Origin of the sequence: Paenibacillus lautus (assembly GCF_050482385.1) — a bacterium.
GTDB classification, from domain to species: domain Bacteria; phylum Bacillota; class Bacilli; order Paenibacillales; family Paenibacillaceae; genus Paenibacillus_AQ; species Paenibacillus_AQ lautus_B.
On record NZ_JBCNHV010000017.1, the window covers coordinates 57,672 to 115,342 of the forward strand.

Here is a 57,671-nt window from a genome sequence, read left to right on the forward strand (position 1 = left end):
GCCAGCGGCGGCGGGGAGATGGGTTGGAGTTCCGTGCTGGGGGCAAGCTTAATTGGCGCGATCCTCGTGATTATTTTGGGCTATACGGGAATTTTCAATAAAATCGTTACATCCTTCATCCCGCCCATTGTTGGGGGCACGATTATCTTTATTGTTGGTCTGTCTTTATTACCTGTTGCTATCCGAGATAATATCTATGGCGCCACGGACGCTACCATCAATCAGAACGTGCTGCTGGCCCTGATCTCGGCTGGTGCTCTCATCCTGTTCGTGATCCTGGGTTCTTTGTTCCGCACGAGAGGCGCGATATTCCGAGTTACGTCCGTCATGATCGCATTAATTATCGGATGTATCTCCGCCAACTTTATGGGTGTGCTGGATTTCAGCGCTGTCGCAAACGCCAAGTGGTTCAGCATGCCGCAGATTCCGTTTAAGGATTTTGGCTTTTCGTTCGACTTCTCGGCGATCATCACCATGATCATCATTTACCTCGTACTGCTGGCTGAAACGACGGGTACATGGTTTGCCATCAGCAACGTCATTGATAAACCGTTAACGGATAAGAACATTAACCGGGGTGTTATCGGAGAAGGCATTAGCTGCCTGATTGCTTCCGGACTTGGCTCCACGCCGGTTACCGGCTATTCCACGAATGCAGGGATCATCTCCATCACGGGTGTGGCCAGTCGCAGGGTCTTTCTTGCGGTAGGCGGATGGTTTGTCCTCTTCGGCTGCTCCGGCAAATTGGCCGCGCTGATCTCCTCGATCCCAACGGCTGTCATCGGCGGCGTATTCGCCATCGTCTGCGGCATCATCTCGATTAACGGGATCCAGGTCATGAAGAACGTAAAAATCGGGGAAAAAGAAATGTACACGATCGCCATCCCGATGATATTGACATTAGCCTTAGTGCTCATTCCGAAAGATTTCTTGTATACACTGCCTACGTTCGTGCAATATTTGTTGGGCTCACCGATTCTGGCTGCTTCGCTTGCGGCGATCTTATTGAATAAATTGCTGCCTAGTACGAAGTAAGTTGTAGGGCGAGGTAATGAGTTATATGTAAGCTTTACGGGGCTGCCCCTAAAGAGACTACGTTTGTCGTAGGCTTTGGGGGTGGTTTTTTGTGTGGGTGTTAGTGAACATCGAATAAGCTATCGTTTAAATTTCAAATTTGCATAAATGCAGGCCCCATATAGCCAACGAACCCGGTATAGGTTATTGAGCCAAATTCTCTAAAATCGCCCTTTGACCCAGGTGGAAAAAGATCCCCAGCGCCTCCAAAAACCCATAGAAACGCGAATGTATTTTACCTAACTTGAGAGAGACGTCATAATAGGCGCTCTTCTTCCATTATGGTATAATTAACCATAACAACAGAATGGCTAGTATGGGCGGTCGGCTAGTCTCCCGGAAGGGAGGTGATGCCTGTGGAGGTTAAGGATGTTTTGACATTAATGATCCAATTCGGTTCGCTGCTTGTCGCGCTGATCGGGTTGGTCGTAACGATTGTCTTAGCATTGAACCAAAACAAAAAGAAATAGGCCGCCCTAGGCAAGGGTGACGACCTATTTCTGAACCTTGTACAGCCTACCGCCCTTAAAAGCGGCTGTTGTCAGGAGTGAGGATGTTAGCAGCATCCTCACTCCACTTTATTATATACATATTGTACCATAAAATTACCCGGCATTGTAAATGCAGAAAAGTCCAAGATATCCAAAAGTACGGGAGAGCGCTTATGATAGGCGTTCTTCAAGAAGAACCATTAGCCGACTCAAAATCTTTTGTAGAAGTTAGCGTTCGAGGCCGTAAACGTCCCTATTCCATCCCGTAGGTTTTTATCCAATACCTTCAGGCCACGTGAGACGCATGCGAGAATCTTACTTCTACCAATATGTAAATGGTTTACGTCATCTTTCCATTTCCTACTTGCTCCCTCACCTCATCACTATCACTGTACTGACAGATTTGTTCGAAATGCAGGCAAGTTGTTTGTCTTACCCGTCTCGCTCAGCAAATTCCTCATGTTCGCTCTCTGAAAGGACGCCAGGTATAAAGCCAACAGTTCATCCGTCTCCTCTTCGGATACATCGAGTTCAAACACGATCAGCACATCGTCCTTCACGTAGATTTTCCAGGCATTCAGCTCTGATCCCTCATCTATCTCATGGACCGTTTCATCCATACGCATGCATCTGCGATAGTCGGACAAGCTCCACAAACTCTCATCGAAAATAGCCCAATACGGCAGCCGATCCTCGACGCCTAACTGAACAAGTGCCTTGCCAGCGAGAAAACGTTGAAGCGACCGATTTTCCAGCTGCCAGTCGGGGGAGTTCCACGCACAGAGATAGACTGGTGGATCCTCCTGATCCAGATCCTGAATGCGGATCCCGCAGTATATTACGGATTCCTCCACTTGATAGAAGATCAGAATCGCCTTATCTGTCGTAAAAAACGTGTCATTGGGAATGAACACATCCTGCAGAGGTAACGGCTCATATTGGTTATTGCACCCTTGGTTGATATATGGGGATCGTCCCAAAACCTTATAATAATCCCGCAATACGGCCGGCAACTTATAGCCAAGGCTCTGTTCCTTGAGCTGAATGTCTGCTTCCGGAATGCCGTGGGTCTCTTTATGATGCTCCCCCAGTATATGAAGAAGTCCTTCGATAATCGCTTCCATTAATTGAGTGAACCCCCTCTATGTATATACTGTTCAAGCTTCTGCAAATGCCTTCTAGAGAACCTTGATGCGACAACTCGCAACTAATCCAATCTAGTTTGTTCTATTCTTTTTAATATGTTCTCGTTAACGTTCAAAGTTCAGCATAATTTTAGACACTCATGTCCGGACACATTTCGTGTCTATAAAGATTCTCCCTCAAGTGCTAAAGCACCACTCTAGCGGCGAACCAGTTAAAACGCTCATAAACTTGGCTTGCTATAAATTGAGTGGGTCCCAACTACACCAAATACAACGGTAATAATATCAACCATGCATATAACATCCTTTACACCGGCTTTTTCATGAGGATATGTACGAATCTAAAAAGAAACAACCTAAGCACATCATTCATAAAGACTATCTAACAATCCCATGGTTATATTGTATAGTATCCCTGTTCCGGTCCCAACACAGTGCTTCAATGATCCCTCCATGTTTGGCAGTCGAACGTTAACGATCGCACCCGTCAGATGATACATTTCATAAAATGCTCCACGAGGTCCCACTATCGGATCTCGCTGCATAATCCATCACAAAAAAACGCACCTCCCATAGAGATGCGTTTTTCACTGGCATTCAATGTAACACCTTAATTCTTACCGCCATAGCCCTTATAAGTAGCGTAAACTGCATCTGCATATTGATCTGCCAGAATAGGACGGCCGTAAGAATCCGTAGCTCCCGGATACCAGTTATCTCCACCGTTGTAGTGTAATAATCCGTTGTAGATATTTCCAAACTTCGCAATCTTCTCATTTAAAATTAACGCGCCCAGATATACCTGATCTTGTTCACTGCTATGATTATACGCACGGCCAAATTTTGAGCTGAATTGAGATAAATACGCATTGCGTGTGTTTGGTTCTACCTGCATCAATCCGTCGCCGGCCGATGGACTACCTGGTAAACCTGCTCCAAAGCTGCTTTCCTTTTTGATAACAGCACTTAGCAATAAAGCAAAATCTCCGCCTTTCCCATAGGCATTGTCCGCATTCATGACATATGTCCATATATGGCTTGGAACCTCGGCAGGCTTTGTTACTGTAGGAGATGGTGAACCCGTATAAATCTTGACCGATGACATTTTGTCATTGATCGTGTCGCCAACCCAGGAAGAATCTGAAGTAAAGGTCCACTTTGTTCCTCCAAAATTATCATTCTCATATACTTCAACCGTCCAACCGCTTGGAACCTTAAGAGACGACATCCAGTCATTCGGAATTCCATTTGCGTTCAACTGAGACAGTGTATAATTGCCTATCCCGAGTGTCACTGCTTTTCCTCCATAGTTTATATCTGCATAGAATGTTACTCCGTTTGTTGTTGGTGGCGTAGTTCCGCCGCTACCGCCTTTCTGCCATAAAGCAGGAACATTGGACGGTTCCCAACCTACGAGAGAAGTGTGTGCTTGAAGACAGGAATAAGTGCTTCCACTATAGGTTACTGTGTCATTTACTGCATATGCGGTATTTGGAGCCCATGCTCCTCTAGCGGCTGCGTTTGCTGACGGTATGGCTGCACAGAACGTGGATAGAAATACTGCTAAAACTACCAAAAGTGATAAGGGCTTAAAAGGAAACCATTTATTAGTCATTTTCAAACCTCCTTGTTTTTTTATTTATCTGTAGCGCTCCCATGAGACATGCCACAGTTTTAAAAGTACTATAATCTTACTTTATTTCCATTTTCCAAATTAATTCCACAATTTTTTTAATCAGATTATGACAATTCAAACAATACAACGACATAAAAATAATTCCGCTAGGACATAAGTTCTACCTTATTGGAATTATAAAAAAACCGAGGAAAAACAGGAGTGGATACCTGAATTTCGCCCGGCTTGTAACACAACTTTAGGCTTTAACACGACTTTATAGGCTTTAAGATGACTTTAATTGCGTTGTATACCTAACGCACTAACAGTGCGCAACACTCCACATGCACCGTATGCGGAAACCTCGTCCTAGACCTACTTCAAGGTAGCAAAATCTACAAACTCCCCAGCCGCATTGAACAGCCTCACCAATGAGACGCCGTTTGTGATGGCACCCCTATGTTTGCCTGAACCTTCGTCCATCAGGACGTTACAATGTATCCCTCCTCTTGTCTGTCCCCCATCAATTGAGGCCTTACATCCACAAAGCCCTCACCAGGCTTACGCAGAGCTTCCAAAACAACCTGCGCATTATACCCGTCATGAAAATCATAAATGAGACCGGACTCTCCATTTAAAATCTGAATGATTTGCTTCACGATCGGCAGCGGGCTGATGACGTCGTTTACAGGTACTGGCTGCAGTTCGGTATCCTTGCCGCTTCGATACAGGTTGCACCAGTTCTCCAATGCCAAGGTCCCTTCTTCACCGTAGACCACCAGGGAGACACGCTCCTCCCCTTTCCGTTGGTCGGTTCCCGACAGGCGAATCTCGATATCATGATGTAATCTGAGTACAGCCTGGACACGACTTTCGGACTGATTCGAATCCGGCGGAAACTCGATCTCGCTCTTCACATGCGTAATCGGGCCGAACACCTGCTGGATCATCTGGATCCAGTGAATGCCGACCTCCAGCAGATATCCACCCTGCTGCCTTGACGTGATCCATGGATTCTTCTGCCAGGCCCTCGGCCACTGCGGAAACTCCAGGTACAGATCCATGCTTTGGATCGGGCCGATCGACTGCTCCTCAAGCAATCCCTGCAGTTTCAGAACGGCCGGGTCGAGCGGAAGCGAGAAATGAACCGCATGGAGCACATCGGCCTTCTCGGCCAGCTCCACCAGACTCCGGGCTTCCGTCAGGCTGTTGGCCAGCGGCTTCTCGCAGAAGACGTGGATGCCTTTCTCAAATGCGATCCGGGCCACATCATAATGCAGGGACGGCGGAACCGCGATATACACGAGGTCAAGGGGCACCTCGTCCAGCAGCTGGCGATAGTCGGTGTACAGCCGTGGACGAATTTCTGCTTCTGCGACTTCCCGGTTCAGACTGGATTCATCACTGTCGCAAATAGCGACTAATTCGATCTTCTCCAGATATTGAGGCAGTAAGCGGTGAATCATATGCCGGCCCATATGCCCTAAGCCGATGACGGCCATTTTTTGTTTGTTCATCCTGTTCTCCTATTCATTCACGATTGAATTTTTCCATTGAATGCCACGTCCCCTATTATAGATCAAGGTGCTGCCGCCCGTACACTTAGATATACCCGGAAACGGTACTGTTCCGTTATTCCTTTTGATCAGAACACAAGGCCCCTTTTTATGTATGCTGCCAGCTGTTCAAACCATTTTTTTGAAACTTTTCTTCAACTTCTTCTTCGCTCGCTGAACACGTTTTTTACAAGCCTCTATAGAAGTTCCGATTTCTTTAGCTGCCTCCAGCATCGAGTACATCACTATTCCCAGGGATCATGTTTTCATTCTAACTCCAAGATATTACGGAGGTACACCTGACTGCAAACTTTGTTTTTAATAACATTCTTTAACGCTTGTCCCCGGGTCGCTACATTAGAACATATATGTAATGAAAGCCAAGAGATCCAAGGTTGAAAGTATTTCGTAACCCATCACGGAATCGTGTGCCTGCCCAGCTGTTAATTCGAAGTGTAGCAGATTTCCCAGTGCATCGACCACGGCATGAATCTTGGTCAAACTCCCCTTTAAGAAACGGTTTATTTAAACCTGTTTACTTCAAAAGGGAGCATGTCGAAATCGGCAGCTTGTTCCATCATTTATAATAGCGAGGTTGCGAACTTCATCTCGGGAAAGCGGCTATCCGGTCCTTTCATTAAGTTTCCACCTTGATTTTTCAGATACATGTCGAAGAAATCCAGCATATAGGCATTAATAACGGAGCTCGCTCTTTCAGGTGTAATTTTTCCTGTAATGCCCAGTATTTTGAAAATAGGAGAAATGAACTGGACATCGGTAAAATTCAAATGCTCCGTATTTTCAATGTAGAGGACTTGTCCCCCTTCGCCGACCGTTTCGCGCATCCGTTTTAGCTCCAGCTTTTTATCTTCCGTTACTTGATCCATCCACTCTCTTGTTGAGCCCATACGGTCAAGCTCTGCATCCGTGTAAACTCGGTTATCCCTCACCATTTTTAATTGTTCAAATTCGCTTTCCGAGTGGATGAATAAAAACGGCTTTTGCAGACCCTCTCTGTCACGCAGTCGGTAAAGCCCTCCGTCCAAGTCTATTCCAGCCGTGATTCGCGGATCGTAAGAAGCGTCATAGGCCGTCGCTCCACCGATGGAATGACCAAACACCCCGACATGCTTAAGATCAATCTTTCCTTTAAAACGACTTGGAATCTGCCCCGATTGAATAAGCTCGAACTGGTCCAGCGCAAAAGCCACATCATCTGTTAAAACTTTTCCCAATTTGTCGCGATTTCCGCTTTCGGTCCGATAGTCGTGGTCAGGCGAAAATAAGTCGTTTGTTGTGCTGGTCGTGATTCGACCGTCCGGAAACTCAGTTGCAAATGTATTGAATGTGTGGTCGATCACGGCAACGATATATCCGTGACTCGCGAGATTTTCGGCCTGCGATGTATGGAGGAACCTGGAAGATCCGAAGCCGGGATTCCCAAGGATCAGCGGGTATGAAGTCTGTGCTGAAGAGACTTCGGCCCCCGAATAAGCATGACTGGATACGTACTTCAAGTGTTGAAAAGTAAACCCGGGAAGGCCATAGTTGGCAGCCATATAACGTAAAATCCCGGAATCGGGAATAAAGGGAGCATACTTGCTGGAGCCAGCTTGGGCCGGATACCATACCTGAACCATCAATTCCCTCTTGCCTGTCGCGGTTGTGCCAAATGTCTCCTCCCGGCTTGAATCGATGAAATGAAAGACTTGTGTACTTACCTTCAGCTCGCCAGTTGGCGCCGGAAAGTTGAATACGGGAAACACATAGAGGAAGCATCCCGTTGCGATTAACCCAAACCCGATAAAAAGGCGGCCCAGCACCCTACGGATTCGCGAAGCAGTCTGAACGACAGCCGGTGTTTTGAAAGCGTCTATCAGTGAAAGAATAAGCATCAGGGGCGTAAATCCGTATAAAAATAATAACTGAACCCTGTATCCTTCGACAAGCAAATGGATCACTAAAAAAATGGAGCCTGCTCCGCTTGTCAGGAGCAAAGCTGATCTTCGGATACGCTGATTGACTATGAACTGGAATGCCAACAAACACGCACTCGAAAAGAATAGCAGCATTTCAAAAAACCTCACGCCAACTCCCCCTTAAAAATAATCCTATCTAGGGAGTATTTTAGAGGAGCAGCCAGGTTGGTACCATTGATTTAGATGACAATTAACTTACACGCTTGTAAGGTTGCACGATGATGCGCGTATGGCCCCGATCATCCAAGGATAAAAAGTTATTTAAGCGCCACGCCTCTTGAAAAAAGGCATGGCGCTTTCTCAGGTAGTCAATAAATGCTGACGCTCTACCAATCCCCTGATTTTATGCCTTGCTTCCGATATTTTTGGAAGTCTAGGGTACTCGGTCCTCCTTATGAAAAAAAATTCACTCCACACCCTTCAACGACTCAATCATATGAATCCGGGTCACTTTTTTCCGAAGCATGAGGTTCGAGAGGATGGTCAGGATAAACGCCAGCGCAACCGATGCCAGCATAATTACAAGGTTTAATTGATCCGGGATTTGCTGATGCGTACTCGAAAGCGCCTGTATGATGATGGAATAGACATAACCGCTGATCGGCAGGGCGACAATGATCGCAAAAGCGGTTAATAGCATGTTTTCAGAGAAGATCAACCGGTTGATTTTACGTTTGGGATAGCCTAATACCTTCAGGGTGGCAAGCTCACGATTCCTTTCATAAATGTTGATGGAAGAGATCGTGTAGATGGCGCCAAAGGACAGAATGACGGCACAGATGATAAACATGATGAAGATAAAGCTGTTTTGCTTCAGCATATACTGTGCAGATTTCTTGAGATCATTCTTGTCTGCGATGGCATCCACCTGTGGGTCTTGTTCGAAGAAGCTGCGAACGCCCGCCAGATCTGCAGCGCTATGGACGCTCACTAACAGCGAGGAAGGATTGTAGTCGATACCCAAACTCTTCATATAGCCCGGTGTGCTGTAGAACGACGGATTCGAGTACTGTGTGGAGATATCCAGAACCTTCATATCGACGATGGTTTGGTTAAGCTCCGGTGCCGTGAATTGAATCTGGATCGTATCCCCTTCAGTAATATGATACTGATCCGCATAAGATTTCGGTACCAGCACACCATGATCTTCTAACGATATCCGATTGCCTTTTTCATCATAAAAGCGAATCAGCTCATTATCCTGCTCCGTAACCACAAGCGTAGCGTTTTCTTTGTTTTCCCCTTGGATGAATTCCACGGGATAGGTGGACAACCCATAACGATCTGCAATACCGGAGGGCAGTGCTGACATATCCGGGAAAGATCCCATCGTATAATCGACTCGTAAATCATACGTATTTACCTCTTCGATTTGGCCAGCTACCTTGAGCAGGGCCGTCTGCGTGCCAAAAGCCGTGATCAATAAAACCGTACTGACCACAACGCCAACGGAGCTCGCGAATGCTTTTTGTTTTCTAATAATGAAAAAGCCACCCCAAAAGTAATGCCTTTTGGGGCAGCAACTCATTTCAAAACACATGCTTAAGACCAAGTTGTAGCATTAACCGAAACCATACTGTACACTGAACGGTTCGCTCCACCTGCATCCCAGGTCGAATCTGAACCATTTGGTTGAAAACGATAGCGCATCTGTGAAGAGCCTCCGCCATCCAGCATGATACCAAGAGTGCAGCTAAGACTTTTCAAATATCTACGGACTTCCCAAGCGTTGGAGCTAGAAAAAACAACGAGTAATATCTTTCCATTCTTGTAACCAATAGCTGTACGCTGCCGATTAACACTTGGTTCTAACCGATAGGCATTTTCAGAGTTGTCTTTAGCTTCCGTACAAGAACTGACGGAACCGTAACCGTTAATGTCATTATAGTAAGACGTGTAATCGGTATCACCAGAACCATATGTTTTTCCAAGGTGTAGGCTATACCCCCCGATCGCCCATCTAACATTAGACCTAGTTGTGCCTGAGCTATCGAGGAAATTTTTCACCACATCAACTTTAACCGAACTAGAAGAACCAGATTGAATGTGATACATCACGCCTCGCTTTGTAGTCTTATTACAGGCGTTCGCTGTTTCTTCACTTGTCGTTCTTACCCCATAAGCCTGACCAGTACCAATTCTTTGTACTGCTACTCCAAGAAGATTTTGGCCACTGAAAAAGGTACCATTAACACCGTAAAGTCCCGACGCCATCACTGTACTGGGAATTGCGTTTACTGATACAGCATCCAAATCAGCTTCTATATACCGTACTTGCCCACCATTCCATGTCGAAGTCACTACTCTAGCTGTTGTCATTTCATTCACCCTTTCATTTTATAATCGTAATTAGAGTAATGAAATTGTTGTGGGATATTAAAGGTCATTGGATGGTGTATCCCTCACCACCTACGTCCTTCTCAACGGAATAACATTCTCTGAATATAATATATAATATAACGTTACGTTACGCAATATATTTTTGCGAAAATTATGATTATTCTTTCTCAAAACAAGTTTTCTCCCCCTAAAGAATGTGTATATGCTACCATCTCCCAAAAAGCATACATGATGAAATGTTCTATATATATTACTAAGCAGAATGTCTTGAATATAAAAAAGCCAGTTATCGATGTATCGACGCTGGCTCTAGCACGAATGGAGTTACAAAATGTCTTATTTATTGTTTAACCCTTTCTTTCTCCTATCTTCCACTCACCTTCTTCTTTAAACATTAGATATATTACTCTACCGAAATAATGCAAGTTGGTTTCAGGGTGATAAATTTCCTCATCGACTCCTACTTCCATATCTGAGTGATATTCAGATGGTCCATTGTAAAAGCTAGGATCTGATAAATACGTTATCTTGAATAGCTTGAGATATTCCTCAGTGTTGACTTGTTGGTCGTTTTTTTTCGTTAATACACTTCGATAACTCTCAGCATCTCCGGACAATGTACTTCTCATCATTCTATTTAATGCTTGAACAATCTCTAACTCATCCCCTTGGTATTGGCCTTCATCAATATAATGAGGGTTATTAAGATAAGTTGAGGGTTCTTGCTGCTGATTCTCTGGAGTTGCTTGCTCTTTATTTTCCCTCAAATTCTGCTTGTTCTCTGGTGTTGTTTGTTCCGTTTTCTCAGTTAATTGCTGAGAACCCTCTTCACTGCTTTGTGAACTTCCACAGGCTGTAACGCTTATCACTAATCCAGTCATCACAATAAAACAAAGAAAACCTTTCATTCTTTACCCTCCTTTGTAGTGATCACAAGAATTGCTTTATGAATGTTAAACGTACTCCATTAGAAAAAGTTACCTTTTCCTGTGATGTTCCAAATTCTGAGAAAATAGGACCAAAGGGAACAAATGTGAATCAAAGCCCTTTTGCTGTTCTTTCAACTTTTTTAATTAGATATTCATTCACTCTCGATGGTTTCGGGGTTACATCAATATCCCATGTGTTTTCAACAGATGACGAAAGCCCGACGTAAGATACAAATTTAACGCTTAACTTGTACTCTCCTCTATCGTCTACAGTCCCTGTCTTTTTAGCATCGATAATGTCATGGTCTAATAACGAAGGAGAATTACCACCAAGAGGAACGTAGACACGTGGGGCAATGAATGCTTTTATCAAAGCCTTCAACAATAAGGCTCTTAAGCAATTCTTTATCCTGAGCATCGTACCCTAAGATGAACAAGTCAACAACTCTCTTGACCGCAGCCCACTTCGCCGTACGTATCATTAAGGAATTGATTCCAGCTTACTAAAGTAATCAAAAACGCTTCAAAAAGCGCCCCTATGTATCTTCATTTATACTGGTGGGAAATATAACCTCAAAAAATGATCCGTAACGATACGTTATATGATATAATCATTTCACAGACAAAAAAGTAATATAATTGCAAAACTGTAACCGAATAATCTGAAACAATTTAACCAATTGGAGTCGTAAAAAATATACAATAGAGGAAACTATATCCTGATAATAAGAACATATGTTTGTAATTATTAACAAACCTAGTATAGATTAAACAAAAGGGGGCGTGACAATATGGTAATTTACCAGGGAAAATTCTCTACTAATCAATCCGATTTGTTGAATCCACTACGACTATCAAAGGAGATTCACTTACATATCATAGATATAATAGAATCAAGCCCTACCTCTAATTTTTTCTGTAAGATCAGTGAGAACTATCCCAATATGCTCATTTGTTTAGTAGAAGGAAATCAATTAGAATCGTATACAATGTGCCACATTTTTTCATTTGATCATATTGGAAATGAGTACTCTTATCAAACCGTTACAAAAGAACAGATAGCTTTCATAGAAAGCTATCTGAATGAGCTTAATCTTGCTTAGTGGACCCTTTTTGTTCTTGCATCACACGTTCATGTTCTTCTTCAATCGTTTTCGAGAGCAGGTCTGTAGCTGTCATGTTAAGCTTCTTGGCAGCTTCAGCCAATTGTTTTTTTATATAAGCCGGAACATCATAATGAAACTTCACCTTATTACCGTAAGCCAATGCCTTCTCCTCCTATTGACCGATGACTTCTTGATACTTTTTCTCGATGATACGAATTAACAATTGAGTCGCGGACATGTCCTGTAAAGCAGCCGCTTCAATCAGCTTTTCTTTGATCTCCGGTTGGAATTCATACGGCAACTTAAGTTTAGGCTCAACCATACGACCATCTAATGTTCGTTCCGCTTCAATTGCAAGATCCACTAACAACTGCAACGGCGAATCAGCCGAGACCTCTCTCCCATACTTAGGAAGTACGCGAATTAAGTATTGTTTGAGGGCTAATTGATTTTCTTCGAGAATTTCAATACTTAAGCCATCATTGTTAACCTTAATTTCGCAATCCACATTATAGCCAAAAAGGTTAATCATGTATTTCATACGAACCCTCCTTATCGCTTTTTTTATTATATAGCGAAACGTTACGTACTACAATATCTCTTCATCTTTCTTGGAGTCGATTTTCAATAATTCCGTAAATATCCCATTACCCTTCGCCTTATAATTTGCTAACAGGCCTAGCGTAGCCATAACGACCAATTGCGATTGGGATAGACCTGTGAAAAACGACTAGGACAACTGGATAAAACAATGAAATTATTAGTGAGGTCCTACAATCAGAATTCACCAAAACCCCCGCAGCCTACGGAACAAAGATCATGATCAGTAGTTAATGATTGGCTGAAACTAAAAAACTGCCAGCCGTTCTATCCCCCGACCATAATCCTACAGCATTGGATCGGCTACACTTAGTTGGACAATAAAAATAAGGGCTTGTAGAATAAGCAGATAAGATTAAAGGAGCGGATCTACAATCCCACGAGAACGACGGACATTTACATCAGAATTCAAAAAACAAATGGTGGAGCTATATGAGAACGGTAAACCTAGAGCCAATCTTACAAGAGACACCCGACAAGCGATGTATTCCATCATCAGCCTCAAGAAGGATTTCGCCGAGCTACGCTGAATGCGGACGAGATTTCCCAAAAAAAACAGACCGCCATCCGTCTGAGGGATAGCAGTCTGTTCCTACGTACGATACCTGATTTTGTCTAAAATGGAACTGATTTAACTTAGAAGCGTCTCTGAAGCTAGCGTAAACCCTTCAATCGCGACATCTTCGTCGACTTCAATCATGATGCAGCGTTTACCTTGGAAATTCACCTGTTTGACATACCTTAAATCTTGCGGGCTCACCGAAATCGTAGCTACCTTGGTCTCGATCTTAATGGATTTGGAAGTATACTTCGGCATAACGCTGGTTGCTTTCATTTCATAGTTCTTGTTGTCCACGATGGTTTCGAATGCCCGCTCCACCTTCTCGGTCGTCACGTCCTCTACGCCGCTTGCGTTCAGTACGCGCTCCAGATCTTTATAATCCAGCTTCGGAGGTTCTTCCTCCTTCGTCTCTTCGTTAATTTCGATCACCCGGTTGATTTCCTCATATACCTGTGCAATGGTGGCTGAATCGAGCTGTTCGCCGGCCACTTCCTTGACGATATCTTCGAAGATCGCACGCTCTTCCAATGCCGTCACGGATCTTTCTCCGTTCAAGACCTGTTCGACAAAATGCGGATCCGGAAAATTCGATTTTCCCGTACAATACAAAATCCGATTCACATCGGAATAATTGTCCGTCACGCTAGGGTACAGGAATCCTTGCTCCGGCGCACTTAACTTGATAATCGGATCTACTATGATATTGTACTTGAACTCCCGCTCCACATAATCGAACAAGAGCGTCTTCCGTTGTTTCTCCGTAGAATTCACGCTGCATAAAATGAAGGGATGGGCGAACACCTCGTTCTTCTCGCTCTCTTCCGCTTCATCGTTTCTCGCCTTGGTCGGCATATAATACTGTCCCCGCACGAACGTGACCACCATATCCCGCTCATACTGGGTATCCTTCAGCATTCTATCCACCAACATCAGCATCAAGTCCTGCCATTCTTCCGGATCACCCGACACGAGAGCTTGGTGAAGCATGACCTGCGCCGGTTCCTCCGCTGCGTCCTGAAACCTCAATTCGAACAATTTTTGATCCAGTTCGCCGGTCAGCAGTTTTTTGAAATTACCCATGTATAACTCTTGCTTCTCCCGATCCACCAGTTCGAACGGCAGGCGCTCCCAGTGATAGATTTCATTCGTTTCCTTCGTAATATAGACATTGAGAATATCGTAAATATTCATTAAATCGTGATCCAGCTTAAATTGCTTGCGTATATTGGCGACTTCTTTTTTGTTCATATCGGATTCGGCAGCTCCTTAGATATATTCTAGCTTATTTAGTATAAAGTATTGGAACGCAAATTTGTAAGCGATCTTGCGGCTTGCCTTGGTGTGCCTAGGGTCAATTCCCCTGTGCACCTGATCCTCTATTGTGGCATATTTAAATACCCGAGTCGAGTACATACCCTTGTGGGAACCCATACCAAAAAGAGATATCCTTACTCGAAGGATACCTCTTCTGGAAACTCAATCCTATTCATTCAAACAATCTTTGATGCTTATGAAAAAATCGGTAAAAGAATTGTACATTGTCCAGTTCAAACCATTCTGCCGTTTGCAAAATCTTGGCATCGAGATTGTAGATCTTCGCATGAAGCGTACCCAGAACAAAAGGAGAGTGCGTAGCAATAATAAATTGACTGTCGAAGTAACGCGCCAGATCGTTCATCTGCTCGGCCAGCTTGATTTGATTAGCCGGAGAAAGCGACGTTTCCGGTTCATCCAATAAATACAGTTTCCCGGGAAGCAAATATTCCTCAAAAAACTGCATGGACGTCTCCCCGTTCGAATATTTCTCTTGAGAGAATTGAATGATATCCATCTTCTTTTTGAACTCATACGACTGCTCCAGCTCTTCTACCTCAGCCTTGCTCTTTCCCTGTACGAGTTGCTCATGCAACAGCCCTTCTCGAAGCACGCTTTCCTGCTGTATTTTCTTGATTTCATACAATAAATCCTCTGACTTGATGTACCGGCTCCCGTCGGGAAGCTTATATATGGGATGCTCCTGATCATCATGCCCGAGTTGGTAGCTGCTTTCCTCGATAAACCGCTGTGCGTACATGTTGTGACCATAACTTGTCATTCGCTCAGAGCCCGCAATTCCCAATTTGTTGGCGATTAGATTTAGCAAGGTGGATTTGCCGGAGCCATTACTGCCATATAATACCGTGATTCGATCAAACAGCAGAACTTCCCCTGCAATGTGCCTGAACACATGATCGGGATATATATTCGGGTTGCTGGAAATGGTAGAAGAGAGTTTGAAGTTACTTAAATATAGCATCGCCCTCGCTCACCTCATTCAAGCACGGTCCAAATATCCAATGCCGCCAGACGAATCGCCTCATGCTCATGATTCCGGTACGTTCTTAAACGGTCGGTACAAGCCTGGTTCCACAAAAGGTACGTTCCCGCAACCTTCAGCAAAGAAAGCCCGATATACTGGGCCGCAAACGGCTGCCGATCTCTCAAATGGTCCACCAAGTCCAGAATTGCCTCCGGCCTCCAATACGCCTGGCTGGCATTGGCCACCAGAGCGATCTGCCTGTAGGCGTAATCCAATAGATGCGGATGCGTGTCCACTATTTGAATCACAGGGTCCAAATGCAGGGCAGCCTGATCCGCCTGGTTCCATTCAACCATCGCTAAATATAACTTGATCACGGCTGGTTTCAGTGTTTCTTGGGATTTAAGAGCATCGATCATGCCCGTATATAAAGGAACGAGAACCCGCCTTGCATTGGGAGGCAACGAGGTCAGCTTGTCAATCAATGCCACCAGACGCTGCCGCTCAGGAAGGTCTCTCTCCGGGGCAGCATTCCATTCGGCCTTCGTCTCCGTGTTAGCCAACTGCGTGCAAACGCCAATGACACGATCGTTCACCTTCCCGTCACGGCATGCCACAATAAGGGTATCCATCGCGGCCTTCCATCTGGCGTTATCCTCCAAATCAAGAATCGTTCTGCTCGCGGAATCCGCTACCTTCTCCTCACTTCCATTCACCCAATGGCTCATGGCTTGGAAGGCCTCTCTTGCCACAACAGCATCGGCATGTCCTGCGATCTCGATAATCAATTGCAAATACCTTGGCCGAGCCTCCACCGGAAGTCCACCAGCGTACTGGTTAAGCAGGCTTCTTGCGATATCACGCTGCGGTGAAACAGCCATGGCACTCATCAGGGTCCAGCTGCGTTCATCATCGAGCCATTGTCTGGCAGCGTGACCTATGGCGATCATCACGTCTTTGTGTACATTCGGTTTCTCGTATTCACGGATGAGAAGCGCCATGCTTTCACTGCTTTTATAAGCTCCAAGCAGTCGGATAGCCTCTTTTCTGACCGTGATTTTTAATTTTTCCCGATTCAGCAGGTCCGACAGCATAGATGTCAACATCACCGGGCTCACCCTACGCAAACATCTGGGGATCGAGTACATGGCAACCCGAGCACGGTCTCCATCCAGGTTGCCCAGCAATACAGGAAGTGCCTTCTCCGGCTCTTCCCATAACGAATATGCGTAGAGCGCTGCCTCGACGACATGCACTTCCTCATCCTGCAGCAGGACCTCCAGTTGATCGGAGCGATAATCCGGCATGACGGCCAAGCTCCGCATCGCCGCCGCACGTTCATGGAAACTTCGTTTGGCATCCAATGCCACCCGTTCCAAGAGGGAAGCTAATGCCTTTTGCTGACGCGGCAGCCACCGGTGAAACCCATTATGGGCGGGCACAACATAAATCGTTTTTCCCGATAAATGCTTGCCTTTGATGATTTGCCCCGAGATGAACGGGGTAAGCCACTCCTGACGCTTCAGATGCAGATGCATAAATACGTCGTGGAATGAGATGAAGGATGGGTCTCTGTCCAGCAGTTCTCTAACCCTCGCATCCCGAGTTCCATACGGTGCCAGCCAATAATGGACTGCCTGCGGCGAAACCATTTTGGCCTTCAGTAGTTCCTCCAGAAGAAGCTGAAGCTTCGGTAATCGATCCACGGCTTTTCCGAACAAATCAGCCATACGCAGGACCACATTGACGTTTTCGCGTTTGTTCGCTTCTACGCCAAAAGCATAAATTTCATCGAACAACGCTTCCAGTGCAGAACTGGGTATGCTGTCCCAATCCATCGAGTACAACGCAAACTGACCGTCCCGCATCGTCAATCTTCCAAACGTTCTCAAAGCGAACTTGAACAGCTCGCTCTTCGGCTCCAATGCATGTTCACGCAGGATGGCAAAAGCCAGTTTCTCCGTGGCGGACCTTGTCCCGTACGAAGTGTCCCTGGCTTCCACCACGCTATCCACCAGCACAGTCAGATCGTTCACATGTTCTTCCTTAAACATGGGAGCAGGACAGTTTGAGAGCTCGACCATCACTTGCCAGCGCACCGGATCCTGGTCGTTCTTGATTCGAGTCAGGAAGCGCAGCGTCTCATCCATTCCGCTTCGGGATAGAGCCGTACTCCGAACGAGGTGGGCATAGGCCGCAGCACGCTCATCGCTATTGGACACCTGGACGGCTTGCTCCAACTTCTCCCGCGCATGAACGATCAACAGGCGCGCCGTCGTTTCGAGCATGTCATCCTGATGATCACGAATGTCGCGAAGTTCCAGCATACGGGCAGCTTCCTTGTCGCGCAGTCGGTGCGGCAGTACATCCAGTAGCGGCATAGGGAAAATGCGTTTCTTCCGCTCGTCTTCCTTATAAGCGGCATCAAACATCGCTTCGCGACAAGACGGCGCAAGGGTATCCAGCACCTTGGCTACATGTACAGGCTGATCTGCGAGCAAGGTCGTCAGCGTGGACCACTGCGCTGTGGTGAACCATTTTCTCTTTTTCAATACTCCTGCCGGAACGCCATGATTCAGAAGATATTCCCGTGTCTCCTCACGTGTCAGCAGCTCGAATACGTCCTCAGGGCTGGCCTGAATCAGAATGCCCAATTGCTGCTTGAGTACAGGATGAATCATATCCGTCGGCCCAAGCGTAAGCGCACATTCCAACACGATCGACGGTCTTGTAACACTCAATACTTCAATCGCTGAAGAGAGCGTCCACCAAATACTGGGTTTTTCCCGATGCGTTGCGTTCTGCAAAGCATTCTTGAAATATGCTGCAACCAGATCGGGATAATACTTCGATAGGAGCCGCCAATTACGTAACGCATAACCCAGTTCCGGAAGCCTGCTGCGAACCGTCTCTTCGCTGCACACCGCCAATAATAAAGACGCTTCTTGTGCGCCCCACCGGTCAAGCACGAGCGGCAGCAGACGTTCCGCCCAATCCTGACGATATGTATTCAAGATGCTCCGCAGCAATTGGCGTCGGCAATGATACGACATCAGAGCGATTTCAGATTCAACGGAAAAGTCCGGATCTGTCACCACTTCTGGCAGTAGTCCAGCCGCCCGTCCCCTAACTCCTGCCTTGGAATGCTTCAGGGCATACAAAACCGCACGAGTATCATGCACTACACCCGCACCAGTCAATGCCAAATGCGCCTCGTAGGCGGTGCCGCTTTCGAGCAAGGATACGAGCAGCGCGGAATAATCCGCATTTCCTTTATGCTGGCGCCCCAGAAGCGCCATCCGCTTCATCCTGTCCGAATAACCCAGCGAATCCAGCTCCGTGAGCAATTGCTCTTTTTTCATCAGTTCATTGTTATATGTCAACATTTCCTCTCCCCTCGTGTACTTATAACCGAATCAAAATTTCTCCATGACCGATTCACGCAAGCTCTCCTGGAAGTATATAACTTCTTGTTTGTTCGTGCTATGGCCACAGCCGGGGGATATTACGGTGGATATGTACGAAACATTATTGGAGATCGTCTAACACAATTCATTAAGTTTAGAGTAGTTGGATGGTCATGAAAGTGAGATGAATCAACTCCATACTGTATGGAAGTGAGCCTCATCTGCATCCCCGCTGCTCTACCCCGCTTTATTTAAGATGATTGGCAGCGTGATTTGTAGCGAAAAGATATCTTTTTCCTGAGATACCGTCAACGTTCCGTTGTGCTGCTGTATCATTTTCTGACAACTAACGAGCCCGATTTCGTTGCTATCTTTCTTTTTGCCGACACGTTTAATCTTATTCTCTACAACAAGAAAGACCCATTGCTGCTTCAAGTAGACCCTGATCTGAACGGGCTCTGATGGATCGGCGTATTTTCGAATATTTGAAAATATGTTATCGAATACACGGCGAATGGCGACCAGATTGATTTCCAGCAGAAATTTCTCGTGATTAGAATTGGCCTGAATCTGAATATCGATATCATCCAAGACGACCAGTTGTTCATCAATGAGTTGATCGATAAGCGCTCTGCCCTCATAGATTTCAAATTCCACTTCCTCTTCTTCCGCAGCAGAGGATACCGTAAAATATTCGAATAGTTTGTCCGACAGTGCCTTGATCTGATAAGCTTTCTCCCTGCTGTTATGAATATACTGCAATAAATCCTCCTGCGTCTTATATTTGTTGAGTTCTATAATGTCCATATATCCCAACAGAATCGTAAGCGGGGTACGGAGGTCATGGGAAATTGCCGTGATCAATTCACGATTGGCTATCCTCACCCTCTCCTCGCTGCCGAGTCGCTCAATAAATGATTTTCTCATCTCATCAATACTTTGGGCCAAAGACGAAAGTTCATCCTTTCCCGATATCGTAATCGAATAATCCAAATTTCCACCTTCGAGTATCTTAATCTCTTGTTCAAGCCTGCCAATATATGATGTTTTCCTGTTAATCATGAGTAGAAAGGAAACAATGAACACAACAGCCGCGACGAAAACACCAATAATCAGAATGAGGGTATAATATTGATACTCATAAAAGCCGACCAGATATATCTGGGCATCCTGATCCGCGAAACTAATCGTCTTGATGGGCATTTTCGATGGTACCAATTGGGTTAAAAGCTCTTCATTGATGGCAGAATCAATCCCGGTATTGGAGGAATAGATCAATTTATCTTTTGCAAAAATATATAGATTTAAGTATCGTTCCTCACTCACCCATGCGGACAATCGCTCATGATCAGAGGTTGACACGTTCTGGCTATTCACAAATGTTTCGAATCGATCAAGCGCATCTTGCTGCCTGTTCTCTACAAAAGTGGATTTGCTTAAGTAATTATCCAGTACAGTCTCACCAACAACTTGTAAAATAACGAGTGTACTTATGGAAATGACTAAAGAAATCATAACCGCCAGCACCAATTTGATCTTCAGCTTTTTCCCCATTAGCAATCTATTCAATTTTGTACCCCTTCCCCCAAACGGTCTTCACATATTTAGGGTTCTGTGGGTCGTCCTCCAGCTTGCTTCTCAAATTGCGAATGTGAACCATAACCGTGTTATTGCACGTATAAAAGTAGGGCTGCCCCCAGACACTCTCATATATGTTTTCCGCCGAAAATACCTTTCGCCGTTTCTTCGCTAGCAACAACAAGATCTGGTATTCAATTTCGGTTAAAGCCACTTCCTTCTCCCCAACAAAAACAGTCTTGGAATCCTGATGGACCGTAAGATCCTCCATGATGATTTGATCCGCTTCTTCCGTCTTCTCCTTGCCACGATACACATAATACCTTCGAAGCAATGCCTTTACCCTTGCAACGAGTTCTGTATAGGAAAAGGGTTTGGACAAAAAATCATCACTCCCGGAAGAGAATGCCAATTGTTTGTCCGAATCCTGCGTTTTAGCTGTGAGAAACAGGATCGGAGCACTTGTTTTTTCACGAATCTCCAGACACGCCTTCAGCCCCGATTTGTTCGGCATCATCATATCCAAGATAATGAGATCCGTCTCTTCATTCACTTTATCAATTGCATCCTGACCATCTACCGCTTCAATGACTTCATAATTCTCGCTCTCTAACAAAATCTTTACAATTTCACGAATCTCACTGTTATCGTCAGCAATTAAAATTTGCTTGCTCATCCGATCCCTCCGTCCAATTTCAGTATAATATGCGTTAGTAGCCACTACCAGCAGATACAATCGACTTAAGAATTCTTCAGAAGTTATGTAGGTGACTCTTCATGTTTTCGTTTTATACTGTGATCAGTAAAGGTCATAACGCAAAGGAGTCATCAGCTATGCCACAACTTTCGAGAAAAACAGTCATGAAAATACTGTTGGGTCTGTTAACGATTTTGTCCATTGGTTTACTGGTCTATCATTCTCCTGCCATTATTAAAATCATGTCGTCCATGGACAATTTCAGAGCGTATATTCATTCAACGGGACATTGGGGTCCGGTCATGTTTATTTTATTCCAGATACTTCAGATCGTGGTTGCGCCTATTCCGGGAGAAGTGGTACAGGTTGCAGGCGGATATATCTATGGGGTTACGCTTGGGTCATTCTATACTACAGTAGGCTTGGTATTGGGCTCAGCGATTGCTTTTTATTTCACTCGTTTTATCGGTCGCAATTTTATTGCGCGATTGCTGCAAAAGAAAGACTATAAGTGGATGTCGTTTATTCATGATGAGAAGAAGTTCTCTGCCTTTTTGTTTATCTTTTTCGTGATTCCCGGTTTGCCGAAAGACATGCTCGTATTTGTTGCCGCTCTTACATCCATGAGTTCTTTAAGATTCTTCACGATACTTCTGGTTGGTCGTCTGCCATGGATTATTGCCTCTGCCGCGGTAGGGTCCACAATTCATATGCAACAATACAGCATCGCCATTATCATATCCGTCATTGCCGTTATTGGTTTCGTACTCGGATATATCTATAAAGATAAATTGATGAACTTGTTCTCCAAAGTGGAGAAATCGAAAGGGACAAGTCCTTCTGCCAAACCCAAGGCAATCCCCAGCTTAGCAAAGAGTAGAGATTTGGTGACAAAAAAAGGATAATACAAGATATACAAGAAACCATCATCCTGTCAGAATTTTGATCACATTGAACAACTAGGGACCATCCAAAAAAACACGGCGACCTCTCCCCTGATTGATTCCGGGAAAAGGTCGCCGTTTATATTAATATCTCGTTTTATTGTCTAGCTACCCCAATATTGCTTCGCGAGCTTCTGGCCTTGATCAATCTTCGCCCATTGCTCGGCTTCGCTTAGCTCGTTACCGCCATCGCAGGACGCAAAACCGCATTGATGCGAGAGCAGCAGACGATCCTTATCAAGGATTTTGGATGCTTCGTCAAGCAGACGAATTACGCGTGCTTCATCATCAAGCGTATTGGTTTTGGAAGACAGCAAGCCTAGAACAATCTCCGTTTCCGGTCTGTCCTTGAAAACCTCCAGTGCTTCAATCGAACCCGCACGATCATCATCCCACTCCAGGAAGAAGCGATCATATTTCAACTGCTTCAGGAACAGGTTGGCGATTTTCGCATAAGATCCACCGCCCATGTTGCGGGAATCATAGTTACCCCGGCAGTTGTGTGTCCACATTTTCAAGCCATGGCTATGACCGAAGTCAATCACGGTATTGTTTATATCAATAAATTCGGTGGCGAGACCCTGTACTTCCGCTTGATTAATATGCTCCCCTGTAAACGGAGAATTCGGGTTGTCGTCTGCAAACAGCTCCCACAAGCAATCATCGAATTGCAGAATCTTGCCGCCTACCGCAGCGAATTCCTCCACGAATTCCTTATACGCGCTTACAAGTCCCGCTTTGAGCTCCTGTTTGTTCTGATAAACGGCATCCGTGCCGCCAATGTTATCCGACCAGGAAAGTTCACCGAAGATATGGGATGGAGATGGGACGCAAAGTTTCGTTTGCTGATCGCCTGCCGTATCTTGCAGCTGTTTAAACAGCCCGATAAAATGATGATTCTTTCCGCTCAGTTTGCCAGTAATGCGCAATCCAATATCTTTGCGTGTTTCATATTTCGAGGTTCCGTCCACATCCCGGAAAAAGTAGCCATGGTCCGCGATATAACGCTGGGCTCCGCCAAAGCCCCATACAAAATCCAGATGCCACATCGACTTGGAGAATTCACCGTCCGTAATAACCGACAGGTTATGCTCGATTTCCTTTTTGACGACCTGTTTGATCGCCTCGGTCTCGCACTCGGCATACCCTTCAAAGTTTTCATAGAACGGATACTGGATATCATCACGATGTTCAATTTGCGTTTTATATTTCAGCAGCTCTTCGGGCCGCAACAAACTTCCTACGATCTGAAACTTATCAGTCATGTACATAACCCCCTCGTTGTATACGATGATCATATCACGACGAGCAGAGTTAGAAGACATACCAAAAGAACATAACTAGTTATAGCTAAAAGCTATAGCAAAACACCGAATTGTTCAGCGAACTGGAGGCCAGTACGAGCATATTTCTGCTCGTAAGTCGGAGGGATTACTTGACGCTTTACTTTCCAAGCTTATTCTTACAGGCTCTTTTCTTTGCCGAGAAGTTGAGCAAAAACCTCTTCCAATGTTAGGGTCGGTTGCTCGATTTGATCATCGCAACGCCAACACACAAAACCGTCTGGGCGAACGAGAACAACGCTTTTCTCCGTGGCTTGATAAGCATTCTGCCAGCCAAGATCTTTATCAATGAAATCTCCATTCTGCCCTACGCTATAGGTATTGATTTTGACACCAAACTGCCCAGATACGTGTTTCGCCGCATCCTTCCATCCCTCGGCTTTTTCCCCTGCAAACAAAACAAATCCTAATCCTAACAAGTCAAGCGTGGACCGTTTCCTACCTTGATATTCGCCCCAAATATGAGGAGTCCGTGTACCGAGGCGCCCCTTTAGTCCAAAATGATCGAGCGATGAAGGAGCAGCATCCTGTTCAAGGATGGCTTTGGATTCGTAATGATAGCCAACCGATACAATCAGATCATCTAACGGCGATGTTCTCTTCTCCGTCTGTTTCTTCATGGCCGAAAACACACCTGTGTCGGCGACTCGCCCGGCCTCTGAAACCGTCATTTGGGCGACGGGACGACGTTCAGCCTCATACGTTTTCAACAGTTCAGGGTTAGCTACTTTATTAACGACTGCTGCCAATTTCCATGCCAAATTATGAGCGTCTTGTACACCCGTATTGGCTCCGTAACCTCCAGTCGGCGGCATGAGGTGAACAGCATCTCCAATTAAAAAGACGCGATCCTGTTGAAATTGCTCCGCGATCCTTTCCGCTGCTTCCCAGGGCAGCACACTTAATATTTTGACTTGGAGATCCGGCAAATCAATCGCCTTTTGTATGACTTCCCGGCATCTTTCTTCTGAAAAATGAGCAGCAGTCTCACCGCCTTCAAAATCATAAGAAACGTGATAGCACCAACGGTCACGATTATTAATTGCAAGCAACACGCCCTCCGCCCCAGTACGTGTGATGTTACATGCACTGAATTCCCGTCCTTTTACAAAATGTTCGAGATCGGCTTCAAAATAAATATTAATGATATGACCGTGCGAATTCATTTCAGTCATCTTAATGTTCAGCATTTGACGAACCGGGCTTTTTGCACCGTCAGCAGCAATCATATAGTCTGCCACTATGGTTTCTTCCACACCCGTTGTACGATTGAGAACGGTCGCCCTGACATGGTCTTCATTTTGTTCAAAAGCAGTCAATTCTGTATGAAAACGCAGATCCCCTTCACGCTCGCGCGCTGCTTCAAGCAGAATGGGCTCGACCACATTCTGTGTGGCACGAACGCTGGAAGCAGGGCTTATCTCTTTAAGTGTAGCAAAATACGATTTCACCGACTCTGGCAGTATTTTGGGGATATTCATTTTTTCCGGATCAAGCTCTGCCTCTCTTAATGTATGCGCGGTGTACCACCCTTTGCCTTTGGCCAATTGCGCACCGGTCTCTTCGATTGCTTCATCCAAACCCAGTTCTCGATATAACTCCATTGTCCGAAAGTTTAAGCCCCGCGCCCTTGGATGAATGTTCGTTTTCCGATGACGTTCAATGAGTACATAGGGTACGCTATGCCGCGACAAGAATAACGCTGCAGAAAGGCCGGCCAATCCTCCTCCGACAATCAATACAGGAACATTCGTGATTTTTTTGGTCATCATATCCCATCAATCCTTTCAGTCTTATTCGCTCCAAATGTTTTGACTAAACCATGTGCTCCTACCACCAGCAAATCTTTGCCCACTCCCCTTAACAGTGTTACATTGCACGTTTACTATAACGGTGTTAAGGAGTAGTGTCAATAGATTACGCAAAAATTATGTAACACTGTTAAACACACTTGTTATGTTTTATAATAAATAAAAGAGAGGTGCGAATATGGAAGATCATTTTAAACCAAGCGAAAGGCAACAGGAAATCGTCGAAGCGGCGCTTGAATTAATGGCTGAAAAAGGATATGACGAGTTATCTATACGTGATATTGGCAAAAAGCTGGGTGTAAAAGCCCCGGCCATTTACTGGCATTTCAAAAACAAAGCCATGATTGTGGACTACATGGCCGAGCATATCTTACACAAAAAGATGGGCAATTTCGTTCCAAGGGAAAGTGAGCAGTCCTGGCAAGATTGGCTGATTGAGCATATCTCATTGTTTCGTAAGGCTATGCTGTCTTATCCTGATGGCGGCCGAGTGATAGCCCGCGCGCATCCTTTTCCCAATGGAACTTTAGCGAAGTTTTTGGAAGATTCTTTTGCCTCCCTTCGCAGTGCAGGAATGGATATACGGACAGCCAGAAGTGTTATGCTTACCGTTATTCGTTATACCTTTGGCTGTGTGATTGAGGAACAGGCAGACGAGCAAAACTGGGAAACGCTGCCCGAGCGTACAATAAACAGCGGTGAAATAACAAACATTATGGAAGCTATTCATGTCGGCGGTACAGATGAAGAAAATTTCATGACAGGGCTTAGATTAATTGTTACAGGTGGAACTGAAGCGATGGCATCAAATAAATCATTTTGAAACTTTGCTGTGATAAGCTCCAGCATTCCTTTTTGCCGCCCGGTGGAGTTCATCAGAACCTAGCGAGTCGTCGACATTGCTTGCCCGTTGACGGCAGCAAGCTCCTGCAATGGTTGTTCCATCTACCAGTGACACCTGCGAAACAGGCCGCCGATTAGATCGGCAGCCATGTATCGTTATTTATCGTATTACGTGCCGACAGAAGATGATTCCTGTATTGTACAGGAGTCATCTTTTTTTCGTCTCCTATATCTATAATGGTTGTAGTAGCGGATGTAGACTCATGATGCCCTCCCTTGATGCTAAGTACCAGTACACAAAAAGGCCCCCGCAGCCAACACTTTTTTCTAAGTGTCCAGTCTATGGGGACCCGTTTAATCCTGTTGTCTTCTTTTCTTTTAGACTTACATTCGGTGGATCTTATATCAAATTTAACCCTCCTCCATATGCTGTGCAAATTCGTCCAGAAGCGCACGTACTTCATCTGTAGACGCCGCGCTCATCAATTGATTTCTGAGTTCGCTTGCCCCTCTAAACCCTTTGACATAAATCTTGAAAAAGCGATGGAGAGCTTTGAATGAACGTGACACCTGTGCTGAATATTGATCATGGAGATCCAGATGCAGCCGCAGTAGATCAAGCAATTCCCCACTGCTGTGTTCCTTCGGCTCCTTCTCAAAAGCAAACGGATTATGAAAAATCCCACGCCCAATCATAATGCCATCCACACCGTATTGCTCAGCGAGCTGGAGGCCGGTCTGACGGTCAGGAATATCCCCGTTAATGGTTAGAAGTGTATCGGGTGCCACCTCATCACGAAGTTTCTTAATCTCCGGAATCAGTTCCCAATGAGCGTCTACCTTGCTCATTTCCTCTCTTGTCCGCAGATGAATGGACAGATTCGCAATGTCTTGTTTCAAAATATGGGTTAACCAGCCGCGCCATTCGTCTACGCTGCTAAAACCGAGCCTTGTTTTTACACTGACAGGCAATCCCCCAGCTTTGGCGGCCTGGATAAGTTCCGCTGCAATGTCGGGACGGCAGATCAGGCCGCTTCCCTTCCCATTCTCGGCTACATTCGCTACAGGACAACCCATATTAATATCGATGCCTTTAAAACCTTCTTTCGCCATGCCGATACTCATTTGACGAAAAAATTCCGGCTTATCTCCCCAGATATGGGCTACCATGGGCTGTTCATCCTCTGTAAAAGTCAAACGTCCGCGCACACTATGGTTCCCCTCCGGGTGACAATAGCTCTCGGTATTCGCAAACTCCGTAAAAAACACATCCGGTCTGGCTGCTTCGCTCACGACATGGCGAAACACAACATCCGTCACATCTTCCATGGGCGCCAGTACAAAAAAAGGTCGTGGCAAATCACGCCAAAAATTATCTGTCATATCCAATACCCCTCTATAAATATCAGGACAAATCTTTATCCCGAAATAGTAAATATTTAATCTAACCTGTTCAAACTCTTGCTTTTCATTCACTTATAGCATGTTTTAGCAACGTAAATCAAACGGCAGTATATGTTAGTCGTAGCAGAGAAAGCACTCCTAAACCGATGGACCCGTCAATGCAAGGTTTCCATCTATTGTTGCAGATGGGAGCCTTTTTTCGTGCATGGATATGGAGTGTTACACCGGAAGTGTCAATGTATCAGGGGGAAATCGGTTTAATGGTGGATACAATTGAACGTTCTGCATAGGCTAAGCGTATTATAGTTATTCTAGCAAAGCGGATAGAAAGAAGATAGAATGCTGCGCTAAGTTGTATATTACGCCTATGGAGAGGTGAGGGAAGATGCTCACAATAAGACATTTTACGAAGAGCTATAAGGGTGGCAAGAAGGCCGTAGACGATTTGAATCTAGTGGTTGAGAAAGGTGACATTTACGGTTTTATCGGACATAACGGTGCAGGAAAAACGACGACGATCCGCTCAGTCGTTGGTGTCCTGGACTTTGAGGAAGGGGATATTGAAATTGACGGTATCTCGATCAAGAAGGACCCCGTTGCCTGCAAAAAGGTTACTGCTTATATTCCGGACAACCCGGATCTGTACGATCACCTTACTGGAATACAGTACTTGAATTTTATTGGCGATCTCTATAGCGTATCGAAGACAGATCGTGAGCTGCTTATTCAGAAATATGGCGATGCTTTTCAGATTACAGCCAGTTTGGGGAATTTGATCTCCTCGTACTCTCATGGCATGAAGCAGAAGCTTGCGATCATCTCCGCACTGATTCATCAACCGAAGCTATTGGTCTTAGATGAACCCTTTGTCGGACTTGATCCACAGGCTGCTCATACGTTAAAGACGATCATGACAGACCTGTGCAGGAATGGCAGTGCCATCTTCTTCTCCACCCATGTACTTGATGTGGCTGAGAAGCTGTGCAATAAGATTGCTATTATAAAAGCGGGTCAATTGATCACCCATGGCAAGACAGAGGATGTGAAGGGTGATCACAGCCTTGAAGATGTGTTCCTGGAGTTGATCGATAAATGATGAATGTATGGAGATTAATGAAGGTACAGCTACTATCCACATTTGGATTAAATAAAGCATTGCACGCACGCGATGTTAAAGAAAAGCGTAAATTTCTTCTTCTCAGCATCGGTATTGTGATAGGGATGGTTTTGATTGCAGCAGTTTCCTTTGGATACAGTTACGGGATGGCACTGACCTTTGAACAAATAGAGCGTATGGATCTGCTGCTAGCCATTATGATGGCAGCAGCATCAATGGTCGGGTTCTTTACAACGATCTATAAGGCTAGCGGAGTCTTATTTGGCTATAAAGACTATGATCTGGTCATGTCGTTGCCAATTAGAACAAGCCATGTGGTAGCGAGCCGTGTTCTCCATCTCTATGTGCTGAATTTATTTTTCACTCTGATACTCATTTTGCCTGCTGGTGTGGTGTATGCGATCAAAGTGAATCCTGAAGTTGTGTATTATCTGTTTTTTCTAGTTACAGTCTTGTTCATTCCGTTATTGCCCATTATTGCGGCTACCCTAATAGGTGCGCTGATTAGTTGGATATCCTCCCGGTTTAGAGCGAGTCGAATGATCGGTCTCATCCTAACTATGGTTGTAATCATTGGTATCATGATCGGTTCGTTCCGTATCAATGGAAACGAGCAGGTGCTTGCCGATATGAGTACACAATTGGCGGATATCATATTTAAAATGTATCCTCTTGCAGCCATGTATGTAGATGCCGTTTGCTCTTATCAGATCGGTCCATTGCTATTATTCATTGTCATTTCGGTGCTGTCGTTCATCTTGTTCTCTATAGTACTTGGCACAAAATATAAAGCGATACACACAGGCTTAACGACATCTCATACAAGCAGTAAATATGTGATGAGGTCACTGAAAACATCTTCTCCTTTTCGTGCCTTGTATTTCAAGGAGCTGCGTCGATACATTAGTTCTTCCTTATATGTGCTGAATACGAGTATCATTATGATTTTTCTGCTCGTGATATCGATAGCCTTATTGTTTATTAGCTCGGAGAGCCTTGGGCAGCTAGTAGAAATCCCGCAATTATCCGACTATTTGGGTAGGATGGCCCCAATGGTCGTTTCTTTGGCTGTCGTATTAAGCTGCACAGCGTCAAGTTCCATTTCCCTGGAAGGTAACCATCTATGGATACTCAAAAGCTCGCCCGTATCAAAAAAGACTGTCCTGTTTAGCAAAGTAGCGGTTAATCTTACCGTCACCATTCCGATTTCGGTGATTAGCTGTTTGCTGCTCATGATATCTTTGCGTACGGGATGGATTGAAAGCTTGCTATTGCTTGTGATCCCAATGATCTATGCGTGCTATTCAGCGATGCTCGGGGTTATCGTTAATTTGAAGTTTCCTAAACTGGAGTGGACCAGTGAAGTCACTGTGATTAAGCAGTGTGCATCGGTATACGTATCTATGTTATTGGGCTTTGTCAGCATAGTGATACCCATTGCTATATTGCTCCTTCTATCCCATGTGAACGTCAATCTTATCCTGTCGGGCATCGGAGTCGTAATGTTGGTGGTATGCAGCGTGATGTATAAATACATTGCGACCGAAGGGGAGCGGTTGTTTCAAGCGCTTTAAACTTCATTCTTTCTCAAGTTAGATTTCAACTTATAGGAATATGGCTAGAGCAAAAGGAGCTGACGGCTTAAAACCGAGGCAGCTCCTTTATGTTCTTGTATTGAACGACTCTTTTTCATTTGATACATAGCGTTATCAATACTCATGCGTTCGGTTTACTTGTACTTTCGCACGAGCAGAGCCACCGGTGTCCAAATGTTGCAGTGAAAGCACTCCTAAAACGACGTGGCCCGTCAATGCAAGTTCATGCTCATCATGCACGGCGCCGCAGTTCATAAAAATATTGCACAATCGGATGCTTTAACTTCATCACATCTGCCATGTTTAAAATCCGCTTTTTGCCAACTCGTCTGTCTACCAAAGCTAGAATATTCAATAAGATATCATCGCTCTCTAGGCTTTCTTCTATAGAAGTAGATAAGAACTTATTCGCTGTAGCGACAAAATTGGATTTACTTAATGCAGCCTGTGCTGACAAAAGCTCCTTTGCGAGTACGGATACTTTTCTATTTCTTGCAATTACGTTTAGACGATCCTCGGGAACGGTCCCTTTGGTTTCCTTTCTGACGGCTTCCAATTCATCATCGCTGATCGGAATTTGGATGTTGGGATCATTCTTAATTTCCAGCTCCGTCTGATACCACCTTATTGAGCTGGTTTTATCACTCATATGGAGTACGTTCTTTTTATCTACCGAAATATAACAAAGCCCTGCTTTATCAGGTAAATAACGATAACCGGTGGCGCGATATTCAACTTTTCCAGCTAATGCAGGACTGAGAAAACTCTCCAGCTGTTGCTTCAATTTGCTCCAGGACATGGTTCCTCCTATGTTTTCAAACCCTGAGGGGCGCGGTATCAATCTGCACATCTTATTCAGTATGAATAAACCCCTGCCAAAAAACAACCCATAACATGTCCCACATCGCACCGTATTTTTCCAAATAATGCAACAACAAAGACCATAAATCGTATACAATGATAGTATATTAGAACCAGATAGTACCGTATGAAAAGGAGTACTAAGGATGGATTTACCTTATAAATCAAAATATTCCAATTTCGACCGTGTCATTTTAACACTCGCCTTCACATTATATCCCGTCGGTCTCTTGATGATTATATTCCGTGTACTGGCGACTCATGTTCATCACTCTCGCAAGGGAAGAAATCATCGACTGATTGGATGGCTTTGGGTTTATACTTATATTTTAATCATGGGACTATTTATTTTAGCTTTTGACCTCAACAACCCTGAGGATGTTCAACTTTTCTGGGATTCTGCCTGGCTATATGGAGTAATACTTCTAATTCCGTCTATCGCCTTTTTCATATTGGGCAGCCGGGCAGATAGCAAATTCAGCCTATTATTGCACCAGTATTACCACCTTGTCATAAACAGAAGAATCAAAGAGATTGATCATATCGCCGTAGAGATGAAACAATCTCCCAGTCACGTCATTCGAGGCTTGGATTTTATGATTACAGAGCACATGCTGCCTTTCGGCCGAATCAAAAATGGCATCCTCGAACTTGAGCCCGAAGAGTATCATGAAGCATATGATGATGATTACGATGAAGAATATGTAGACGAATATGGTGATGAGGAATATGAAGACGACGAATACGAATACGATGATGAGGAATATGAAGACGAATACGATGAAAGCGAGGATCGGGGGCGCGGACCTAGATCCATGGAATGCCCGAGCTGCGGAGCCAGGATCATCGTATATCCTAACGATGAGAAGGAATGTGACTATTGCGGTAACGTGATAAGCGCGTAAAATCAAGATACCCAGGCAGTATTTTCTGAGCTCCCTTTTAAGAAATGGAGACGAAGTACTAAATACGAAAAACAGACTGCCGCGGCAGTCTGTTTTGGGTTACTAATTTCACTTATGAAAATCATTCCACGTGATATGCAGCCAAATTTCGGATCAAAGGTTTCTCCACACTGGAAAGGATTCTGACACGCAATTGATCGGTTTCGACGGTGTCGAACTGGTCGATTTTTTTATGCCCAATCGCACTTCCACGTACAAGCTCTTTCCAGTCGCCTTGGCTGTATGCTTCAAGCGCGTATTCACGCACACGCTCCCCATGGGTTATGTCCTCCATGATGATTACGTGATTTACTGGCTGGCTATGCTCCAGCTTCAGAAGCAGCTCGCTTCCTTCTCCACTCGTTTGGCCAACCGGCTGCCCGAATCTGCGGCGGATTTCATCTCCGAATTCGATGACACGCTTCACATCCACTTCAGGCAGCAGCCCGCGGTTGTCCGGGGATATATTTAAGAGCAGCGTAGCGCCATGGCCGACCGAGCGGTAATAAATATCCAGTACTTCCTCCAGGCTTCTTAAGCTTGCTTCATCATCAGGATGCCAAAACCAGTGAAGCTTGCGGATCGGAACATCGCATTCAGCCGGTACCCAGCCCGGGGTTCCTTCCATCCAGGTCATCATATCGCTGGTGAACATACTCTCCTTCGCCGTGGTGGCCGTATTCCAGCACGGATAAGGGGCGACGCCGTCTTCATTCCCTACCCAGCGGATGGTCGGGCGTCCCATATTAAAGACCATTGCATCCGGCTGGTATTGATCCACCAGACCGATGATTCTGTTCCAATCGTATTCCCTGCCTTGGGAACCGGCTCCGTCGAACCATACTTCGACCAGCGGTCCATATCCGGTCAGAAGCTCCGTTAATTGCTCCGCATAAAAATCATCATAAGCCTCTTTATCGGGATAGCAAGGTTCATGTCGGTCCCAGGGGGACAGATACAGCCCGAACTGGAGCCCTTCCTCTTTGCAAGCATCGGCAACTTCACGGACGACATCCCCTTTACCGTCCCTCCACGGACTGGACTTCACGGAGTAATCGGTCGTTTTCGTCGGCCACAGACAGAATCCGTCATGATGCTTTGCGGTCAATACCAGATACTTGAAGCCGGCGCGCTTTGCGGTCCTGGCCCACTGCCGGGCATCAAGCTGCTCTGGATTGAAGATTTCCGCTGAATCCGTCCCGTCTCCCCATTCCTGATCGCAAAACGAATTCATACCGAAATGGCAAAACATGCCCATCTCCATATCCTGCCATGCCAGCTGCTGTGGAGATGGCTTTGCAAGTTCATTCATTGAATCATACACCTGCTTTCTATGAAGGTTAAATCATCATCCCTGCACAAGGAATGTCCGTGTGCAGGGAACAAATTTTGCATTATTTTCTCGCATCTAATGCCTTTTGATAAATTTCCAGGTACTGGCTAAGCTGCATTCCTTCCAGCCCTTGCACATAAGAGTCCCATTCTTTATTAATATCTTTAGAGCCTGTAATAAACTGCGCCATATTGGATTTTACGTAGTCGACAAGCGTTGTCTTGATCTGTGCAACGAGCTCGGCATCTTCAAGCGCTATGAACAGTCCTGTTGGATATTGCTCCTTGGATTGGTACGGTTCATATTCCTTGGAAACTTGATTCAGACGGGTACCGTATCCATCGGGAGCGAGCGGATCCTGAGGAGCTGCCCAGGACGCGCGATAAGCGTAGGTTCTCAGTGATGGACCGATCTGCTCCCAACCGTCATTATGCGTCGGCTTTTTGTCGGGGATAGGAATAGCTGTATATTTAGCCTGCTTTCCATCCATACCCTTTTCTCCGGATTCAGCTTTCCGCCACCCTTTGCCTTCAGGGCCATATTCCTGCAACAGGATCGCTTCTTCCGTATACAGATAATCCGCTAACCGGATGGCGGCAATCTGCTGCTCGCTCGTCGCTTTATTCGTAATCGCAAATTGTGAGACAGCGATTCCCGCAAAATTCAGCGTCTGCTGCACACCATTCGGGCCTTTTAGCGGAGGCAGGGCAACATAGTTTTTATGACGCGGCGCCTTATCATCCATGCTGTAAGCATAACTGATTAATGCCGTTGAAAGCGTACCCATAATATTGTCCGGTTCGCGGTTGGCCATTTGTTGAATCGCATCCGCATTCTGGGTAAAGGCTGCGGGATCAATTAATCCCTCTTTGTACAATTGATTCAGATAAAGGAGGCCTTGCTTCCACTCTTCTTTGTTTGCCGTAAAATCAACTTTGCCATCAATGACGCGGAGGAACGTACCCGAACCCTTGTCGACGTAATCATCAAGGATAAACGAGTTCATCAGGAAGGCGGAGACGTTGCCTGCCCACATTTCATCCGAGCCTGTCAGCGGGAGTTCATCTTGTTTGCCGTTGCCGTTCGGATCCTTCTCTTTGAACGCTTTCAGCACAGTATAAAATTCGTCAGTTGTCGTTGGAACAGGCAGTCCCACTTTATCGAGCCATTTTTTATTGATCCACATTTTGAGCGCATTGTCACAATGGTAGCATTCATTGACCTGCGGCAATGCATAGATGTTGCCGTCCGGAGTCGTGATGGAGGCTTTCATGTAAGGGATATCCTCCATCGCTTTCTTGATATTGGGTGCATATTGGTCTATCAAATCATTCAGAGGGATAAACACGCCCTGCGACCCATACTTCATTTGCTCTTCCTTGGTCAAATTCCCTTGGAGAATGACTTCAGGATAATCGCCGCCGGCCAGCATGAGCTGCTTGCGGTCGTTCAAAGCATTTTCCGGTACAAGGTCCCAAGCGATATTGATGTTCGTCTTCTCTTCAAGATGTTTGGTAAATAGGTTGGTATCCATGTTTTCGATCGACGCGTATTGAGGTGCGAACATTTTAATGGTCATAGGCTCCTTCACGATCGGATAGGAACCGACAGGCGTAAACAAATCTTCATCTGCAGCCGTTTTGCCGTTTGCCTGATCGCCGGAATCGGCCGATTTGGTGCCGCTGCAGGCGCTAAGCAGCAGCATGCAAGCCATCAGGCAACTGATGAAGCCTAGCCAGGTTTTCTTTTTCATGCTCTTTTCCATTGAATATTCCCCCCACTTATCATCAGTATTTGGGCGCTTGGCCCCTTTCCTGTGCCGCCACGAGCTTTTGCCGTATCTGAATAATGTACAGCCTCACCTCCTTGATGCCATTATCGCTCTTCATGATCAGCCCTTCAGCGAGCCGATCATGACGCCTTTGACAAAATGTTTCTGGACGAAAGGATATATGACGAGCACTGGCACGCTGGCAACAACAATCAAGGAGTATTTCAGCAAATCCTTAAGCCCCTGCTGCGCCTGCATCTGGCTCACATCAGCCATCATGGAAGCATCGACTGTATTCAGGATTAGAATATTGCGGAGAATGATTTGAAGCGGAAACAAGTCAGGCTTTCTTAAAAAGATCAGTGCATCAAAATAAGCATTCCAATGGCCGACCGCATACATCAACGTCATGACCGCAATAATGGGTTTGGACAACGGCAGGACGATGCTGAATATGAACCGGATGTCACTGCATCCGTCCAGCTCCGCGGCTTCCGCCAATTCATCGGGAATCGTGGTTTGGAAAAACGTCCTTGCGACGATAACCTGGAATACCCCAAGCGCCCCCGGCAATATCATGGCCCAGCGCGTATCCAGCAGATGGAGATTTTTGACGACGAGATAATAAGGAATCAGTCCTCCTTCAAACATCATCGTGATCACCAGCAGAACCATGAAGAAATTACGGCCGTAAAGCGTCTTCTTCGCCAGCGGATAAGCTAGCATAATCGTTAGTGTTACATTAATGATCGTGCCGACGACGGTGTAAAAGAGGGAGTTCAGATAGCCGATGCCGATTTGCGGATTATTGAACACCGCCTTGTAGCCATCCAGCGTAAAATCTACAGGAAACAGCCAAACTTTGCCCGTTACGACTGCTTGAGGCGAGCTGAAGGACGAGCTTACAATGTAGATCAGTGGTACAGCTACAGCAATAAGAACCAATGACAAGAACAGATAGATCAAGAACATGAAGAGGCGATCGCCTTTCGATTCACGTATAGCCGTTTTATTGAACATAAAGTCTCCTCTCTTTCCGGAGTTGGTTTTGTTTTTTCGAAAAGCGGGATATCCCTACCACAAGCTGCTGTTAGACAGCTTTCTGGCGATGTAATTGACGGACACCAGCAGTATAAGGTTAATGACCGAGTTGAAGAGACCGATTGCCGTCGAGAAACTGAAGCTGGATCCCAGCAAACCAACCTTGTACACATAAGTGGATATGACTTCTGACGTGCTTAAGTTAAGCGGATTTTGCATCAGGTATATTTTTTCAAAGCCTAGTTTCATGATGTTGCCTAGATTGAGAATGAGCAGAATGACCGATACGGGAATGAGGCTCGGGATATCGATGTTTAGAATCTTTTGGATGCGGGACGCGCCATCCACTTTGGCTGATTCGTACAGCTCCGGGTTGACGCCGGACAGCGCTGCAATGTAAATAATCGCTCCGTATCCTGTAAACTGCCAGACATCCGACCAGACGTAAATGGACTTAAACAGACCCGGAATGCCCATAAAATTCGTATTACTCATACCAAGCATCTCAAAAAATTTGCTGATCATCCCAACGTTTGGCGTCAGATTGACGACAATGATCGAAACCATGATGACTGTAGAAATAAAATATGGGGCATAAGATACCATCTGCACCGTCTTCTTGAATAGACCGTTGCGAATTTCGTTCAGCGCGAGTGCCAATAGGATGGGTGCTGGAAAGCCTACGATCAATCCATAGAAACTGATGCCAAGCGTGTTTTTAATGTAGAGCCAGAAGTTCGGCGAATCGAAGAACTGGTGGAAATATTTCAGTCCGACCCAGTCGCTTCCCCAGATTCCCTTGATGACGTTATAATTTTTGAATGCGATTACAATGCCGGCCATCGGTACGTATTTGAAAATGATCAAATAAAGAACGGGCAGTAGCAGAACGAGATACAGCTGCCAATGACGCTTAATTTGTTTTCTTCTTGACCTTCCTCTTCCACCTTCTGGCAGCGCTTTCAACTGTAGGGGATGTTTCTGGTCCAGGCTTGGTTCAGTTTGAAGCCTAGAGTTCAGTCTCGGCATGCTGGTTAACTCCTTTCGTCCATTCCTACTTTCAGATCCTTGCGATGTAAACCGAGTGTATACAACAATGTCATCCGGCAACAAGAAACAAAAATAAAATCGACTAACCTTTTTCGCCAAGGTCTCCTCGTAAAAACGCATCAAGGTTTACTGGAGGCGAGCGGACTGCCTTAAAAATGGGTACATTTCCAATCAAAAAAGACGACGATGCATGATCGCCGCCTTAACCGTTTTCTACTGCTGAATCATTTTCTCCACGCTGCTGTGCCTTCCGGTTATTCCGGTATTCACCCGGAGTAACTCCAGCCGTCCTCTTGAAAACGCGGGTAAACGAAATGGCGTGGGCGTATCCGACCCGCTCTGCAATCTCCTGCACGGAATAGTCCGTTTCCGTCAGCAGCCGCTTCGCTTCCTTCATTCGAATTTCGATCAGGAAATCAACGAATCTTTGTCCGGTGTTTTCCTTAAACAATTTACTTACATATTTGGCGTTCAGCTGATACTGTTCCCCCAGCATTTCAAGGGAAAGATCCGGATTGGCATAATCGCACTCGATTAGGCTGCATATGTTTCTGATCATATTGGAGTATTGGTTTCCATCCTGAATCTGTTTCATCTGTTCATAATGATCCGTCAGCACTTGTTTGATTTCCTGTCTCAGCTGCTCCAAGGAGTAAGAATTGTCTACCTTTACTGTCAGCTTCGGCAATCCCTCCTGTATCCACTTGTTGTAAATTTCCTTGCCCAGTCCCGACATTTCGCGGCCGATATAATAAATAAGGTAATTCATCAGGCTGAATATTTCATCATTGGTCAGGAAGCTGTTCTTCAGCTGTTCAAACCATTGATCGTAATCATCGCTCCAATGCTCTTTCAGCATTCTGAAGGACTGGATGATCGAGCGGATTTCTCCCAAATGCGTATAAACCTCGACGATGCCATGACTCGAAATATCCTCGCTGCGGATCAGCCGGTTTTCACCGAGCACGATTTTATACTTTAAGGCTTGCATCGCATCTTTATAAGAGTGCGGAATATCGCCAATTTGATCTGTGGATCCACCTATGCCAATCGTAATCGTAAATTTCAAGTTTTGGTGCGTCCATGCGAGGATTTGTTCTGCAACCGAGACCAGTACGGCCTCCTCGAACTTGTCCTGATCCTGTTCTTCAAACAGCATAATGGACAGATTGGAAGGTGACGTCCATTCCGACCACAGCCGGCAGTCCTTTTTCGAAGCGATCTCATCCACGACCGTCCGCAGGGTGAATTTAAGCAGATCTTGATCGGCTTTGGAATAGTCCCGGCAGAAATCGCCATACTTATCGATTTCAAGGATGAGGATACGATACCGATCCAGCGGCAGCGGCAAATTCAGCCGAACCGCTTCAGATTTCCATTCGGAAATAGACAGACGAGAGTCCCCTTCGATCAGCTGACGGAACATATACCGGGTCCTGACATGGAGATCCTCACGGTATTTCTCCTGATATTCCTTGGACTGTTCCAGTATGTTGTCAAAGGCGGATTCGATAAAAGCAAATTCATCCAGCTTCCCCTTCCCCCGACCTCCGCTCACCACCGGAAGCGAATAGCTGCTGAATCGGGCGGCGATTGCCTCAATTGGCTTGGAGTTGCGCCTGGAAACATAAATCATCCATAGGAAGCCGATGGCAATCATGCCAAGACCGATGATAAACCAAAGGTTATACAAATAAGAGATAGCGCTTACAAAACTGTTGTTCAACAAACCGCTGCCATATTTCCAATTCGTATAGCTTGATACATACTGGGAATTGACTTGGGATGGCGGACGATCCATCGAGGTGCCGAACAGATGATTTCCGGAAGCATCCTCAACCTGAATGAAGCTCATCTTGGAATCCAGCATCTCTTGAGTAAGCTTGTTCAAAGATTCCGCGCTCACATTGACGACGATCATGCCAAAATCGTTTTTCATATAAGGCGATCCTCTGACCAGGCTGACCACCTGTTTGCCGCCTTTCATTGTAAATTGTTCAAAATTTCTAGCGCCTGTCCATTTCGGCGTTTTCGATACTTGATATTGCTCGATAAATTCATGGTCCGGATATGTACTTATGTATCCATTCGTGGCATCGCTGAGCACATAGCCGTCCGAATTCCTCACCAGATAAATCGAATCGATCAAGGGATAATAATTAATAATCTCCTTGAGCTTCTTAACAGCTTGGATATTGATATATGGATCGCTCACGGCAGAAGATTCAAAAAAATCGTTCAAAGCCTTGCTATTGATGCTCTCAAGAACGATCATATTGTCGATCACCTTCAGAGAGGTGTCCACCATGCGCATCGCTTGCAAGGAAAGCGATTTATTGGCGTTAAGCGCCTCCCGGCGGCTCTGTTCGCTGAACAGCTGAAAAAAAACAAAAAATATAAAGGTAATCACAATAACAAAAATGGGCATATAGGAGAGCAATAGACGCTTGTACCAGGATCTCTGCATAATCAACCCTCCCACGTTTTTTCATAAATTTTTTATTATTATAACTTAAAAAGCACCTCTTAGGTTATAGTTCTCCATAGCCATTTGCTCCATGAGGCTAGACCGCAAACTCCGTAAACCATAGATAACGAATGAGAATATAAAAAAACCAAGGGATACAAATCCCTTGGTTGACTGTCTAACTTCGAAAAATCTACCAAGCAATTGGCTTACGATCACAAAAGCAGCCTCCATTAGGACATTCTTCGCCCAGTGTTGCCAACCAAACAGCCGTATCTGCCCCTTCCTCGATCGTTTGGGGTGCATCTGCTCCTCCCATATCCGTTTGCACTCTGCCCGGACAAACAGCGTTAACTTTGATCCCATATCAGCCACATCTTGTGCAACCAAGCATGTCAGAGCATTAAGCATCGTTTTAGAAATGCGATAAGCTGATGTTGACCCTTTTAAACCTAAGAATCCTTGTAGAATCTCAAAGGACCCTAATCCGGAAGAGATATTAACGATACGCCCATACCTATTTTCATTCATCAAATCGAAGAAGCCTGGTCGGTGACACTCATCGACCAGGCTTCTGTTTTCTTTGATTCCGGTATTGGTTGCTGGTTGAAGGGGATGAGACGGAGCTAAACTTTTCCGTTTTACTCGCTTTTTATGGCCCACTATACTCTGTTTCAATTCTAATCGGAACAGAATCTAAGTCTTCATTTTTTGCGATTTTTTCAAGTTTTTTTCGATCCGTTATTACTTGATTATCTAACGTAGCTCTTTCCTCGGCCGGTGAGTTTCTTTCAAATTCAATCGTTTTGATTTTATTTTCTGAAATTTGCTTTGCGGTACTACTCTGTTCTAGCATTAAAAAACAACAAGTTGCTATTGCAATTGAACTCATTAATAAGAGTAATCGTGCTCTAAGGTTTTTCATAACATTTACTCCTTTTACTCCTTACTTGATGGTCCTATTATATGTCATATAATAACAATGATACTTACTCATGTACAAAAGGAGTGGTGAGAATACCCTGTACTTATTCAAGTTACAGTGGCTCTCGCCGATTGCTGAGAATGGCATCTACACACTATATTAGGACTCCCAAATCCTAGGAATGGTTACGATTTTTTTTAATATTTTTGTCGATTTTTTTTGCAGAGAGACTGGGTTTTGATTAAATGACGAACATACTACGATGTGTAGCGGCTACGCTACTAATACAAAACTGAGCTTTTATAAAACACTCGGTGCAGCATTTGGGTACTTCTCAAGATGCCTCCATTTCCACCTTCCTGGTGTCCCGTCCGCATCCGTGCAGTATGCAGCTCCAGGGCCGCCCTCCGGTTGCATCGACTGCGGCCAAGCGCGCGGCCATCTTCCTGGTCCCTTCCCGATCCGCACAGATCTGCACAGGCCGGACACAGATGAATTAATGGCATAACAGCCGACAAAAAAGAACCCTTAACTTATAAGAGTCCTCCAAAATAAAATCATTAAATTTCTTCTATTCCTGAAACTGAATCAAAATGCCTAATCATATCGTCATCGTTACTCTCTTAGGAACTGAAGCTTGAATCATTCGTAAGGCACCAAAATAATTAGTCTCAAATGTCTCTCTCATTACGGACTCTTCAACATCCAACACAGAAACTCCCCGATCCAAAATAATTCCTGCATTATTCACGAGAACATCAAGACGACCAAAATCATCTTTTACTCTTTCGATCATCTGCCTGATACTCTGTACATCATTTACATCGACTACTTGTAATTCAACAGATAGTCCTTCTCTTTGTATCTCTTTAACCGTTTGCCGCCCTTTATCTTCATCCCGACATGTGATTAGCACTCGTAATCCTTTTGAAGCCAACTGACGTGCAATTTCCCTTCCTATACCACGATTTCCTCCAGTAACTATGGCGAGTCGTTGATTTAATTGATTCATATTACTATTCATTCTTGTCGACTCCCTTACTCAGGATTTCTTTCCAACTTGATATGCGCTCTTTTAAATGAGATTCTGCTCTTCTTAAGGTCTCGATTTGTTTACTGATTTCTTCAAGTTTTTTTCACCAACTTTAATTGCATTTGGTAGACATTGATGTTTGACTTCCGCACTAAATGCACAATCGAAAAATGTGGTGATTTCCTTAACATTGAGACCAAGACTGAAGTAAAGTTGAATAAATCCGACTCGCTCAATATCAGATTCAGTATATTCACGTTAGCCGTTTTGCAAGCGAGTTGGGCTCAATAGTTCTTTTTCTTCGTAGTATCTCAAAGAACGAAGACTCACTCCGGTTTTTCGAGACAATTCACTAATATTGATAAGTTTACCTCCCCGGCTATCTAACATCTCACATACTAAACCATCACATCGTGTGAAGGTTAAGGCCTCTAATCATAATTTATAAACAAAAAAAGAAGCGGGATGATGCCCGCTCCGTTGTTGTAATCCTAGTATGCTGAATTGAATATTTTATAGCAGCGGGTTATCGTGTTTCGCTTTCAGAATCGACCAGCGCCGCTCCACTTCTTTTTCAAATTCGCCAAGCATTTCTTTATTTTCTTCCTTGAGCAGATGCCTTGATTTGCCCATGTATTTCAGCCAATCGCTGAGCGGTACCTGTTTCTTCTTCGCTTCAGGATCGTACGTAATGTTCGTTTCTCCCTGCTCCACTTCGTACAGTGGGAAGAAGTTTGAATTCACGGCCGCGCGGACGATGTTCTCCCCATCCTTGTCGCTCGATTTCCAGTTCAGCGGGCATGTGATCAACAGCTTGCCGTAGACAGTACCTACATTCTGAGCGTACCACTGCGCTTTCGCCGCCTTTTTCACAAGATCCTGCGGGAATGCTTCCGTCCCCGTGAATACATACGGAATATGCGCCGCCGCCATCATTTGCACCGTATCTTTATGATGGAACGCTTTGCCCTGCTGCTGTTTGCCGACACCGGACGTACTGGTCATATGCCCTAATGGTGTAGAGTACGAAAGCTGCGCACCGGTGTTCATATAGCCTTCATTATCATATTCCAGAATGATCAGGTTATGGCCCCGCAGCGCCGTCCCGATAGCCGAACCCATCCCGATGTCCATGCCGCCGTCGCCGGTCACCATCACAAAAGTAAAGTCCTCAGGAACTTCGATTTCCCCGCGGCGTTTCTTCTCAAGGAACGCTTCTACTGTGCCGGATAAAGTAGCCGGTCCGTTCTGGAACAAATTATGAATGAAGCTCTGCTTATGCGAGTTATACGGATAACCTGTGGTTGTGATATAAGCGCAGCCGGTATGGAATAAAGTAACGACATTGCCTTCAATCCCTTTGAAAAAGAGTTCCAGCGCCGGGAAAATACCGCAGCCCGGGCAGGCTCCGTGACCGGAAGCAAACCGTTTCGGTTTCGCGGCAAGCGCCCGCATCGGCGGCACTTTAACGGATAGTTTACTTGTCTCTTCATCCACCTTTACGGTGATCAGGCCAGATTTAAAGCTGTCTCCATTCATCGGGGCAATGACCGGCTGCAGCCTTTGCTCCTCAGCTCCCGGTGTTTGGCCGTAATAATCAAACGGCACTTTGGCAAACCCAAGCTCCATGGCCTCGATCGTCAAGGCAAAAAAAGCTTCCGCGTCATCCGCGTAATAGTCTTTCCCGCCAAGACCAAATATGCGGGACAGCACAATAGGCTGCGGACCACGGATCTCCTGCAGGGCCGCTTTGACCTCATGGGTCAGATTGGCTCCGTGTGCGCCGTAAGAATCGGCACGCTCGCCAACTAGTAGTGCTTTGACACCTGTCAACGCCTCGCGGATGTCTCTTGCCGGGAACGGCCGGAGAATATTCGGGCTGATTATGCCCGCTTTAATTCCTCTCGCCCGCAACCGATCCACGACGTCTTTGGAGGATTCGGCCGCCGAATTGAGCAGGAACAAAGCCACCTCCGCGTCTTCCATTCGGTACAGGTCAAGCGGCGAATAGGATCTTCCGGATACAGCTGCGTATTCCTCTGCCACTTCCTTGAACACCTCGCCCGCACGATACATGGCGTTTGACTGTTGGAAGTGGTTGTTCATCAAATCGTCGCCATTCATATAAGCCCCAACAACGATCGGGTTGTTCTCGTCCAGCACATGTGGATATTCAGGCGCCTTTTCCCCTACAAACGCCTGAACGGTTTCCCGGTTCGTAAATATGTGTACCCGGCGTTTCTGGTGCGATGTAAAAAATCCGTCATAAGCTACAATGACCGGCAGGCGTACGTCTTCATGTTCCGCGATACGCAGCGCCATGATATTCATGTCATAAACGGCCTGCGGTGAACGGGCGGTCAAAATCACCCAGCCCGTGTTCAGGCCGTAGTAAAGATCCGAATGGTCACCGCGAATATCCAGCGGTCCGCTGACTGCACGCGTCACCAAATTCATGACCATTGGGAAACGTGTGCCCGCCTGCACAGGAAGCTGTTCGATCATATACAGGAAACCATTCGCGCTGGTAGCGTTGAATACCCGTGCTCCGGCTGCGGCCGCACCGTAGCAAATCCCCGCCGATCCATGTTCGCCGTCAGCTGGAATCAGCTTGATGTCATGTTCGCCGCGTGTACGCATCATGTCAAGATACTGGGCGATTTCCGTAGATGGCGTAATCGGAAAATAACCCATAATGTGATAGTTAATCTGGGCAGCCGCCATGGCAGCCATTTCGTTGCCCGATTCGAAGACTGCCGTTTGAGCGGCCGCCAGCTTGTTCTCCGTTGTTTCTTGAATGTGCATATTCATGATCGGACTCCCTCCGCAGTTAAATAGGGAAATGATTGCGGCACACGGTGCTGCTCCGCATAATACGGCTCTTCTAACATGGCAGCTAAAGCGGTGGTCGGACAAGCTTCGATACACTTCAAGCAGCCTTTGCAATACTGATAATCGATACCTTTCATAAACATCTGCATATTCCCGCGCTTATCCGGTTTCTTCTCCCACACGATGCAGAAATCCGGACATACCGTATCGCAGGCGGCACAGTGAATGCAGTCCTCGATCTTGTACTCTGGCAAATATCCCTGCCGGGAGCCGCTAAGATCCTTCAGGACACTGTTCGCCGTAACGTTCAGAATCCCGCCCAGCTCCTGCGTTTCATATCCAAGTATCGGCTGCGGTCTTGCAAAAGCGATTGGGTCTGTAAGCTCTGAGCCATTTCCCAAGGAAAGGAACTGGACTTCGTTATATCCTCTGTCAAAGGTCCGCAAATTCGCTTCCACGAGGTGGGGCAGCTTTTTCTCAAATGTTGTGCGGATCACCTGCCGCATATCGTCCGGGTTTAGGAAGCTGCAAATCCGGAACAAAGCTCCCAGCATGGCCGTATTCACTTTGGTTTTTTCCTCAACGGAAATTTTCAGCGCATCAACTACGGCCAGCGTTCCCTGCGTCATGTTCAGATCCACGGCCACTTCGGAAAGGTCTCGCGCCGTATTCACAAGCACCGTTCCATCAGGCTGTAATCCGCTTATGACATCTATCGTTTTATACAATGCTTCATGAAATACACCGACGACATGCGGCTGCTCAATGGGACTGTGATCGCGGATTTCCACCTCGGGATCGCAGAACCTTACGAAACTCTTCACTGGCGACCCTTTTTTCTCCGAACCATAGCTGGAAAAATTCGAACCGTTAAGTCCGGAGCCGGTAACCCCGGCTTCGGCCAGCATTTTTCCGGCCAGATTGGCGCCAAGCCCGCCGATGGATTCGAGACGGATCTCGAAAAATCCCAGTTCATTCTTTTGAGGCAAAATCGACATGTTCTCTCCTCATTTCTTCTTAGATCATTAATTCCAGTTTAAAAGAAGAAACGGACCGGGTTTGTGATTAAACTCACAACTTAAAAAATTGTGATTCCAATCACTATGCCGGTTGTGGGAGCGAAGTATACTGTCTTCAACAGTCCAATTGCGAGGCAATTTTATACTGACCTTACGACAAATAATCACGAAATTGGAGGAGAAATCATGAATAACAACGCCCAAGAGACCTTAAAGCATCAGCCGTCCATGTTCTGCTTTCAATGTCAGGAAGCATCCAAAGGAACAGGCTGCACCATTGTCGGAGTATGCGGCAAACCGCATGATGTGGCAAACCTGCAGGATTTGCTGATCTATCTGCTGAAAGGTATCTCTTTTCTCAGTCTGGATGTCCGGCTGCCGGAGGTGCTTGAACAGCGCGTATCGCTGTTTATGATGGACTCCTTGTTTGCAACGATTACGAACGCCAACTTTGACCGCGAGGTTTTTGTGGGGAAAATCCGGGAAGCGATCGAGCTCCGCGGCGAGGTGCGCACCTATTATAACGAACAATATCCGGAAGGAACCGCCAATCTCCCTGATGCTGCCGTCTGGCAAGCGGATAACGAAGCTTCTTTTGATGAAAAAGCACGTACGGTTGGTGTCCTCTCGACCCGTAATGAAGACATCCGCTCGCTGCGCGAATTGATTACTTACGGCTTGAAGGGGATGGCTGCTTATACGTACCACGCGCTGCATCTGGAGAAGGATGATCACGAATTAAACCGTTTTATGCGCCGTGCCCTTGCCGCCACGCTTGACGACAGCCTGGAAGTGCAGGATCTCGTCGCTTTGACGATGGAAACCGGTAAATACGGCGTAAACGCCATGGCGATGCTTGATGCAGCGAACACCTCGGTTTACGGAAATCCGGAAATTACGAAGGTCAATATCGGGGTAAGAAACCGGCCCGGCATTCTCATCAGCGGCCATGATCTGAAGGATTTGGAGGAGCTGCTGAAGCAGACCGAAGGAACCGGCGTGGACGTGTACACGCACAGTGAAATGCTGCCTGCCCACTATTATCCGGCATTCAAGAAATATGAGCATTTTGTAGGCAATTACGGGAATGCGTGGTGGAAGCAGAATAGCGAATTCGCATCCTTTAACGGACCGATATTAATGACGACCAACTGTATCGTTCCGCCGAAAGACAGTTATAAGGACCGTATCTATACAACAGGCAACACGGGGTTTCCGGGTGTCCGCCATATTCCAGAAGGAAAAGACGGTGCTCCCAAAGACTTCTCCCTACTAATCGAGCAAGCGAAAGGATGCCCAGCTCCAACGGAACTTGAAACGGGTGAGATCATCGGCGGTTTCGCTCATGCCGCTGTGATGAACGTGGCCGATCAAGTCGTCGATGCCGTGAAAACCGGGGCGATCCGCCGCTTCTTCGTCATGGCCGGCTGCGATGGACGGATGAAATCCCGCAACTATTACACCGATTTTGCGGCTGAACTTCCAACAGACACGGTCATTCTAACTGCAGGCTGTGCCAAATACAAATACAATAAACTGGATCTAGGCGAAATCGGCGGTATTCCGCGGGTCCTGGACGCTGGTCAATGCAATGATTCTTACTCCCTCGTCGTGATTGCATTGAAGCTGAAGGAAGTATTCGGCCTTGAGGATATTAATGATCTGCCGATTTCCTATAACATTGCCTGGTATGAGCAAAAAGCGGTTATCGTGCTGCTTGCCCTGCTTTATCTTGGCGTTAAAAATATTCATCTGGGCCCTACGCTCCCTGCATTCCTATCGCCTAACGTTGCCAAAGTCCTCGTGGAAAACTTCGGTATCGGCGGCATTACCAATGTGGAAGATGACATGAACATGTTCCTTGGTGTCTAAAAAAAAGAATGCCCTCACCGGGGCATTCTTTTTCTTAAAATTCAGTAATTTTCTAGCGTACTGCGCCGCAGTTCATAAAAAACTACACAATGAGATGCTTTAACTTCATCTTCTCGGCCATGTTTAACATTCGCTTTTTGCCAACTCGTCATCTTCTATAAAGAGAAGACGACGAATGATAAATTGATTGGCCTTCTCAATTCTCCAGCACAGAACATCGAGATCGCAATCCATCTGCTCCGTTTATTGAAGACATCTGAAAAGACCCTCTCTTTCCTCTTAAAACATATTTCTCAGGACATACAGTTCCTTGTAATGACGACGGAAAATCTTCGTAAAAAATGATGATGGCGTGATTTTTATGTGATTGTGGGTCAGTGACCAGCCTGCAGTTGCAGGCTGTCCCGAACAGTTCCGGACGGATCCGGACAAGATACCAGGATGACGGCCTGCCGGCTCTTCGCAATCATTGAACAGACCGTTCGATAACCAGTCGCCGATTGATTACCGATGACTGGCTTCTTAATTTGATTGGTGTTTTGACCCTATCTCACAAATGGATGTCCGCCGCCCCGTAGACTTTCTATATATAATAGGTAATATAGCATTGACCAGAGTTGCCAAAATATATTAGGACACGCGGGTAATTCTGATCCTTTCGCTGCCAATATTGTACAAAGAGAGATAGTAAAGTAAATCTATCATTTCAAGATCAGCTAATCGTTTTCTAAATGAGTAAGTAAATATAATTATAAATCATCGAGATATATTAATCACGAAAGGGCTTTCCCATAAGTAGGTTTGCTCACTTGACGGACGGTTCGTCAGATTAAAAAATGCGTCAAATGAAGAAATGGCGGTGCTCAGGATGTTATCCTTGCCCCGCCATTTCTTGCTATTCGGTCCGTTGCCGCTTGCTTGAGCAGATTATGGGCAAGCGAATGCCTTCCGACCTCTAGGCTCACTTTACTCAGCCCCCGAAGCAGAAAACGCCGGAATCCCCGATTATTTTTCAACTGCCCAAACACATTCTCGGGCTCGATCATCCGCCGAACCGATAACGCATAACCTTTCTCACTTCGAAGTTTCTCTCGGGCTCGCTGTTTGTAACATAGATATCTTAGCTTACGCTAATTTCCCCGTTCCCCTGGGCTTTCGTGCAGGTTGCTTTGAACGGACACCCTTCACAACTTTCACTCCAGTAGTATCGTTTCCGTATTTCAAAGCCACTTTCCGTCGTTTCTTTTCGTTCGTAACAAACCGTAGTTTGTGCCCAGCGGCGCACTCTCCAAACGTCATTAAACTATGCATGGTCTTCATCAAGTTTGTCCTCTTTCTCCTCCGCTCATTTTAGAACGGAATAGGAGCCGGCCAACGAATCATGAATGCCCCAGCATTCACAGTTCGGTTTATTGACATACTTCTGGATATTCAATTCCAACTATTCTCATCGTTCACGTTCACTCACCCTTTAATGTCCGATTCACACAAAATTCCTGGTCGTACAAAAGAAATTTAAGGATTGGGATTTCCCAAAAGACCCGATACTACTAACAGCGACCAGTCCCTTGTGGCTTAACTATCAAAAGATATCACTAGACGTTGTTGGTTATGGTTTGACTAGAAAATATTTAAATTTATGCGAGATCAATAGGGGGCGAGAGGTACGACTACACCGACTCAAAGTTGATAAAACGTATATAATATTGAGAATATATTACTTTATTTGCAAATATAAACCTTTCTGTTAAACTTGTTTTGTGAAATATTCCCAAATGATAGGAGGTTGTGACATAGTACACGTTTCATATTAACGATTGAGGAGGAATTTTCAATGAAAAAAATGTTTGTAACAATGTTGGTAGTTATATTGACATCTGTAGGTTTATACACTGGTACCGCCCCTAATGCAGAGGCTGCTGAAAGCAATTTGGCAAATTTTTTTCCGCCATATTCTGAAATTGTGAATTCAGACTCAATTTTAAGTGATCTTACTGAGGAAGAATATCACGAGGCAGTAAGAAATGCTATTCCTATAGAATCATTGATGGTAGAACCCACAGAAACTCAACCAGAAGGAAATATTAAACCTATGGCTAATATGTCTTGGGCTTTTGATAATTTGCAACCACCCGGTCCATCTGGTGGGGCCCACTTCTCAGGTGAATTCACTTCTTCAGCAACTAAATTCAAGATTACTGTTGTTCAGTGGGCTACTAATAGTAACAAAGCCCCCTCTGTGAATTATACACTCGTCAACAGAGATTATTTTGGAACGCCAGCCCTCATCTATGGGAGATTTACACATACGAACGAAACAAAAGAGATATGGAACGTACCTCCTGGTACATACCAAGTAATGGTGACTAATTTGAACGACTTTGCGATTTCTGGAAATGGATATATTGATGGTATCTTTTAAGTTTTTTAACAATTAATAACAACTTAGAAGGGGTGATGATCATGAACAAGAAGCGTTTAAGAATATCTATAATCATTACATCATGTTGTCTTGTATTAATGGGCGCATTTTTTATAATCAGAGAACTTATAGATACTAAGCAAGTTGTAGACTCGACTATTAATGACACCACTCCTCCAAAAGAAGCATTACCAGATTGGAAAATTGAATACGATAGAAAAGCTCGAACAGAACCGGTGGAAAGTGTAGTAACTGAACATGGAGAATTTTATTATGCACCTTTTCCAAAACAATTTCCACGAGAGGAAGTTGTTAGAGGAGATATTGGTGAGGAAGTGACCGAAGATACAAAACAGTTGATAATAAGAGGATATTATTACGAAAAAAAATAAAAATAATATCATCGGATACGTTTTCCCTGGTCTAACATTCAAAGATGAAGGCTAGAAAGTGAAAAAGGTTTCCAAGAAGCAAGCGGGACTGACCCTATAGCGTAAGACAAATTAAAACACCTTCAAGTGATAACCATGTCGTAAGATATGGAGACCACCTTGGGGGTGTTTTTGCTTTGGCAACAAGAGTCAGCTATCCGGTAGAAGTAAAGGAGAAAGCCATTGAAATGAGATTGGATGGTATTCCAGTGAAAGAAATAATGGAGCAACTGAACAGTCTGGTTGTCACCGACGCGCAGATAACGCTCCTTAGGAGTCTTTTTTCGGTCATATGAAAGACCACGTAAAGAGTCGAAACTGAGCGAGAAATTAAGCGCTATATTCATTACTATAATAATCACAGATACCAATGGGATGCTTTAACTTCATTTTCTCGCTCATGTTTAAAATTCGCTTTTTGCCAACTCGTCTGTCCACCAAAGCTAAAATATTCAATAAGATATCATTACTCTCCAAGCTTTCATCTATAGAAATCGATAAAAACGTAGTAGCTACTACGACAAAATTGGATTTACTTAATGCGGCCTGTGCTGACAAAAGCTCTTTTGCAAGCTCTGAAATTTTTCTGCTTCTTGCAATGACTTTAAGACGATCCTCGGGTACGGTCCCCTTGGTATCCTTTCTGATCGCTTCAATTTCATCATGGCTGATAGGAATTTGGATATCCGGATCATTCTTAATTTCCTGCTCCGTCTGATACCATCTGATTGAGCCCGTTGTATCACTCATATTGAGTATGTTCTTTTTATCTACGGCCATCCATGTGTTGAAAAATTGAAAGCATCATTGCAGCCGACCACAAAATTAAGAGTATGAATAACAGAAGTCCGCATTACTGCCGATCATGACGATAACGGAGCTGTATGAAGGCATAGAAGGAGAGGATTAGTTTTCTTTTTACTTAAGCAACAACAAGGCGGCTCCTTACGAGGGAGCCGCCTTTTGTATGGGGTTTAATCTATATTTTCAATACCCCATTCTCCTGCTTCGTTTTTAGTAAAGAAGTAGGTAATACCTTGATTTTCAATACTCCCGTCTGAGGATTTTTTTGCAAACCGCACGCCTACTCTAATTTGTTCTGGCTGATCGACTTTTTCTATAAGATCCAAATCATAGAACATAAATTGATCACTTTCGTTTGTGTAATAGAAGCCTTCTCTTATAGATTCCAAAGACTTCTTATTCAGATTCTCTTTAAACTTTTCTTTGTTGTTCTCCACAACCGATTCAAGATTGTTCCTTAACTTGGAGATAATGTTTTCGTCAAAGTAGCTGCCTTTATATTTGTCAAAGTCAATTGAGACGCCTTTCTTATAATCGGCCGCTGTAATTGCTTCTTTCTCGGCTGGTTCGATCAGACTTTCTGTGTTTGTTGGTTGAAGTTGCTGGGCTTGTTGTGTTGGTAAGTTCTTCGCTATTGGAAAGAGTGTTAGTGTCATCTGATTTCCCGCATGCAGAGAGAAGTAATGCTCCGATTAAACATAAAGATAAAATACCGCGAGAGAGATTTTTCATTAGGTTGAATCCCACTTGTAATTTTTGGCATATATGTAAGAACGCAAGGGAGAGAAAACGTTGCATTTTATATTGAGTAACGATACGCAACATTATATTACGCTATTCGTAAAGAGCCACTCCTTGATATTAGGGTGCATCAAGCAAAGTGCATACCCTCTCTTTAATTAATTACTCTATATTAAGGAGAATGAAAATTATGGCACAAGCATCTTTTGTACAGAATACAACGGTTGGTGGAGTAACTGGCGTATATTATATCTCGGCTGATGTTCGAGATGTTTCGGTTGAAAGTATCAGTGGTAATCTTGCTAATTCCAGTTATTCAGGTGTTAATGGAACATTCTTTAATAATGCAAATGAATTGCTTGGTATTGCTATAGGTCCTAACGGAGTTGCTGTAAAGAATGGTGGCGAGCGAACTCCTAAAGGCTTCAAGAGAGGAACGCTCTTCTGTTATAACGCAGAGGATCAACCCTCGCAAATTACTTGCTCTGAACATGTAGTTACAGAGGTTACGGAATATCCAGGCACAAGACAATGGATTAATTGGGCTATTGGAGACTTGAGCCTTCATATTCGTCGGAATCTGGGTAAGTAAGCCTACTATGACAAAGTGACCGCTGAAGAAAGTCCAGGGGGTATTGGCTCTTTGGGCCCTGGTATTAGACGTCCACGTACATTTATTGGTTACAAACCTTCTAATCAACGAGTAATTATGGGATACATTCGTAGCGCAGAAGCTTATGTAGTTCGTGGTGTTTTGATCGCTTTGGGATGCACGGAAGGTGTTATGCTTAATTCTGGTTCATCTTCTCAAATTAAAGGTAAAACATCAGCAAGTAACACGCCTATTAACGTGGGAGCAACCATGGGTGTTTACAACATGGTTGCGGCTACACCTTCTTCTTGGGCATAAAGGGTATTTAAGGACGGGGGTTCCCCGTCCTTTTTTTCTGTGTAGCGTACATAATAGCCGATCGCTCAGGGAGATCCAGATGGGCCAATTACATAAACAACTTCAACCGTCTTCTTTTTCACTGTATACTTTCCATTGATCCGGCAACATGTTCCAGCTCTAATGCGCAACTTTAAAAGGAACTAGCCACTTGGCCAGTTCCTTTGTATTTTTTAAATTCAACCTCTAATTAAGATGCACCCTGCCAAACTCCGTCTTTCCGAACACGAGTGATTGCACCTCGATTGACTGGATAGCGAACCCACTCACTGCCAAGACGATACTCATGGTAGACTGTTTCCATCTCAACTGCATCATATTGTGGACGATTCTTCATCCATAACTCAAGCCACTGCAACTCTCTATTCCCAACATTTATTGCCTGTTTAAAATGATCCGTGTTCGATCCACTATGCCAAATTTGATAAGTAGCTGAAGCAATACTAGCCGGTGTTCTTCGAATAAAAATCAATCCTAACAGAATTGCAGCACCATTAACAAGTCGAAGAGCGTACTCTAATGCATTCTGACCAGTATTATGATGGAGACTGTAAAAGACTTCAAAAGTCAACTCTCTAGCTTTTACCGCGTCATCGTAGCTATATTGTGTTCTTTCAACATACTCCCGATAATCCATAAATTATTCCTCCTAATTTTTTATCTGAAAGAGCGATGGGATAATAACAACAATAAATTGTATCCCTCAACTTATTGTGTTATCGATCTTTCTGAACACATTATATAATATAGCGTAACGTAACGCAATATATTTTTTATAAAAAAAGAATGCCCCTTTCTAATGTCGAAAGAGCATTGAGATGTATGTAGAGTTTACTCTACAGTCATCTGAGAGCAGAAAACAATACTTTAAAAATTGTTGCGTTTATTTTTGGGTTCATAATAATTGGCCTCTTAATTGTAATACTCATCATCAAGCTCGATCCGTTAGTTAGAACTTAAGGACATTTCTATCCATAGAGTTATTATTTCAATGGAACAACCCAAAGTGTAATGATTCCGCTAACGACAAGTATTATTAATGTTACATGGTGTTCTTTTGTGTGCGGAATGTATTTCCATTGCATATAACTTCTGAACCCAAGAAAAATAGTCAAAGCAACAAGCCAGATTTTTGTTAATATGATCCAGGTTATAACTCCAGTAATACCCAGAATAGCAGCTCCTACGACTACAATAACCATAATTACATTTCCACGAAGATAAACTGTATCTCCTTCTGTATCCGATATTCTATCCTCCTCTACAACCATAAATTTCCGTAGCACCAACTGTGTCAGCATTAGAATCACGAAAATTCCAGCGACGTCCATCAAATCCCCCCTTATTCTCTAATCAAAAATAAATTATTTAAACTACAATTTTACAGTTTAACTCATTTTAACATAATACGATTCACAAATGGGTACGGTTCCATTGTATGTCAATCATATCAGCTCATAATCAATCCCGATCGAGTAAATCCTTGACATTACTCAAGTTTCTCAGTTGTCGTTACCCTATCTCTTGAAGCTTTTCTTTATTAGTAACATCCGGATCCAACCAAATATCTGCCCGTCTTGTTCTTCATTATTACCGACATTCGATCATGAATTGGCAACTAAATCGCTTGGTTTTGTTGTTATGATGGTGCAGCTGCCCTAGCATTAATCATCTTGTAGCCAATTTTAATATCTTTGGCCCAAAATGGAACAAGCCCTCATCTATATCCTTCCATTACTCTTTTTCCACTGCTCCCATTTATGACAGCGATCGTTTGAGAAGGCGCTATGTTATAACGAGGTTTGTACTCATACTCAACGCTGTTCACATCTTTCTAGAATTTGAGATAAATTGCTTACTAGCGTATCTTCCACACATTTAGATCCCTCCAGTCCTCTCCTTAAAAATATCCAGAACCACAGTGACATAAACACATTCTTTATAACTCTTGAATTTCAAAAGATTCGTATGTACTTAATCGAAAGGCTTTGGAACGCAAAGGAGGATGAGAAGGGAAATGGAATCTACAGGCTCTTGGCAGCTTGCTGCGAAGAGCCTGTGAGTCGCTTTCCCTGCCCGACTGAACGAACTGGGGGATTATCGGTTAGGTTGTTAACCAATGAATGATAAATGAATAGGTCTCCATTCCTGAGAATATATTAAAAAAATTAATGATTTTCAATTTTTATATTGCGTAACGTTACGTAGTATTATATAATCTACGTAGGGTAACTACTGACTGTTTCGGCGTTATGGTACAGGGATATACCATAACCTCATGCTGATATCCCACAGTCGGCAGATAATGCCCATCTATATTTCGTTATGTTACGTTACAAAATACAATATTAATGGAGAGTGATTTATATGGCAAACGTTGTCCAAGTTCGTGTAACTGCATTTATTCCAGAAGATTGGATTGTATTTATGCAAACCAGCGCGGTAAAAATCCTCTATAACGGAAACAACCGCACATTTTTATGGGACACTTTAAATAACCCTAAACTCTGGAAGCTATGTTCTCATGTTAACGTTAATTTTACAAACAAGACAATTAATCATTTTCCTGGTGTAGGACCAACCATTGAAAGAACGGTTGACCGACAAACCGGAGAAATTATCCGCCCCGATATTACCGGTCAAGCATCCACTGACGGGGTAAAGATGACATCTTCTAGCTTTGCTTCGAATGGTGATTATGCGGACTTCAAACTCCGTGCAGCTGTTAATATTCCAACATTTAATCCGTCACCAGACATAGACTGGGAATACAGTGTTCGTGTCTATAAAGACGGTCGGGTAACAGTAACTGGCAAACATGATAAGTACCCAGCTCATGAGGTATGGAAAAAAGTTGATGATAACTATCCCCTGGCCTTGCATAGATATGATCCTAACGATCATGGTGAAAATGTTTACACGGGATTAATTAAGTTCACTCATGAAGTAAACGTTACAAAGTAAATCAGTCGTAAGGCATTAAAAAATTCCATGTTCTGTTGCCATATAGCAACGGAACATGGAATTTTGAGTTTAAATGAGAACAAAAATGAATTTCTCAGAGCTTAACTGGTACCTTTCATGCTATAACTTTTGTTGAAGCATCCGCTCAATAATTGTCGATCCCAATGAAAACGCTATTGCCGATCCGGTATAGAACGAATAAAGTAATATAGCCATCTCTGAACCAAAATAGTTAACATTGAGATAACCAAACCCCATTCCTCCGAAAAAGGGGACTAACAACGATGGAAGGAAACCAATAATAATTAGAATAATTGTAAGCAATAATATCGAATGCTTTTTGAGAACGGAACGAAAAACATAGGTGATGATAATATATAACGGTGTAATCAAGAAAATATAAAACGCAATGATACCTGGATACAATAGGTGATATTCGCTTCTTTCATCAATATTAAGTACAAAATGCGCTCCCCTAAACAAAAGAACACCAATAAAGTAACTAAGAATCAAAAGGATTGGATATAGCCAGACTCGCTGTTTCATCATATGACACTCCTTTTTCTATATGGGAAAATCCTATCGAATCACCATATTACATAATCATCCCCTCATTTACCAATTATACGCTATTATTATATTTGAGCAAAAGAAAAATCTAACCAAAAATTTCCAATGTCCATAAAATGGCCTATTTGTTTGTTTGCATATGGCATCCCTTTAAAATTATCTACAAACAAATCAAAAAAATTAAATCAAAACGAAACATTTTACATTTATTCCGCGTCTATACTAAATGTAATGTATTTAACCAAAAATAACCAAGAAGGATGATCCATATGAAATGGAAATCATTTTTTCTCACTTGCTTTGCCTTATTTTTTGTAACAACGGCACAAGCAGCTACACCTATATCAGTCGTTGTTAACGGCAAGCACGTTCAAACAGACGTTGCTCCTTTTGTTCAAAAAGGCACTACTTATGTTCCGTTGAGAAGTATTGAACAGATTGAAGGACTTGCCATTAAAAGCTGGAATAACAAAACTAAAACACTTGTCATTGCTGACCCAGGCAAGCAACTAACCTTGCGTGTAAGTCAAACTCATTCGTAGTCTCCGCAAATTAAAAATGGTCGTGTAATGGTCCCTATTCGCTTCATAGCGGAGAATTTCAATAGTGATGTGGCTTGGAATCCTCATACAAAAACTGTTCATGTGGCAAAGATAAATGACAAGACAAAAGCAAATCTGGATTCGGCTGATATAACTAAGGCTCGTGTAACTGCGATTAACCTCCCGAAAATTTCCACTTTAAAAGAACTTACTCCAGGAGAAAGCAGCGCTGGCTATTTTCAATTGTTCTTTCCTGAAGGAAAATCAAATTCATTTTTTACAATAAAAAACGGTATTGTCGATTATTACGAAGTTAAATCAAATTCAGCATGGCATACATGGAGTGGAAAACTGGGTGGAAATCAAAATAAAATCTGGTTTCAAACAAAGAGCGGAATATCAAGTGAAGTAGGGCAACGTCCTAAAATCAATGACCGGTTATTTTTTTATACCATCTCTGAACATGCAGGGCAGTCCCAGTATGGATGCATCTCTACAGATGGAAAAGAGACCATACTTGGAAGCAAGGATATTGAAAACTTAAATGATTTATACCCAATTCAAGGTTAAAACTAAGCAAATTGAAAGCAATAGGCAGTATGAAGCTATCCTTTGATAGCTTCATACTGCCCTATTTTGCATTATTTTGCACTAAGACTCGTAGA

Annotated in this window: 48 protein-coding genes and 5 pseudogenes (1 of these 53 only partly in view); 17 read left to right on the forward strand and 36 right to left on the reverse strand. The window is 44.5% G+C overall.

Annotation, left to right across the window (positions count from 1 at the left end; translation table 11 throughout):
- Both ABEW73_RS21875 and ABEW73_RS21880 read left to right on the forward strand, forming a co-directional pair.
- On the forward strand, window positions 1–1,035 hold the 3' portion of the coding sequence (locus ABEW73_RS21875) for a uracil-xanthine permease family protein (protein WP_430169009.1). It extends 318 nt beyond the left edge of the window; 1,035 of the gene's 1,353 nt are visible here — the last part of the coding sequence; its start codon lies beyond the left edge, outside the window; it ends in the stop codon at window positions 1,033–1,035.
- 395 nt (window positions 1,036–1,430) lie between these two features.
- Entirely contained in the window at window positions 1,431–1,544 is a 114-nt protein-coding gene (locus tag ABEW73_RS21880; protein ID WP_430169012.1) for a putative holin-like toxin, read from the forward strand.
- Between the two features lie 407 nt (window positions 1,545–1,951).
- On the opposite strand, the gene ABEW73_RS21885 is transcribed toward ABEW73_RS21880, so the two are convergent.
- The 15 genes and pseudogenes from ABEW73_RS21885 to ABEW73_RS21955 form a co-directional block, all read right to left on the reverse strand.
- Window positions 1,952–2,689: an SMI1/KNR4 family protein gene (locus tag ABEW73_RS21885; RefSeq protein WP_430169015.1), complete on the reverse strand. Its 738-nt coding sequence runs from the start codon at window positions 2,687–2,689 to the stop codon at window positions 1,952–1,954.
- Between the two features lie 631 nt (window positions 2,690–3,320).
- Window positions 3,321–4,325 (reverse strand): carbohydrate-binding protein, encoded by a 1,005-nt coding sequence (locus ABEW73_RS21890; protein ID WP_430169018.1) that lies wholly within the window; start codon window positions 4,323–4,325, stop codon window positions 3,321–3,323.
- A 482-nt stretch (window positions 4,326–4,807) separates the two neighbouring features.
- Window positions 4,808–5,842 carry a Gfo/Idh/MocA family protein gene (locus tag ABEW73_RS21895; RefSeq protein WP_430169021.1) on the reverse strand — a complete coding sequence of 345 codons (1,035 nt, stop codon included), beginning with the start codon at window positions 5,840–5,842 and terminating at the stop codon, window positions 4,808–4,810.
- 620 nt (window positions 5,843–6,462) lie between these two features.
- The gene (locus tag ABEW73_RS21900) at window positions 6,463–7,968 is read right to left on the reverse strand and encodes an alpha/beta hydrolase family protein (protein ID WP_430169024.1); all 1,506 of its coding nucleotides are present in this window, start codon (window positions 7,966–7,968) and stop codon (window positions 6,463–6,465) included.
- Window positions 7,969–8,266: 298 nt separating this feature from the next.
- Window positions 8,267–9,340 (reverse strand): annotated as a pseudogene (locus tag ABEW73_RS21905) (ABC transporter permease); the annotation flags it as partial.
- 62 nt (window positions 9,341–9,402) lie between these two features.
- The gene (locus ABEW73_RS21910; protein WP_430169027.1) at window positions 9,403–10,179 is read right to left on the reverse strand and encodes a phosphodiester glycosidase family protein; all 777 of its coding nucleotides are present in this window, start codon (window positions 10,177–10,179) and stop codon (window positions 9,403–9,405) included.
- A 368-nt stretch (window positions 10,180–10,547) separates the two neighbouring features.
- Window positions 10,548–11,108 (reverse strand): hypothetical protein, encoded by a 561-nt coding sequence (locus ABEW73_RS21915; protein WP_430169030.1) that lies wholly within the window; start codon window positions 11,106–11,108, stop codon window positions 10,548–10,550.
- A 130-nt stretch (window positions 11,109–11,238) separates the two neighbouring features.
- Window positions 11,239–11,511, reverse strand: a complete 273-nt coding sequence (locus ABEW73_RS21920) for a hypothetical protein (RefSeq protein ID WP_430169033.1) — start codon at window positions 11,509–11,511, stop codon at window positions 11,239–11,241.
- Between the two features lie 707 nt (window positions 11,512–12,218).
- Window positions 12,219–12,395, reverse strand: a complete 177-nt coding sequence (locus ABEW73_RS21925) for a hypothetical protein (RefSeq protein ID WP_215164102.1) — start codon at window positions 12,393–12,395, stop codon at window positions 12,219–12,221.
- A gap of 12 nt (window positions 12,396–12,407) precedes the next feature.
- Complete coding sequence (locus ABEW73_RS21930) at window positions 12,408–12,776, reverse strand: hypothetical protein (protein ID WP_430169036.1); 369 nt, start codon at window positions 12,774–12,776, stop codon at window positions 12,408–12,410.
- Between the two features lie 690 nt (window positions 12,777–13,466).
- Complete coding sequence (locus tag ABEW73_RS21935) at window positions 13,467–14,645, reverse strand: DUF4317 domain-containing protein (RefSeq protein WP_430169039.1); 1,179 nt, start codon at window positions 14,643–14,645, stop codon at window positions 13,467–13,469.
- A gap of 238 nt (window positions 14,646–14,883) precedes the next feature.
- The gene (locus ABEW73_RS21940; RefSeq protein WP_430169042.1) at window positions 14,884–15,693 is read right to left on the reverse strand and encodes an AAA family ATPase; all 810 of its coding nucleotides are present in this window, start codon (window positions 15,691–15,693) and stop codon (window positions 14,884–14,886) included.
- 14 nt (window positions 15,694–15,707) lie between these two features.
- Window positions 15,708–19,082, reverse strand: coding sequence for a HEAT repeat domain-containing protein (locus ABEW73_RS21945; RefSeq protein WP_430169044.1), 3,375 nt, complete (start codon window positions 19,080–19,082; stop codon window positions 15,708–15,710).
- A 258-nt stretch (window positions 19,083–19,340) separates the two neighbouring features.
- On the reverse strand, window positions 19,341–20,672 hold the full coding sequence (locus ABEW73_RS21950) for a HAMP domain-containing sensor histidine kinase (RefSeq protein ID WP_430169047.1): 1,332 nt from the start codon (window positions 20,670–20,672) through the stop codon (window positions 19,341–19,343).
- Window positions 20,665–21,357, reverse strand: a complete 693-nt coding sequence (locus ABEW73_RS21955; protein ID WP_215155724.1) for a response regulator transcription factor — start codon at window positions 21,355–21,357, stop codon at window positions 20,665–20,667. Before ABEW73_RS21955 ends, ABEW73_RS21950 begins: the two co-directional genes overlap by 8 nt.
- 158 nt (window positions 21,358–21,515) lie before the next feature.
- On the opposite strand from ABEW73_RS21955, the gene ABEW73_RS21960 reads away from it, so the two are divergent.
- Window positions 21,516–22,283: a TVP38/TMEM64 family protein gene (locus ABEW73_RS21960; protein WP_430169050.1), complete on the forward strand. Its 768-nt coding sequence runs from the start codon at window positions 21,516–21,518 to the stop codon at window positions 22,281–22,283.
- A gap of 143 nt (window positions 22,284–22,426) precedes the next feature.
- Here the strand turns inward: ABEW73_RS21960 and ABEW73_RS21965 are convergent, their stop codons facing one another.
- Entirely contained in the window at window positions 22,427–23,587 is a 1,161-nt protein-coding gene (locus ABEW73_RS21965; RefSeq protein WP_430169053.1) for a cobalamin-independent methionine synthase II family protein, read from the reverse strand.
- A 197-nt stretch (window positions 23,588–23,784) separates the two neighbouring features.
- On the reverse strand, window positions 23,785–25,437 hold the full coding sequence (locus tag ABEW73_RS21970) for an FAD-dependent oxidoreductase (protein WP_430169056.1): 1,653 nt from the start codon (window positions 25,435–25,437) through the stop codon (window positions 23,785–23,787).
- 217 nt (window positions 25,438–25,654) lie between these two features.
- On the opposite strand from ABEW73_RS21970, the gene ABEW73_RS21975 reads away from it, so the two are divergent.
- Window positions 25,655–26,299, forward strand: coding sequence for a TetR family transcriptional regulator (locus ABEW73_RS21975; RefSeq protein WP_430169059.1), 645 nt, complete (start codon window positions 25,655–25,657; stop codon window positions 26,297–26,299).
- A 431-nt stretch (window positions 26,300–26,730) separates the two neighbouring features.
- On the opposite strand, the gene ABEW73_RS21980 is transcribed toward ABEW73_RS21975, so the two are convergent.
- Complete coding sequence (locus ABEW73_RS21980) at window positions 26,731–27,702, reverse strand: tRNA dihydrouridine synthase (protein ID WP_430169062.1); 972 nt, start codon at window positions 27,700–27,702, stop codon at window positions 26,731–26,733.
- 406 nt (window positions 27,703–28,108) lie between these two features.
- Between ABEW73_RS21980 and ABEW73_RS21985 the strand changes: the two genes are divergently transcribed.
- Together ABEW73_RS21985 and ABEW73_RS21990 are read left to right on the forward strand one after the other, a co-directional pair.
- Complete coding sequence (locus ABEW73_RS21985; RefSeq protein ID WP_430169065.1) at window positions 28,109–28,819, forward strand: ABC transporter ATP-binding protein; 711 nt, start codon at window positions 28,109–28,111, stop codon at window positions 28,817–28,819.
- Window positions 28,816–30,414, forward strand: a complete 1,599-nt coding sequence (locus tag ABEW73_RS21990) for a hypothetical protein (RefSeq protein ID WP_430169068.1) — start codon at window positions 28,816–28,818, stop codon at window positions 30,412–30,414. The genes ABEW73_RS21985 and ABEW73_RS21990 overlap by 4 nt, the downstream gene beginning before the upstream one ends.
- Window positions 30,415–30,667: 253 nt before the next feature.
- On the opposite strand, the gene ABEW73_RS21995 is transcribed toward ABEW73_RS21990, so the two are convergent.
- The gene (locus tag ABEW73_RS21995; protein ID WP_430169071.1) at window positions 30,668–31,234 is read right to left on the reverse strand and encodes an SF0329 family protein; all 567 of its coding nucleotides are present in this window, start codon (window positions 31,232–31,234) and stop codon (window positions 30,668–30,670) included.
- A 208-nt stretch (window positions 31,235–31,442) separates the two neighbouring features.
- On the opposite strand from ABEW73_RS21995, the gene ABEW73_RS22000 reads away from it, so the two are divergent.
- Window positions 31,443–32,201 (forward strand): hypothetical protein, encoded by a 759-nt coding sequence (locus ABEW73_RS22000; protein ID WP_430169074.1) that lies wholly within the window; start codon window positions 31,443–31,445, stop codon window positions 32,199–32,201.
- Window positions 32,202–32,322: 121 nt separating this feature from the next.
- Here the strand turns inward: ABEW73_RS22000 and ABEW73_RS22005 are convergent, their stop codons facing one another.
- The 6 genes from ABEW73_RS22005 to ABEW73_RS22030 all read right to left on the reverse strand — a co-directional run bounded on the left by ABEW73_RS22005 (window position 32,323) and on the right by ABEW73_RS22030 (window position 40,827).
- The gene (locus ABEW73_RS22005) at window positions 32,323–33,552 is read right to left on the reverse strand and encodes an alpha-L-fucosidase (protein ID WP_430169077.1); all 1,230 of its coding nucleotides are present in this window, start codon (window positions 33,550–33,552) and stop codon (window positions 32,323–32,325) included.
- A gap of 82 nt (window positions 33,553–33,634) precedes the next feature.
- Window positions 33,635–35,338: an ABC transporter substrate-binding protein gene (locus ABEW73_RS22010; RefSeq protein WP_430169080.1), complete on the reverse strand. Its 1,704-nt coding sequence runs from the start codon at window positions 35,336–35,338 to the stop codon at window positions 33,635–33,637.
- Between the two features lie 126 nt (window positions 35,339–35,464).
- A complete protein-coding gene (locus ABEW73_RS22015; RefSeq protein WP_430169083.1) occupies window positions 35,465–36,364 on the reverse strand; it encodes a carbohydrate ABC transporter permease in 900 nt (299 codons plus the stop codon).
- Window positions 36,365–36,418: 54 nt separating this feature from the next.
- Window positions 36,419–37,414, reverse strand: a complete 996-nt coding sequence (locus tag ABEW73_RS22020) for an ABC transporter permease (protein WP_430125390.1) — start codon at window positions 37,412–37,414, stop codon at window positions 36,419–36,421.
- Between the two features lie 223 nt (window positions 37,415–37,637).
- Window positions 37,638–39,902: a helix-turn-helix domain-containing protein gene (locus ABEW73_RS22025; RefSeq protein WP_430169086.1), complete on the reverse strand. Its 2,265-nt coding sequence runs from the start codon at window positions 39,900–39,902 to the stop codon at window positions 37,638–37,640.
- A 652-nt stretch (window positions 39,903–40,554) separates the two neighbouring features.
- On the reverse strand, window positions 40,555–40,827 hold the full coding sequence (locus tag ABEW73_RS22030) for a hypothetical protein (RefSeq protein ID WP_430169089.1): 273 nt from the start codon (window positions 40,825–40,827) through the stop codon (window positions 40,555–40,557).
- A 323-nt stretch (window positions 40,828–41,150) separates the two neighbouring features.
- On the opposite strand from ABEW73_RS22030, the gene ABEW73_RS22035 reads away from it, so the two are divergent.
- Entirely contained in the window at window positions 41,151–41,327 is a 177-nt protein-coding gene (locus ABEW73_RS22035; RefSeq protein ID WP_430169092.1) for a hypothetical protein, read from the forward strand.
- A gap of 101 nt (window positions 41,328–41,428) precedes the next feature.
- Here the strand turns inward: ABEW73_RS22035 and ABEW73_RS22040 are convergent, their stop codons facing one another.
- From ABEW73_RS22040 to ABEW73_RS22055, 4 genes are all read right to left on the reverse strand, one after another.
- Window positions 41,429–41,851, reverse strand: coding sequence for an SDR family NAD(P)-dependent oxidoreductase (locus tag ABEW73_RS22040; RefSeq protein ID WP_430169095.1), 423 nt, complete (start codon window positions 41,849–41,851; stop codon window positions 41,429–41,431).
- A gap of 267 nt (window positions 41,852–42,118) precedes the next feature.
- The gene (locus ABEW73_RS22045) at window positions 42,119–42,250 is read right to left on the reverse strand and encodes a MerR family DNA-binding transcriptional regulator (RefSeq protein WP_430169098.1); all 132 of its coding nucleotides are present in this window, start codon (window positions 42,248–42,250) and stop codon (window positions 42,119–42,121) included.
- A 123-nt stretch (window positions 42,251–42,373) separates the two neighbouring features.
- Window positions 42,374–44,671 (reverse strand): thiamine pyrophosphate-dependent enzyme, encoded by a 2,298-nt coding sequence (locus ABEW73_RS22050; RefSeq protein WP_430169101.1) that lies wholly within the window; start codon window positions 44,669–44,671, stop codon window positions 42,374–42,376.
- The gene (locus ABEW73_RS22055; protein ID WP_430169104.1) at window positions 44,668–45,690 is read right to left on the reverse strand and encodes a 2-oxoacid:acceptor oxidoreductase family protein; all 1,023 of its coding nucleotides are present in this window, start codon (window positions 45,688–45,690) and stop codon (window positions 44,668–44,670) included. Before ABEW73_RS22055 ends, ABEW73_RS22050 begins: the two co-directional genes overlap by 4 nt.
- 207 nt (window positions 45,691–45,897) lie before the next feature.
- On the opposite strand from ABEW73_RS22055, the gene hcp reads away from it, so the two are divergent.
- Complete coding sequence (gene hcp, locus ABEW73_RS22060; protein WP_430169107.1) at window positions 45,898–47,583, forward strand: hydroxylamine reductase; 1,686 nt, start codon at window positions 45,898–45,900, stop codon at window positions 47,581–47,583.
- A 41-nt stretch (window positions 47,584–47,624) separates the two neighbouring features.
- Here the strand turns inward: hcp and ABEW73_RS22065 are convergent.
- Together ABEW73_RS22065 and ABEW73_RS22070 are read right to left on the reverse strand one after the other, a co-directional pair.
- Window positions 47,625–47,731 (reverse strand): annotated as a pseudogene (locus tag ABEW73_RS22065) (SF0329 family protein); the annotation flags it as partial.
- A 715-nt stretch (window positions 47,732–48,446) separates the two neighbouring features.
- Window positions 48,447–48,867 (reverse strand): annotated as a pseudogene (locus tag ABEW73_RS22070) (transposase); the annotation flags it as partial.
- A 550-nt stretch (window positions 48,868–49,417) separates the two neighbouring features.
- On the opposite strand from ABEW73_RS22070, the gene ABEW73_RS22075 reads away from it, so the two are divergent.
- The 3 genes and pseudogenes from ABEW73_RS22075 to ABEW73_RS22085 all read left to right on the forward strand — a co-directional run.
- Window positions 49,418–50,005 carry a hypothetical protein gene (locus ABEW73_RS22075; RefSeq protein ID WP_430169110.1) on the forward strand — a complete coding sequence of 196 codons (588 nt, stop codon included), beginning with the start codon at window positions 49,418–49,420 and terminating at the stop codon, window positions 50,003–50,005.
- Between the two features lie 41 nt (window positions 50,006–50,046).
- The gene (locus tag ABEW73_RS22080) at window positions 50,047–50,397 is read left to right on the forward strand and encodes a hypothetical protein (protein WP_006208367.1); all 351 of its coding nucleotides are present in this window, start codon (window positions 50,047–50,049) and stop codon (window positions 50,395–50,397) included.
- Between the two features lie 176 nt (window positions 50,398–50,573).
- Window positions 50,574–50,696 (forward strand): annotated as a pseudogene (locus tag ABEW73_RS22085) (IS3 family transposase); the annotation flags it as partial.
- 70 nt (window positions 50,697–50,766) lie between these two features.
- Here the strand turns inward: ABEW73_RS22085 and ABEW73_RS22090 are convergent.
- Both ABEW73_RS22090 and ABEW73_RS22095 read right to left on the reverse strand, forming a co-directional pair.
- Window positions 50,767–51,219 (reverse strand): annotated as a pseudogene (locus ABEW73_RS22090) (SF0329 family protein); the annotation flags it as partial.
- A gap of 191 nt (window positions 51,220–51,410) precedes the next feature.
- Window positions 51,411–51,896, reverse strand: a complete 486-nt coding sequence (locus ABEW73_RS22095; RefSeq protein WP_430169113.1) for a hypothetical protein — start codon at window positions 51,894–51,896, stop codon at window positions 51,411–51,413.
- Between the two features lie 275 nt (window positions 51,897–52,171).
- Between ABEW73_RS22095 and ABEW73_RS22100 the strand changes: the two genes are divergently transcribed.
- Window positions 52,172–52,573, forward strand: coding sequence for a hypothetical protein (locus ABEW73_RS22100; protein WP_430169116.1), 402 nt, complete (start codon window positions 52,172–52,174; stop codon window positions 52,571–52,573).
- 51 nt (window positions 52,574–52,624) lie between these two features.
- A complete protein-coding gene (locus ABEW73_RS22105; RefSeq protein ID WP_430169119.1) occupies window positions 52,625–52,891 on the forward strand; it encodes a hypothetical protein in 267 nt (88 codons plus the stop codon).
- Between the two features lie 229 nt (window positions 52,892–53,120).
- Here ABEW73_RS22105 and ABEW73_RS22110 read toward each other — a convergent pair whose 3' ends face one another.
- Together ABEW73_RS22110 and ABEW73_RS22115 are read right to left on the reverse strand one after the other, a co-directional pair.
- Window positions 53,121–53,567, reverse strand: coding sequence for a hypothetical protein (locus tag ABEW73_RS22110; RefSeq protein WP_430169122.1), 447 nt, complete (start codon window positions 53,565–53,567; stop codon window positions 53,121–53,123).
- 346 nt (window positions 53,568–53,913) lie between these two features.
- Window positions 53,914–54,261 (reverse strand): DUF4181 domain-containing protein, encoded by a 348-nt coding sequence (locus tag ABEW73_RS22115; protein WP_430169125.1) that lies wholly within the window; start codon window positions 54,259–54,261, stop codon window positions 53,914–53,916.
- 1,036 nt (window positions 54,262–55,297) lie between these two features.
- On the opposite strand from ABEW73_RS22115, the gene ABEW73_RS22120 reads away from it, so the two are divergent.
- Window positions 55,298–55,894: a DUF3238 domain-containing protein gene (locus ABEW73_RS22120; RefSeq protein ID WP_430169128.1), complete on the forward strand. Its 597-nt coding sequence runs from the start codon at window positions 55,298–55,300 to the stop codon at window positions 55,892–55,894.
- A 120-nt stretch (window positions 55,895–56,014) separates the two neighbouring features.
- Here the strand turns inward: ABEW73_RS22120 and ABEW73_RS22125 are convergent, their stop codons facing one another.
- Window positions 56,015–56,440, reverse strand: a complete 426-nt coding sequence (locus ABEW73_RS22125) for a hypothetical protein (protein WP_430169131.1) — start codon at window positions 56,438–56,440, stop codon at window positions 56,015–56,017.
- 293 nt (window positions 56,441–56,733) lie between these two features.
- Here ABEW73_RS22125 and ABEW73_RS22130 point away from each other — a divergent pair, with 293 nt between their 5' ends.
- Both ABEW73_RS22130 and ABEW73_RS22135 read left to right on the forward strand, forming a co-directional pair.
- Window positions 56,734–57,006 (forward strand): stalk domain-containing protein, encoded by a 273-nt coding sequence (locus tag ABEW73_RS22130; RefSeq protein ID WP_430169134.1) that lies wholly within the window; start codon window positions 56,734–56,736, stop codon window positions 57,004–57,006.
- A 9-nt stretch (window positions 57,007–57,015) separates the two neighbouring features.
- Entirely contained in the window at window positions 57,016–57,576 is a 561-nt protein-coding gene (locus ABEW73_RS22135; protein ID WP_430169443.1) for a stalk domain-containing protein, read from the forward strand.
- Window positions 57,577–57,671: the final 95 nt, after the last annotated feature.

Coding starts and splice junctions, on each gene's coding strand:
- ABEW73_RS22095 (WP_430169113.1), bottom strand. CDS start 51,896: ATGACACTAACACTCTTTCCAATAGCGAAGAACTTACCAACACAACAA.
- ABEW73_RS21930 (WP_430169036.1), bottom strand. CDS start 12,776: ATGAAATACATGATTAACCTTTTTGGCTATAATGTGGATTGCGAAATT.
- ABEW73_RS22000 (WP_430169074.1), top strand. CDS start 31,443: ATGGATTTACCTTATAAATCAAAATATTCCAATTTCGACCGTGTCATT.
- ABEW73_RS21990 (WP_430169068.1), top strand. CDS start 28,816: ATGATGAATGTATGGAGATTAATGAAGGTACAGCTACTATCCACATTT.
- ABEW73_RS21945 (WP_430169044.1), bottom strand. CDS start 19,082: ATGTTGACATATAACAATGAACTGATGAAAAAAGAGCAATTGCTCACG.
- ABEW73_RS21955 (WP_215155724.1), bottom strand. CDS start 21,357: ATGAGCAAGCAAATTTTAATTGCTGACGATAACAGTGAGATTCGTGAA.
- ABEW73_RS21980 (WP_430169062.1), bottom strand. CDS start 27,702: ATGACAGATAATTTTTGGCGTGATTTGCCACGACCTTTTTTTGTACTG.
- ABEW73_RS21940 (WP_430169042.1), bottom strand. CDS start 15,693: ATGCTATATTTAAGTAACTTCAAACTCTCTTCTACCATTTCCAGCAAC.
- ABEW73_RS22120 (WP_430169128.1), top strand. CDS start 55,298: ATGGCAAACGTTGTCCAAGTTCGTGTAACTGCATTTATTCCAGAAGAT.
- ABEW73_RS22025 (WP_430169086.1), bottom strand. CDS start 39,902: ATGCAGAGATCCTGGTACAAGCGTCTATTGCTCTCCTATATGCCCATT.
- ABEW73_RS21915 (WP_430169030.1), bottom strand. CDS start 11,108: ATGAAAGGTTTTCTTTGTTTTATTGTGATGACTGGATTAGTGATAAGC.
- ABEW73_RS21970 (WP_430169056.1), bottom strand. CDS start 25,437: ATGATGACCAAAAAAATCACGAATGTTCCTGTATTGATTGTCGGAGGA.
- ABEW73_RS21965 (WP_430169053.1), bottom strand. CDS start 23,587: ATGACTGATAAGTTTCAGATCGTAGGAAGTTTGTTGCGGCCCGAAGAG.
- ABEW73_RS21895 (WP_430169021.1), bottom strand. CDS start 5,842: ATGAACAAACAAAAAATGGCCGTCATCGGCTTAGGGCATATGGGCCGG.
- ABEW73_RS22020 (WP_430125390.1), bottom strand. CDS start 37,414: ATGCCGAGACTGAACTCTAGGCTTCAAACTGAACCAAGCCTGGACCAG.
- ABEW73_RS22080 (WP_006208367.1), top strand. CDS start 50,047: ATGAACAAGAAGCGTTTAAGAATATCTATAATCATTACATCATGTTGT.
- ABEW73_RS22075 (WP_430169110.1), top strand. CDS start 49,418: ATGAAAAAAATGTTTGTAACAATGTTGGTAGTTATATTGACATCTGTA.
- ABEW73_RS21960 (WP_430169050.1), top strand. CDS start 21,516: ATGCCACAACTTTCGAGAAAAACAGTCATGAAAATACTGTTGGGTCTG.
- ABEW73_RS21910 (WP_430169027.1), bottom strand. CDS start 10,179: ATGACAACAGCTAGAGTAGTGACTTCGACATGGAATGGTGGGCAAGTA.
- ABEW73_RS21995 (WP_430169071.1), bottom strand. CDS start 31,234: ATGTCCTGGAGCAAATTGAAGCAACAGCTGGAGAGTTTTCTCAGTCCT.
- ABEW73_RS21885 (WP_430169015.1), bottom strand. CDS start 2,689: ATGGAAGCGATTATCGAAGGACTTCTTCATATACTGGGGGAGCATCAT.
- ABEW73_RS22005 (WP_430169077.1), bottom strand. CDS start 33,552: ATGAATGAACTTGCAAAGCCATCTCCACAGCAGCTGGCATGGCAGGAT.
- ABEW73_RS22050 (WP_430169101.1), bottom strand. CDS start 44,671: ATGAATATGCACATTCAAGAAACAACGGAGAACAAGCTGGCGGCCGCT.
- ABEW73_RS21935 (WP_430169039.1), bottom strand. CDS start 14,645: ATGAACAAAAAAGAAGTCGCCAATATACGCAAGCAATTTAAGCTGGAT.
- ABEW73_RS22010 (WP_430169080.1), bottom strand. CDS start 35,338: ATGGAAAAGAGCATGAAAAAGAAAACCTGGCTAGGCTTCATCAGTTGC.
- ABEW73_RS22030 (WP_430169089.1), bottom strand. CDS start 40,827: ATGAAAAACCTTAGAGCACGATTACTCTTATTAATGAGTTCAATTGCA.
- ABEW73_RS22125 (WP_430169131.1), bottom strand. CDS start 56,440: ATGAAACAGCGAGTCTGGCTATATCCAATCCTTTTGATTCTTAGTTAC.
- ABEW73_RS22100 (WP_430169116.1), top strand. CDS start 52,172: ATGGCACAAGCATCTTTTGTACAGAATACAACGGTTGGTGGAGTAACT.
- hcp (WP_430169107.1), top strand. CDS start 45,898: ATGAATAACAACGCCCAAGAGACCTTAAAGCATCAGCCGTCCATGTTC.
- ABEW73_RS22015 (WP_430169083.1), bottom strand. CDS start 36,364: ATGTTCAATAAAACGGCTATACGTGAATCGAAAGGCGATCGCCTCTTC.
- ABEW73_RS22040 (WP_430169095.1), bottom strand. CDS start 41,851: ATGAATAGTAATATGAATCAATTAAATCAACGACTCGCCATAGTTACT.
- ABEW73_RS22045 (WP_430169098.1), bottom strand. CDS start 42,250: ATGTTAGATAGCCGGGGAGGTAAACTTATCAATATTAGTGAATTGTCT.
- ABEW73_RS22130 (WP_430169134.1), top strand. CDS start 56,734: ATGAAATGGAAATCATTTTTTCTCACTTGCTTTGCCTTATTTTTTGTA.
- ABEW73_RS22055 (WP_430169104.1), bottom strand. CDS start 45,690: ATGTCGATTTTGCCTCAAAAGAATGAACTGGGATTTTTCGAGATCCGT.
- ABEW73_RS21890 (WP_430169018.1), bottom strand. CDS start 4,325: ATGACTAATAAATGGTTTCCTTTTAAGCCCTTATCACTTTTGGTAGTT.
- ABEW73_RS22115 (WP_430169125.1), bottom strand. CDS start 54,261: ATGGACGTCGCTGGAATTTTCGTGATTCTAATGCTGACACAGTTGGTG.
- ABEW73_RS22110 (WP_430169122.1), bottom strand. CDS start 53,567: ATGGATTATCGGGAGTATGTTGAAAGAACACAATATAGCTACGATGAC.
- ABEW73_RS21985 (WP_430169065.1), top strand. CDS start 28,109: ATGCTCACAATAAGACATTTTACGAAGAGCTATAAGGGTGGCAAGAAG.
- ABEW73_RS21975 (WP_430169059.1), top strand. CDS start 25,655: ATGGAAGATCATTTTAAACCAAGCGAAAGGCAACAGGAAATCGTCGAA.